This window comes from Streptomyces sp. NPDC019890, from assembly GCF_044903445.1.
In the GTDB taxonomy this organism is placed as follows: Bacteria; Actinomycetota; Actinomycetes; order Streptomycetales; family Streptomycetaceae; genus Streptomyces.
The window spans coordinates 654,136-704,931 of sequence record NZ_JBJDQK010000003.1 but is presented as its reverse complement, the minus strand read 5'-3'; the positions used below and the strand labels follow the sequence as shown (position 1 = coordinate 704,931).

The 50,796-nt window shown below is 68.3% G+C and carries 44 protein-coding genes (1 of these 44 only partly in view); 33 read left to right on the top strand and 11 right to left on the bottom strand.

Annotation, left to right across the window (positions count from 1 at the left end; genetic code table 11):
- Positions 1-241 precede the first annotated feature (241 nt).
- Positions 242-1,027 (top strand): DUF4190 domain-containing protein, encoded by a 786-nt coding sequence (locus ACI2LP_RS11585; protein WP_404724450.1) that lies wholly within the window; start codon positions 242-244, stop codon positions 1,025-1,027.
- A 62-nt stretch (positions 1,028-1,089) separates the two neighbouring features.
- On the opposite strand, the gene ACI2LP_RS11580 is transcribed toward ACI2LP_RS11585, so the two are convergent.
- Positions 1,090-2,433 (bottom strand): glycoside hydrolase family 18 protein, encoded by a 1,344-nt coding sequence (locus tag ACI2LP_RS11580; RefSeq protein WP_404724449.1) that lies wholly within the window; start codon positions 2,431-2,433, stop codon positions 1,090-1,092.
- Positions 2,434-2,720: 287 nt separating this feature from the next.
- Here ACI2LP_RS11580 and ACI2LP_RS11575 point away from each other — a divergent pair, with 287 nt between their 5' ends.
- From ACI2LP_RS11575 to ACI2LP_RS11545, 7 genes are all read left to right on the top strand, one after another.
- Positions 2,721-3,473, top strand: a complete 753-nt coding sequence (locus ACI2LP_RS11575) for a GntR family transcriptional regulator (protein WP_404724299.1) — start codon at positions 2,721-2,723, stop codon at positions 3,471-3,473.
- A 229-nt stretch (positions 3,474-3,702) separates the two neighbouring features.
- Positions 3,703-5,433, top strand: a complete 1,731-nt coding sequence (locus ACI2LP_RS11570) for a purine-cytosine permease family protein (RefSeq protein ID WP_404724298.1) — start codon at positions 3,703-3,705, stop codon at positions 5,431-5,433.
- 186 nt (positions 5,434-5,619) lie between these two features.
- On the top strand, positions 5,620-5,799 hold the full coding sequence (locus tag ACI2LP_RS11565; protein ID WP_404724297.1) for an SPOR domain-containing protein: 180 nt from the start codon (positions 5,620-5,622) through the stop codon (positions 5,797-5,799).
- 89 nt (positions 5,800-5,888) lie between these two features.
- On the top strand, positions 5,889-6,317 hold the full coding sequence (locus ACI2LP_RS11560; RefSeq protein ID WP_404724296.1) for a (deoxy)nucleoside triphosphate pyrophosphohydrolase: 429 nt from the start codon (positions 5,889-5,891) through the stop codon (positions 6,315-6,317).
- Between the two features lie 227 nt (positions 6,318-6,544).
- Positions 6,545-6,961, top strand: coding sequence for an ATP-binding protein (locus tag ACI2LP_RS11555; RefSeq protein ID WP_404724295.1), 417 nt, complete (start codon positions 6,545-6,547; stop codon positions 6,959-6,961).
- 168 nt (positions 6,962-7,129) lie between these two features.
- Positions 7,130-9,664 (top strand): SpoIIE family protein phosphatase, encoded by a 2,535-nt coding sequence (locus ACI2LP_RS11550; protein WP_404724294.1) that lies wholly within the window; start codon positions 7,130-7,132, stop codon positions 9,662-9,664.
- 56 nt (positions 9,665-9,720) lie between these two features.
- Positions 9,721-10,836 carry a hypothetical protein gene (locus tag ACI2LP_RS11545; protein WP_404724293.1) on the top strand — a complete coding sequence of 372 codons (1,116 nt, stop codon included), beginning with the start codon at positions 9,721-9,723 and terminating at the stop codon, positions 10,834-10,836.
- A 171-nt stretch (positions 10,837-11,007) separates the two neighbouring features.
- Here the strand turns inward: ACI2LP_RS11545 and ACI2LP_RS11540 are convergent, their stop codons facing one another.
- From ACI2LP_RS11540 to ACI2LP_RS11525, 4 genes are read right to left on the bottom strand one after another with little or no spacing between them, the layout of a single operon-like run.
- Positions 11,008-11,796 (bottom strand): succinate dehydrogenase/fumarate reductase iron-sulfur subunit, encoded by a 789-nt coding sequence (locus tag ACI2LP_RS11540; RefSeq protein WP_404724292.1) that lies wholly within the window; start codon positions 11,794-11,796, stop codon positions 11,008-11,010.
- Positions 11,793-13,721 carry a fumarate reductase/succinate dehydrogenase flavoprotein subunit gene (locus ACI2LP_RS11535; RefSeq protein WP_404724291.1) on the bottom strand — a complete coding sequence of 643 codons (1,929 nt, stop codon included), beginning with the start codon at positions 13,719-13,721 and terminating at the stop codon, positions 11,793-11,795. The genes ACI2LP_RS11540 and ACI2LP_RS11535 overlap by 4 nt, the downstream gene beginning before the upstream one ends.
- Positions 13,722-13,738: 17 nt before the next feature.
- Positions 13,739-14,560 (bottom strand): hypothetical protein, encoded by an 822-nt coding sequence (locus tag ACI2LP_RS11530; RefSeq protein ID WP_404724290.1) that lies wholly within the window; start codon positions 14,558-14,560, stop codon positions 13,739-13,741.
- Between the two features lie 9 nt (positions 14,561-14,569).
- Complete coding sequence (locus ACI2LP_RS11525; RefSeq protein WP_404724289.1) at positions 14,570-14,809, bottom strand: hypothetical protein; 240 nt, start codon at positions 14,807-14,809, stop codon at positions 14,570-14,572.
- Positions 14,810-15,131: 322 nt separating this feature from the next.
- Here ACI2LP_RS11525 and ACI2LP_RS11520 point away from each other — a divergent pair, with 322 nt between their 5' ends.
- From ACI2LP_RS11520 to ACI2LP_RS11490, 7 genes are all read left to right on the top strand, one after another.
- Positions 15,132-17,492 carry an ABC transporter family substrate-binding protein gene (locus ACI2LP_RS11520; RefSeq protein ID WP_404724288.1) on the top strand — a complete coding sequence of 787 codons (2,361 nt, stop codon included), beginning with the start codon at positions 15,132-15,134 and terminating at the stop codon, positions 17,490-17,492.
- 290 nt (positions 17,493-17,782) lie between these two features.
- On the top strand, positions 17,783-19,657 hold the full coding sequence (typA, locus tag ACI2LP_RS11515; RefSeq protein WP_404724287.1) for a translational GTPase TypA: 1,875 nt from the start codon (positions 17,783-17,785) through the stop codon (positions 19,655-19,657).
- Positions 19,658-20,487: 830 nt separating this feature from the next.
- On the top strand, positions 20,488-21,525 hold the full coding sequence (locus ACI2LP_RS11510; protein ID WP_404724286.1) for an ABC transporter permease: 1,038 nt from the start codon (positions 20,488-20,490) through the stop codon (positions 21,523-21,525).
- Positions 21,526-21,623: 98 nt separating this feature from the next.
- A complete protein-coding gene (locus ACI2LP_RS11505; protein ID WP_404724285.1) occupies positions 21,624-23,420 on the top strand; it encodes an ABC transporter substrate-binding protein in 1,797 nt (598 codons plus the stop codon).
- A 106-nt stretch (positions 23,421-23,526) separates the two neighbouring features.
- A complete protein-coding gene (locus tag ACI2LP_RS11500) occupies positions 23,527-24,504 on the top strand; it encodes an ABC transporter permease (protein WP_404724284.1) in 978 nt (325 codons plus the stop codon).
- A gap of 10 nt (positions 24,505-24,514) precedes the next feature.
- Positions 24,515-25,576 carry an ABC transporter ATP-binding protein gene (locus ACI2LP_RS11495; RefSeq protein WP_404724283.1) on the top strand — a complete coding sequence of 354 codons (1,062 nt, stop codon included), beginning with the start codon at positions 24,515-24,517 and terminating at the stop codon, positions 25,574-25,576.
- A gap of 14 nt (positions 25,577-25,590) precedes the next feature.
- Positions 25,591-26,715, top strand: coding sequence for an ABC transporter ATP-binding protein (locus tag ACI2LP_RS11490; RefSeq protein ID WP_404724282.1), 1,125 nt, complete (start codon positions 25,591-25,593; stop codon positions 26,713-26,715).
- A 100-nt stretch (positions 26,716-26,815) separates the two neighbouring features.
- Here ACI2LP_RS11490 and ACI2LP_RS11485 read toward each other — a convergent pair whose 3' ends face one another.
- A complete protein-coding gene (locus ACI2LP_RS11485; RefSeq protein WP_404724281.1) occupies positions 26,816-27,352 on the bottom strand; it encodes a hypothetical protein in 537 nt (178 codons plus the stop codon).
- A 204-nt stretch (positions 27,353-27,556) separates the two neighbouring features.
- On the opposite strand from ACI2LP_RS11485, the gene ACI2LP_RS11480 reads away from it, so the two are divergent.
- From ACI2LP_RS11480 to ACI2LP_RS11450, 7 genes are all read left to right on the top strand, one after another.
- Positions 27,557-28,513: a GNAT family N-acetyltransferase gene (locus ACI2LP_RS11480; RefSeq protein WP_404724280.1), complete on the top strand. Its 957-nt coding sequence runs from the start codon at positions 27,557-27,559 to the stop codon at positions 28,511-28,513.
- Between the two features lie 124 nt (positions 28,514-28,637).
- Positions 28,638-30,263 carry an ABC transporter substrate-binding protein gene (locus tag ACI2LP_RS11475; protein ID WP_404724279.1) on the top strand — a complete coding sequence of 542 codons (1,626 nt, stop codon included), beginning with the start codon at positions 28,638-28,640 and terminating at the stop codon, positions 30,261-30,263.
- 24 nt (positions 30,264-30,287) lie between these two features.
- Positions 30,288-31,211: an ABC transporter permease gene (locus tag ACI2LP_RS11470; protein ID WP_404724278.1), complete on the top strand. Its 924-nt coding sequence runs from the start codon at positions 30,288-30,290 to the stop codon at positions 31,209-31,211.
- Complete coding sequence (locus ACI2LP_RS11465; RefSeq protein ID WP_404724277.1) at positions 31,204-32,184, top strand: ABC transporter permease; 981 nt, start codon at positions 31,204-31,206, stop codon at positions 32,182-32,184. The genes ACI2LP_RS11470 and ACI2LP_RS11465 overlap by 8 nt, the downstream gene beginning before the upstream one ends.
- A 10-nt stretch (positions 32,185-32,194) precedes the next feature.
- A complete protein-coding gene (locus tag ACI2LP_RS11460; protein WP_404724276.1) occupies positions 32,195-33,169 on the top strand; it encodes an ABC transporter ATP-binding protein in 975 nt (324 codons plus the stop codon).
- Entirely contained in the window at positions 33,162-34,214 is a 1,053-nt protein-coding gene (locus ACI2LP_RS11455) for an ABC transporter ATP-binding protein (protein WP_404724275.1), read from the top strand. The genes ACI2LP_RS11460 and ACI2LP_RS11455 overlap by 8 nt, the downstream gene beginning before the upstream one ends.
- A gap of 215 nt (positions 34,215-34,429) precedes the next feature.
- Complete coding sequence (locus ACI2LP_RS11450) at positions 34,430-35,461, top strand: hypothetical protein (protein WP_404724274.1); 1,032 nt, start codon at positions 34,430-34,432, stop codon at positions 35,459-35,461.
- Between the two features lie 17 nt (positions 35,462-35,478).
- On the opposite strand, the gene ACI2LP_RS11445 is transcribed toward ACI2LP_RS11450, so the two are convergent.
- Complete coding sequence (locus ACI2LP_RS11445) at positions 35,479-37,614, bottom strand: prolyl oligopeptidase family serine peptidase (RefSeq protein ID WP_404724273.1); 2,136 nt, start codon at positions 37,612-37,614, stop codon at positions 35,479-35,481.
- Positions 37,615-37,770: 156 nt separating this feature from the next.
- Between ACI2LP_RS11445 and ACI2LP_RS11440 the strand changes: the two genes are divergently transcribed.
- The 10 genes from ACI2LP_RS11440 to ACI2LP_RS11395 all read left to right on the top strand — a co-directional run bounded on the left by ACI2LP_RS11440 (position 37,771) and on the right by ACI2LP_RS11395 (position 46,559).
- Positions 37,771-37,965 (top strand): hypothetical protein, encoded by a 195-nt coding sequence (locus ACI2LP_RS11440; protein WP_142213873.1) that lies wholly within the window; start codon positions 37,771-37,773, stop codon positions 37,963-37,965.
- A gap of 47 nt (positions 37,966-38,012) precedes the next feature.
- Positions 38,013-38,900 (top strand): N-acetyl-1-D-myo-inositol-2-amino-2-deoxy-alpha-D-glucopyranoside deacetylase, encoded by an 888-nt coding sequence (mshB, locus tag ACI2LP_RS11435; protein ID WP_404724272.1) that lies wholly within the window; start codon positions 38,013-38,015, stop codon positions 38,898-38,900.
- A 40-nt stretch (positions 38,901-38,940) separates the two neighbouring features.
- The gene (locus tag ACI2LP_RS11430) at positions 38,941-39,354 is read left to right on the top strand and encodes a DUF6113 family protein (RefSeq protein ID WP_404724271.1); all 414 of its coding nucleotides are present in this window, start codon (positions 38,941-38,943) and stop codon (positions 39,352-39,354) included.
- A gap of 236 nt (positions 39,355-39,590) precedes the next feature.
- Positions 39,591-41,834 carry a hypothetical protein gene (locus ACI2LP_RS11425; protein WP_404724270.1) on the top strand — a complete coding sequence of 748 codons (2,244 nt, stop codon included), beginning with the start codon at positions 39,591-39,593 and terminating at the stop codon, positions 41,832-41,834.
- A gap of 142 nt (positions 41,835-41,976) precedes the next feature.
- Entirely contained in the window at positions 41,977-42,906 is a 930-nt protein-coding gene (locus ACI2LP_RS11420) for an ABC transporter ATP-binding protein (RefSeq protein WP_404724269.1), read from the top strand.
- Positions 42,903-43,643, top strand: a complete 741-nt coding sequence (locus ACI2LP_RS11415) for an ABC transporter permease (RefSeq protein ID WP_404724268.1) — start codon at positions 42,903-42,905, stop codon at positions 43,641-43,643. Before ACI2LP_RS11420 ends, ACI2LP_RS11415 begins: the two co-directional genes overlap by 4 nt.
- Positions 43,640-44,788 carry a sensor histidine kinase gene (locus ACI2LP_RS11410; RefSeq protein WP_404724267.1) on the top strand — a complete coding sequence of 383 codons (1,149 nt, stop codon included), beginning with the start codon at positions 43,640-43,642 and terminating at the stop codon, positions 44,786-44,788. The genes ACI2LP_RS11415 and ACI2LP_RS11410 overlap by 4 nt, the downstream gene beginning before the upstream one ends.
- Positions 44,785-45,390 (top strand): response regulator, encoded by a 606-nt coding sequence (locus ACI2LP_RS11405; RefSeq protein ID WP_404724266.1) that lies wholly within the window; start codon positions 44,785-44,787, stop codon positions 45,388-45,390. Before ACI2LP_RS11410 ends, ACI2LP_RS11405 begins: the two co-directional genes overlap by 4 nt.
- Before the next feature lie 197 nt (positions 45,391-45,587).
- Positions 45,588-45,965: a hypothetical protein gene (locus ACI2LP_RS11400; protein WP_404724265.1), complete on the top strand. Its 378-nt coding sequence runs from the start codon at positions 45,588-45,590 to the stop codon at positions 45,963-45,965.
- Positions 45,966-46,070: 105 nt separating this feature from the next.
- Positions 46,071-46,559 (top strand): RICIN domain-containing protein, encoded by a 489-nt coding sequence (locus ACI2LP_RS11395; RefSeq protein WP_404724264.1) that lies wholly within the window; start codon positions 46,071-46,073, stop codon positions 46,557-46,559.
- 165 nt (positions 46,560-46,724) lie between these two features.
- Here the strand turns inward: ACI2LP_RS11395 and ACI2LP_RS11390 are convergent, their stop codons facing one another.
- Positions 46,725-47,084 (bottom strand): helix-turn-helix transcriptional regulator, encoded by a 360-nt coding sequence (locus tag ACI2LP_RS11390; RefSeq protein ID WP_404724263.1) that lies wholly within the window; start codon positions 47,082-47,084, stop codon positions 46,725-46,727.
- Positions 47,085-47,140: 56 nt separating this feature from the next.
- On the bottom strand, positions 47,141-47,554 hold the full coding sequence (locus ACI2LP_RS11385) for a hypothetical protein (RefSeq protein ID WP_404724262.1): 414 nt from the start codon (positions 47,552-47,554) through the stop codon (positions 47,141-47,143).
- A gap of 249 nt (positions 47,555-47,803) precedes the next feature.
- Here ACI2LP_RS11385 and ACI2LP_RS11380 point away from each other — a divergent pair, with 249 nt between their 5' ends.
- Positions 47,804-48,538, top strand: a complete 735-nt coding sequence (locus ACI2LP_RS11380; protein WP_404724261.1) for a hypothetical protein — start codon at positions 47,804-47,806, stop codon at positions 48,536-48,538.
- Positions 48,539-48,792: 254 nt separating this feature from the next.
- Here ACI2LP_RS11380 and ACI2LP_RS11375 read toward each other — a convergent pair whose 3' ends face one another.
- Together ACI2LP_RS11375 and ACI2LP_RS11370 are read right to left on the bottom strand one after the other, a co-directional pair.
- Positions 48,793-49,974 (bottom strand): hypothetical protein, encoded by a 1,182-nt coding sequence (locus ACI2LP_RS11375; protein ID WP_404724260.1) that lies wholly within the window; start codon positions 49,972-49,974, stop codon positions 48,793-48,795.
- A gap of 633 nt (positions 49,975-50,607) precedes the next feature.
- Positions 50,608-50,796 carry the 3' portion of a hypothetical protein gene (locus ACI2LP_RS11370; protein ID WP_404724259.1) on the bottom strand. Its footprint extends 72 nt past the window's final position, so only the last 189 of its 261 coding nucleotides appear in the window; the start codon falls outside the window, past its right edge; the stop codon is at positions 50,608-50,610.

Sequence of the window (50,796 nt, the reverse complement as noted above, 5' to 3'; positions counted from 1 at the left end):
TGGGGGGTGGTGTTGTTTTTGTGCTTGGGGGGGGGGGGGGGTTTGGGGGGCTGTGTGTGTGGGGGTTTTTTTGTTTTTTTTTTGTGGTGTGGGGGGGGGGTGGGGGGGGGGGGGGGGGGGGGGGGGGGCCCCCCGCCCCCCCCCCCCCCCACACTCGGTTCGCGGGCAGTCCCCGAGTATGATCCGCGCGCCTGTTCGCGTGAGCCGGCCGAGTCCGGATGAGGAGCACTTTCCCGTGGCCATGTACCCGCCCCCGTACAACGCCCCGTACACCCCCGCAAGGCCGCCGTCCGTGAACGGGCTGTCCATCGCGTCCCTGGTGCTCGGGATCGTGTGCTGCATACCCCCGCTCGGTCTGATCCTGGGCCTGATCGCCCTGTCCCAGATCAGCCGGAGGGGCCAGCGCGGCAAGGGCATGGCGATCGCGGGGAGCATCCTCTCCGGGATCAGTACGGCTCTGCTGGCCGTCGCCTTCGCCACCGGCGGGATCAGCGACGCCTGGAACGGCTTCCGGGACGGGATGGACGAGGCGAGCCGCTCGCGCAGCACGCTCGACCTGCGCAAGGGGGACTGCTTCACCGTCCCCGGCGAGCTGGAGCGGGAGACCGCGAGCGTGCGGGTGGTCGACTGCGCCAAGGAGCACGAAGGCGAGGTCACGGGCTCCTTCAAGCTCGACCGGTTCGACTCCTGGCCCGGCGAGGCGGCGGTCGAGCCGGTGGCCGAGAGCCGCTGCGAGGAGATCAACAACGGGTACGTGTCGGACGCCTCGGCCGTGCCCGACAATGTGGACATGTACTACTACATGCCGAGCAAGCGCAGTTGGCGCCTCGGCGACCGCTCGGTGACCTGCGCCCTCGCTGCCACGGAAGGCAAGCTCACGGGCTCCCTGAGGGCCGGGAGCGCCCCCGCGGCCGAAGAGTCCGGCGGAACGTCCGGCGACGGTACCGGAGATGGGACCGGCAACGAGACGGGCAACGAGATCGGCGGAACATCCGGCGAAGAGACCGGCGACGAGACCGGAGCCTGAGCCACCAAGGCCCAGGCACCGGGACTCGTCCGGACCCCGCCCAGCTCGGCCGGAAAGGGCGCCTAGCTGCGCGAAAGTCCGCGGTCGACAGCGGTCATCAGTTCGCCGTCCGTCGTGTCCCCGTCCAGGGACCAGAACATCGCGCCGCCGAGACCTCGTTCGCGGATGTACGAGGTCTTGGTGCGCAGCACCTTCGGATCGTCGTACGTCCACAGGGTTGTGCCGTCGAAGAGCCACGCATGGCCGCCCCGCCGGTCCCGGTGGAGTGTGTACGTTCCCGAGTCGGCCAGCTTCTTGAGGGCCTTGTAGTCCTCGTAACCGGCCGCCCAGGTCGCGGGAGCCGGGGCCTCGGCCGGCTGGTTCAGGCCGTCGCCATCGCCGCTCACGCCCGTCCAGCCCTGGCCGTAGAAGGGTATGCCCATCACCAGTTTGCGGGCGGGTGCGCCGCGGCGCAGCCAGTCGCGCACGGTCTGGTCGACGCTGAAGTCGCCGCGCGTGTACAGGGCGGACTGCTGGGCGGTGGTCTTCTCGCCCGACACATGGAAGTCGTAACCCTGGAGGTTGACGAAGTCGAGGTCGCGCATGATCCTGCGGACCTCGAAGCCCGCGTCGATCTTCGCGGGAGCAGTCGGCACAAAAGCGGTCAGTTCATAGTGCTTACGCTTGTTGAGGGCCTTTCCGTATGCGTCGAGCTGCGTCCTGAACTCCCGTACCAGCGCGGTGAAGTTCTGCTTGTCCTCCGGCCGGAAGACGGTGTCGGTGTCGCCCGCCGAGCCCGGCCACTCCCAGTCCAGATCCACGCCGTCGAAGAGCCCGGCCGCCGCGCCCGCCCCGCCGCGTGCTCCGTCGACGGGCAGATTGCCCTTGATGTAGAGGTCGATGCAGGAGGACACGAACGCCTTGCGGGACGCGGGGGTGCGGGCGGCGTCCGAGAAGTGCGTCGACCAGCTCCAGCCGCCGAGGGAGATCAGCACCTTGAGGCCGGGGTGCTTGGCCTTGAGCTCGCGCAACTGGTTGAAGTTTCCCGCGAGGGGCTGTTCGGCGGTGTCGGCAACGCCGTCCACCGAGCCGGCGGCGTCCAGCGGACGGACGTAGTCGGCCCAGGCGTCCGCCTCGCCGGGGATGTTGCCGGTGAAGCACGTGCCGTCGGAACTGACGTTGCCGAAGGCGTAGTTGATGTGGGTGAGCTTGGCGGCCTGGCCGCTGGCGTCCAGGTCCTTGACCTGGAAGTTGCGGCCGTAGACGCCCCATTGGGTGAAGTAGCCGACGCGTTTGTACGCGGACTTGCCGTGACTGCCGCCGTGGTCGGGGGCGGCGGTTGCGCCGGGTGCGAGGGCGGCGAGGAGGGCGAGGGAGCAGGCGGCAACGGCCGTCCTGGCAAGGGATCTTCGGCAGTTTCGAAGCATGGCCAGGAACGTATTGGTCTGGACCATTGCGGTCAAGGGTGCGGGCGCGGAATGGCGCCGAAGCGATGCCGGGAGTGGCGTCGAGCGGCACCGGAAGCCGTGACTGGCGGGATTCCGGCACGGGTATGGGAGGGCTGCCAGGGGCGCCGCCGAGAGATGCCCATACCCGCGGTAAACACCTGCGTAACGGCAAGTCATCACTTCGGGTGAAACTTTGGCCCATGCTTGCGGTCAACAACCCAGGGTTGCCACGCTGTTGCTGTCTGTCAACCTGTTGGGAGTGGCCAGTGACATTCGGTGAGCAGCCCGCCTATCTGCGCGTTGCGAGCGATCTCCGCCAGAAGATCGTCAACGGCGCGCTGCCGCCGCACACCCGACTTCCCTCGCAGGCACGCATTCGCGAGGAGTACGGAGTCTCGGACACCGTCGCCCTGGAGGCGCGCAAGGTCCTGATGGCGGAGGGCCTGGTCGAGGGCCGCTCCGGCTCCGGCACATATGTCCGCGAGCGGCCGGTCCCGCGCCGGATCGCCCGCTCCGGCTACCGGCCGCCGTCCGGCGCCAACCCCTTTCGTCAGGAGCAGGCCGACGAGGCGAGCCGGGGCACCTGGGAGTCCAGCAGCGAGCAGGAGGCGGCGGGCCCGGAGATTGCCGCCCGGCTCGGTATCGAGCTCGGCGCCCGCGTGATGCGTACGCGCTATGTGTTCCGGGACGCGGGCGAGGCGATGATGCTCTCCACCTCCTGGGAGCCTCTCGAGGTCACCGGGCGCACACCGGTGATGCTGCCGGAGGAGGGTCCGCTGGGCGGCTGCGGGGTTGTCGAGCGAATGGCAGCCATCGATGTCGTCGTGGACAACGTGGCGGAGGAGGTCGGCGCCCGGCCGGGGCTCGCGGAGGAGCTTCTGGCGCTCGGCGGCGTACCGGGCCATGTGGTGATGGTCGTCGAGCGCACGTACTACGCATCGGGACGCGCGGTCGAGACGGCGGACGTCGTCGTCCCGGCCGACCGCTTCCGGATCGCATACCACCTGCCGGTGAAGTGAAGCCGGATTGCGGGTGATTGCTGCGAGGCACCCCGGTGAGGTGACCATCTGAGGTAGACCGGTAGCCGGACAGTGCGTCCGGCTTCCGTGACCACGAGTTAACGGCGCACGGCGTTCCGTAACGCCCGGGCAATGCCCCGCTGCGACAGCCTGTCACGTCCCGCTCCTACCTTCCGGTCCGTACGCGCCCCACTGCCCCGTACAGGGGCCGACGAACGGGAAGCCGCTGATGACGGACACCGCCACGCCCACTCAGGCACCCGAGCAGGAACAACCGAAGCGCAGTTACGCGAAGCTCGCCGCCGACGAGAGCCGTGAGGACTACTCGCTGCGCTATGCGCCGCACTCCTTCCGGCGCTGGTCGCCCTCGATGGTCGCGGGCACCGCGCTCGGCGGCATCGCCTATCTCGCGGACTTCGCGATCGGCGCGTCGATCGTCTTCACCTACGGATTCACCAGCGGGCTCGCCTCGATCCTCACCGCCGCGGTGATCATCTTCCTCACCGGGATACCGATCGCCCGAGCCTGCGCGAAGTACGGCCTGGACATGGACCTCGTCACGCGCGGCGCCGGGTTCGGCTACTTCGGCTCCACCCTCACCTCGCTCATCTACGCCTCGTTCACCTTCATCTTCTTCGCGCTCGAAGGCTCGATCATGGCTCAGGCCATGCACCAGGCCGTCGGACTGCCCGTTCAGATCGGCTATCTGCTCACCACGCTGATCGTCATCCCGATCGTCTTCAAGGGGATGGGCGCGCTGGCGAAGGTGCAGGCGTGGACGCAGCCGGTCTGGATCATCGGCATGGTGCTGCCCTTCGTGGTGCTGGCCTTCGAAGCGCCGGACGCCTGGGGCGCGTTCGGCTCCTTCGGCGGTACGGAAGGGGCCGGCTCGGGCTTCTCCTGGATCGGCTTCGGCCTCGGCACCGGTGTGGCTCTCTCCCTGATCGCCCAGATCGGCGAACAGGCCGACTATCTGCGGTTCATGCCGGCCAAGACCGAAGAGAACAAGCGCCGTTGGAATCTGGCCGTTCTCGCCGCCGGACCCGGCTGGGTGATCATCGGCGCGGCCAAGCAGCTCGGCGGTGCCTTCCTCGCCTTCGTCGCGCTGGAGGCGGTGGGCAAGACGCACGCCCTGGAGCCGATCGCCCCGCAGATCGAGGCGCTCAAGCCCTGGCTCGGCTCGGTCGCTCTGCCCGCCGCCGCGCTCTTCGTGATCGTCTCGCAGATCAAGATCAATGTGACCAACGCCTACAGCGGTTCGCTGTCCTGGTCGAACTTCTTCTCCCGCATCACCCACCGGCACCCGGGCCGGGTCTGGTACATCTTCCTCAACCTCGCCATCGCGCTGACGCTGATGGAGATGAACATGTTCGCGGCCCTGGGCAAGCTGCTCGGCTTCTACTCGAACGTGGGCATCGCCTGGATCGCGGCGGTCGCCGCGGACCTCGTCATCAACAAGCGGGCAGGGTGGAGCCCCAAGTACATCGAGTTCAAGCGGGCGTATCTGTATGCCGTGAACCCGGCCGGGTTCGGTGCGATGGCGATCGCGTCGACCGTCTCGATCCTCGCCTTCTTCGGGCTCTTCGGCAGGTACGCCGAGGCCTTCTCGACCTTCATCGCGGCCGGACTCGCGCTGATCCTCTGCCCGTTGATCGCGTGGGCGACGAAGGGGAAGTACTACCTGGCCCGGCCCAACGTCGTATGGGGGTACCCCCAGGCCGAAGGCTCTGGGGGAGGCCCTGACGTGGCGGTGGAGGATGTCACCGCCACCCACACCTGCGCGGTGTGCGAGACGGCGTACGAACTCCCCGACATCGCGGACTGCCCGGTCCAGTCCGGCCCCCTCTGCTCGCTGTGCTGCTCGCTGGACGCCGAGTGCGGTGATGTCTGCCGCAAGGATCCGGCGGCGGCCGGTCCGGTCCTGATGCCGATGCCGACGATGCCGTCTGCCGCCTCGTAACGGGGGCGGTCAGGGCGGCCGGAACCAGCCAGACGGGGCGTATCCAGTCGGGTACGCCCCGCTTTCCTGTCTCTTTGTGAAAACCCGTATCCGCTGAGTAAGGGTCAGGCGTACGCTCGGGCATATGCGTAGTGCGGTTTCCTGGCGATCGTTATGGACAAGCGGACCTGCTGAGGGAGGGGCGCGATGAACGACACCGGCCCTGTCCTGCCCTGGCTGGTCATACGGCAGGACGACAACGGCAATCGCTATCGCGTCGGCAGGTACGCCACCAGGGACGAGGCCCAGCAGATAGTGGACACACTCGACGGCCGCGAACACAAGCAGCTCTACTGGGTCGAGCGTATCGGGCAGACGACGCACTAGCCGGGCACTGGCCGGACCGCGGCCGACCCTGTGGGCGGGCCGCGGCCCGCCCACAGGTGCGTCCCGCCGCGGGCCATATGCTCCGGCGCATGAGCGATCGTGTCGTGGTGGTGGCCGGAGCGGTGTACGACCGGGGGCGGCTGCTGGCCGCACGCCGCAGCGCCCCCGAAGAGCTCGCCGGCCGCTGGGAGCTGCCCGGCGGAAAGCTGGAACCCGGCGAGAGTCCCGAACAGGGCCTGGTGCGCGAGCTCCGCGAGGAACTGGGCGTCGAGACGGAGCCGCTGGAGCGGATTCCCGGCGAGTGGCCGCTGAAGCCCGGATATGTCCTGCAGGTGTGGACGGCCCGGCTGCTCTCCGGGGAGCCCCAGCCGCTCGAGGACCATGACGAACTGCGCTGGCTCGCACCGCATGAAACGGACGCCGTCGACTGGCTCGACCAGGACCGGCCCGCCGTGGCGGAGGCCGCCCGGCTGCTGAGCGAGAGTGCCGCCCGGCTCCCGCGCGAAAGCCGTGAGTGAAGCCGTGAGCGAAGGCAATGAGTGAAGCCGTGGGTGAAGGCCCTGATCGAAGGCCCTGGTCGAGGGCCATGCGCGAAGGGCGTGCGACGGCGCCCACAACCGGCGCGTACGCCGTTCGTACCACCGTGTGCCCATTGCCGCGCCGACGGGATACCTCACCCCAAATATCGGGTATGTGCTGATTAACCACCCGAAATAGGGCGTGGGTCTGCTGCTGGACTCGGGAAGTGAGCGGCGTGATCGACACTGAAGGCGAATGCGCCGAGTGGACCTTCCCTGCCGAGCCCGACGCCGTGCGCACCGCTCGGCATGTCGTGCGCGACACCCTCAGCACCTGGGGACTGGACTCGGTGGTGTGCGATGTGACCGTGCTGCTGGTCAGCGAGCTGGTGACCAATTCCCTGCGGTACGCATCCGGCCCGATCGGGGTCCGGTTGTGCCGGCCCGACCCCGGTCAGAGTGCCCCCAGCCTGCTCGTCGAAGTCTCCGATCCGCTGCCGGATCCCCCCACCGAACGCCCCGCGGCACCCGATGACGAGGGAGGCCGCGGGCTGCAGCTCGTGGCTTGTTCCGCCCGTCGCTGGGGCACGCGCAAAGGCAGAACCGGCAAGACCGTGTGGTTCGAGCTGCCTCTGACTGGTTAGAAGGTGAAGGGACACCGATCAGGCCGGACTCGGTTCCGGCCTGAACCGGACTCGGCCGAAAACGAACGAGACCGTGCTGTGATCGTGAACGCCGTGTCGATCGGGGCCGTAGTGCTGAATACTGCGGTCATGGCCGGTCCGGTGCGGTGAGCTGGAGGGGACGGTCGCGTGAGCGAAATACCTGAGACGGCGAGCAATGTCGTGTGGCAGAGCAGCCCGCCTGGCTCGATCTATGACTACATCAAGGTCGCTTCCTTCTCGATCGGCGCCGACGGGCTGGTCGACCAGTGGAGTCGGCGTGCGGTGGATCTCTTCGGCATTACGGCGGAGGAGGTCAGGGGCAAGGACCCGGTCGAGGTCTTCATGCCCGCGGAGCTGCGGCCGCGCGGCCATCGCCAAGTGGCCGAGATCCTCGACGGCAAGGAGTGGACGGGCCTGGTCCCCTTCCGTATGCCGGGCGGGGGTGGAGCACACGGCGTCGCCGAGGTCTATGTGATGCCGAGTGAGACGGAGAGCGGCGACAGGGCTGCGCTCTGTATCGTCGTGGATGTCAGGGCACTGCGGCGGATCGAGACCGACCTCGCCGCTTCGCAGGCGATTTTCGGCCAATCTCCTTTCGGCTTCCTTCTGTTCGGCACGGACCTCACGGTGCAGCGCACCAACGCGCGCTTCGCCGCCGTCTTCGGAGGTAAGGCCGACGACCATCGCGGACGCACCGTCCACGACTATCTCTCCCGGCCCGAGGCGGAGCGGATGAACGCCTCGCTGCGCCGGGTCCTGGAGACCGGCGAATCCGCCATCGACCTCCAGATCGTCGGCGCCGTACCCGGCAGCACGGAGCGCAGGCACTGGTCGATCAACCTCTACCGCGTGCACAGCGGATCGGGCCGGCCCGTCGGAGTGGCCGGAATCGGCACCGATGTGACCCGTCGCCATATCGCCGCGCGTGAGGCCGCCAGCGCCCGGCGCAATCTCGCCCTCCTCAATGAGGCCAGCGCCCGCATCGGCAACTCCCTCGACCTGGAGACCACCGCCCGCGAACTCCTCGACGTCGCCGTCCCCGGCTTCTGCGACCTCGCCTCCGTCGATCTCTATCAAGGTCTGCTCACCGGCGACGAGGCCCCGCCCGGGAGAGCCGACGGCAGCGCCGAGCTGCGTCGGGTCGCCTTCGCCAGTGCCGTCTCCGACGCCCCGCTGGTCACCACACCGGGCTGGGGCCCGAAGGGCAGCGCCCCCACCGCGGTCGGGGCGGTCCACCGCTATCCCTTCAACTCGCCCTGCGCCGGCGCCCTGCGCACCGCCCGGGTCAAGTCGATCCCGGGCGAGGACGGCACCCTCGTCCAGTCCACGCTCGCGGTGCCGATGGTCGCGCACGACACCGTCGTCGGCCTGGTGCAGTTCTCCCGTACGAAGGGGAGCGAGCCCTTCGGAGAACGGGACCAGGCACTCGCCGTCGAGCTCGCCGCCCGCGCCGCCGTCTGTATCGACAACGCACGGCTGTACCGCAGGGAGCACGAGCGGGCGCTGATCCTCCAGCGCAGCCTCCTCCCGCCCGGTGACCCCGAGGCCGCGGGGCTGGACATCGCCTGCCGCTATCTCCCCGGCAACACGGCCACCGAGGTCGGCGGAGACTGGTTCGACGTCATCGAACTCCCCGGCCACCGCACCGCCCTGGTGGTGGGCGATGTGATGGGCCGTGGGCTGCGGGCCGCGGTGGCCATGGGTGAACTACGCACCGCCGTACGAACCTTGGCGCTGCTCGACCTGGAACCGGCCGAAGTGCTCTCCGCGCTCGACGAGATCGCCCGCGGCCTCGGTAGCCCCAGCGGCGCCCAGCAGGCCTCCCGTGTCGCCCACAAGTCCCGCGACGCCGACCTCTCGGAGGTCTATCTCGCGACCTGTGTCTACGCCGTCTACGACCCCGTCACCCGGCGCTGCACCTTCGCCAACGCCGGCCATCTGCCCCCCGTCCTGGTCGAACCGGGCGAGGAGGCGCTGCTGCTCGACGTGCCGCCCGGGATGCCCCTCGGCGTGGGCGGCGAGCCCTTCGAGGAGGTCGAGGTCGAGCTCCCCGAGGACGCGCTGCTCGCCCTCTACACCGACGGGCTCGTCGAATCCCGCGACCACCCCCTCGACGAGGGACTGCGCGCCTTCCGTACCGCGCTCACCGATCCGGTACGTCCCCTGGAAGATGTCTGCGACCACGTGCTGAACACCCTCGACACCCGGCACGGCGAGGACGACATCGCACTGCTCATGGCCCGCATCCAGGGACTGCCCCTGGAGGCCGTCGGCGACTGGCGGCTGCCCCGCGAACCCCGCTCGGTGGGCCGTGCCCGCGAGCTGGCCCGCGCGCAGCTCGTCGCCTGGGACATCGAAGCACTGGTGGACACGGTCGAGCTGCTGGTCAGCGAGCTGGTCACCAACGCGCTGCGGTACGGCGAGGGCGAGATCCGGCTGCGGCTGCTGCGGGACCGCACCCTTGTCTGTGAGGTGTGGGACGCGGGCCTGGTCCAGCCCCGGCGGCGACGCGCGCGCGACACCGACGAGGGCGGCCGCGGACTGCAGCTGGTCGGGCTGCTGAGCGCGGCCTGGGGCTCGCGCCGGACCCCCCGTGGCAAGACGGTCTGGTTCGAACTGGCCCTGCCCGACGGGGACTCGACGGCCGAGCCCACGGTCGAGCAGCTGCTCAGCATGTTCTGACAGGCGGCCCGGCACTGCCGGAGCGTTGTCAGACCCGTGATCTAACCTTGCGAGGCATGGGGGAAGACAACGGGGTGGGAATGGGCGAGCGCGCAAGGGCGCTGCCCGCGGCTTCGGGCGTGCGTGCGCTCGTACGGAAGTGGCGCAGCCGCCGCCTGAGTTGGCCGAGGCGGATCGCTCTGGCTCTGGCCGTCCTGCTGGTCGTCCCGGTCATCACCGGCGCGGTCGCGCTGCGCGTCAATTACGCCGGCGACATTGCGGAAGGCACGATGACGCGCGGCAAGGACGCGGTGTGGCTCGGCCACGCCTGGGTGGACGGCCGGAAGAAGGACGCGGACGTCGACGCCTTCGCCGCGCGGATACGGGGGAGCGGGATCCGGGACCTCTATGTCCACGCCGGGCCGCTGGAGCACGACGGGTCGCTGCCCGCGGACCGCTATCCACGGGCGCGGTGGCTGATCGACGCCGTCCACCGGAAGATCCCCGGCATCCGGGTCCAGGCCTGGCTGGGTGACGAGCTCGCGAGCGAAGGCCCGGACGGGCTGAAGCTGCCCGACGCCGGCACTCGCGCCGCCGTCGTGCGCTCCACCGACCGGATCCTGGACGCGGGCTTCGACGGCGTGCACTTCGACCTGGAGCCACTGCACTCGGGGGACGGTGACTATCTGTCCCTGCTGGACGATCTGCGCGAGCTGACGCGCGCCCGCAAAGTCCCGCTGTCCGTCGCCGCCCACCAGATAGATCCGCTCCCGGCGCTGCATGCCGTGCGGGGCGGGCTCACCGGACACCCCAAGTGGTGGTCGCAGAAATTCTTCGGCCAGGTTGCCCGCCGGGTCGACCAGATAGCCGTGATGTCGTACGACACCGGCATCCCGCTGGAGAGTCTGTACGGCGGCTATGTCGCGCAGCAGACCGCGCTCGCCCTCGAGGTCACGCCCGAGGACACCGATCTGCTCATGGGTCTGCCCTTCTTCCACGAGGACGACATCGGCCACTGGGAGAACGCCGAAACGGTCGCGGCCGCGATCCGCGGCACCCGGCTGGGACTTGGGCGCACGGACCGCGACCGTGAGCGTTTCGGGGTCGCGCTCTATGTCGACTTCGCGGCGGAGGAGGCCGACTGGCAGGCGTACCGGAAGGACTGGGGAGAGCACGGCTACTCCGCGCCGTAGGGCGCAGGGGAGCCGCCCACCCCGCCGCCCGGGGCGCCCGCCCCCGCGCGGGGGAGCCGCCCGACCGCCGCGCGCCGCCCACCCGCCGCCCAGGGCGCCCGCGGAACGGGGTTCGCCGCGTCCCGCGGACCGGGGCCGGGCGCGCGCCCCCAGGCGACGCCCGGACAGGGCCTATTCGGTGCCGCGGCGCTTGATCTTGTTGCCGAGCCACACCAGCGGGTCGTACTTCCGGTCCACCGCCCGCTCCTTCAGCGGGATCAGCGCATTGTCAGTGATCTTGATGCCTTCGGGGCACACCTCCGTGCAGCACTTCGTGATGTTGCAGTAGCCGAGGCCGTGCTCGTCCTGGGCGGTCTTCTTGCGGTCCAGGCCCGTCTCCGCCGCCGCGTCCAGCGGGTGCATGTCCAGCTCCGCCACCCGCATCAGAAAGCGCGGACCGGCGAACGCCGACTTGTTCTCCTCGTGGTCGCGCACCACATGGCAGGTGTCCTGGCACAGGAAGCACTCGATGCACTTGCGGAACTCCTGCGAGCGGTCCACATCCATCTGCTGCATCCGGTACTCACCGGCCGCGACACCCGGCGGCGGCACAAAGGACGGCACCTCCCGTGCCTTCGTGTAGTTGAAGCTCACGTCGGTCACCAGGTCGCGCACCACGGGGAACGCCCGCAGCGGTGTCACCGTGATCGTCTCCTCGCGCGAGAAGACCGACATCCGGGTCATGCACATCAGCCGCGGCCGCCCGTTGACCTCCGCACTGCACGAACCGCACTTGCCCGCCTTGCAGTTCCAGCGGACTGCGAGATCGGAGGCCTGGGTGGCCTGGAGGCGATGGATGATGTCGAGGACGACCTCGCCTTCATGGACCTCGACGGAGAAGTCCTCCAGCGCCCCGCCGTCCTGATCGCCCCGCCACACCTTGAAGCTGGCTACGTATTGAGTAGATGCGGTCGAACTCACTCGTAGAGCTCCTCTTCGGCGAGGTACTTGACCAGCTCCTCCTTCTCGAAAAGAGCGAGCAGGTCCGGACGGATCGGTTCAGTGGTCTTCCGTTCGAGCGCGATCTGGCCGCGCACCGGATCGGTGGCCGCCAACCCGCCCGAGGAATCGATCAGATGGCACAGCAGATTGACCCGCCGCCACTCGCGCTCCATGGTCGGGCAGTCCTCGCGGGTGTGCCCGCCGCGGCTCTCCGTGCGCTCCAGCGCCGCCCGCGCGATGCACTCGCTGACCAGCAGCATGTTCCGAAGGTCGAGAGCGAGATGCCAGCCGGGGTTGAACTGCCGGTGCCCCTCGACCCCGGCGCGCCGTGCCCGTACCCGCAGATTCGCCAGCTTCTTGAGCGCCTGCGCCATCTCCGCCTCGCGCCGGATGATGCCGACCAGGTCGTTCATCGTCTGCTGGAGCTCCTGGTGGAGGGTGTATGGATTCTCGGGCTGCGCGCCCTCCTCGGGGCCCTCCGCGCTGAACGGACGCAGCGCCTCCGCCGCGGCCGTGTCGATCTGGGCCTCGTCCACCGGCGGGCGCTCGGCGAGCCCTTCGGCGTACTCGGCCGCGTGCTGACCCGCCCGCCGGCCGAATACCAGCAGGTCGGAGAGGGAATTCCCGCCGAGCCTGTTGGAGCCGTGCATCCCGCCCGCGACCTCGCCCGCAGCGAACAGACCGGGGACGCCGACCGCCGCGGCGGTGTCGGATTCGACGGCGATGCCGCCCATCACGTAGTGGCAGGTCGGTCCGACCTCCATCGCCTCCGCCGTGATGTCGACGTCCGCCAGCTCCTTGAACTGGTGGTACATCGACGGCAGTCGGCGCCGGATGGCCTCGGCCGGCATCCGGGTCGAGACATCGAGGAAGACGCCGCCGTGCGGGGAGCCGCGGCCCGCCTTGACCTCGGAGTTGATGGCGCGGGCCACCTCGTCGCGCGGCAGCAGCTCGGGAGGACGCCGGTTGTGGTCCGGATCCTCGTACCAGCGGTCGCCCTCCTCCTCCGACTGCGCGTACTTCTCCTTGAACACATCCGGGACGTAGTCGAACATGAACCGTTTGCCCTCGGAGTTGCGCAGCACCCCGCCGTCGCCACGCACCGACTCGGTGACCAGGATGCCCTTCACCGAGGGCGGCCAGACCATCCCCGTCGGATGGAACTGCACGAACTCCATGTTCAGCAGCGGAGCGCCCGCGAGCAGCGCCAGCGCGTGCCCGTCACCCGTGTACTCCCACGAGTTGGACGTCACCTTGAAGGACTTGCCGATGCCGCCGGTGGACAGCACCACGGACGGCGCCTCGAGAACGAAGAAGCGGCCGGACTCGCGCTCGTAACAGAACGCGCCCGCGACCCTTTCCCCGTCCTTGAGCACCCGCGTGACCGTGCACTCCTGGAAGACCTTCAACCGGGCCTCGTAGTCGCCGAATTCGGCCTTGTCCTCCTGCTGCAGCGAGACGATCTTCTGTTGCAGCGTACGGATCAGCTCCAGGCCGGTCCGGTCGCCTACGTGCGCGAGACGCGGGTACTCGTGTCCGCCGAAATTGCGCTGGGAGATCTTCCCGTCGGCCGTGCGGTCGAAGAGCGCGCCCCAGGTCTCCAACTCCCAGACCCGGTCCGGTGCCTCGCGCGCGTGCAGCTCGGCCATCCGCCACTGGTTGAGGAACTTCCCGCCGCGCATGGTGTCGCGGAAGTGCACCTGCCAGTTGTCCCCGGCGTTCACATTGCCCATGGAGGCGGCGATGCCGCCCTCGGCCATCACCGTGTGGGCCTTGCCGAAGAGGGACTTGCAGATCACGGCCGTCCGGGCACCCCGCTCGCGCGCCTCGATGGCGGCCCGCAGTCCCGCGCCGCCCGCGCCCACCACCACGACGTCCCACTGCTGCCGTTCGAGTTGCGTCATGTAGAAGGCCCCTTCAACTAAAAGAGTCGCGGATCGTCGAAGGCGCCGGACGCGACGAGATAGACGTAGAAGTCGGCGAGCGCCACGCTGATCAGCGACGCCCAGGCGAGCAGCATGTGGCGCTCGTTGAGCCTGCCGACCCAGCCCCACATGCGGTAGCGCACCGGATGCTTGGAGAAGTGCTTGAGACGGCCGCCGATGATGTGCCGGCAGGAGTGGCAGGAGAGGGTGTACGCCCAGATCAGCACGATGTTGACCACGAAGACGATCGTGCCGAGGCCCATATGACCCCAGGCGTAGTGCTCGTCGCGGAAGGCGAGCACCGTGTCGTACGTGAGGATCGAGGCGACCGGCAGCGCCGCGTAGAAGAAGTACCGGTGGATGTTCTGCAGGATCAGCGGGAAGCGGGTCTCGCCGGTGTACTTCTTGTGCGGCTCGGCGACCGCGCAGGCCGGTGGTGAGGCCCAGAAGCCCCGGTAGTAGGCCTTGCGGTAGTAGTAGCAGGTCAGCCGGAAGCCCAGCGGGAAGATCAGGATCAGCAGCGCCGGGGACAGACCCCACCAGCTGCCGAAGATCTCCCAGTTGGGGCCGCCGCGCATCGTTTCGCAGTTCTCCGCGAGGCAGGGGGAGTAGAACGGCGAGACATACGGCGCCGCGTAGTAGTCGGCGTTGGCGAATGCACGCCAGGTCGAGTAGACGATGAAGGCGAGCAGCCCGCCGGCGGTCAGCGCGGGCGACAGCCACCAGCGGTCGGTCCGCAGATGGCGGGGGCCGATGGCGGCCCGCGTCGCGGCATGTACGCCTGTATTGATTTGTGGTGGTTCAGTGCCTGTGGCCAACGAGGTCTCCTAGGGGGCGTGCCGGTCGCGCGCGCCCAGGCCCTCGTCGTCCGAGTCCGTCCACAGCGCGTGGTTGTACGGGGCGTCGGGAATGGTGACCAGCTCGGGACTGCCCGCTTGTTTCGGCTCGGCAGCGGTGACGGGGCCGGTGCCCCGCAGCTGATCGACGGTGCGCTCCAGCTCTCCGACACGCTGGACGAGCTCGTCGAGGCGCTGCTTGATCGCCGTCAGATCTTCCTGCTGGGACATGACTTGCCCTCACTTCCGCAGGGTGCGGTGGCATCGCTCATGCGCCAGCGAGTGTTGCGCGTCACATCCCTGCTTGTGAAGGGATGTGCAGGGATTGATCGGTGCATGGGCTTGCGGCGCGCCCCTTGTGGCTGGTTTCTCACTCCCCCCAGTTTCTCCCTTTTGGTGACACTATGCCCGTCTCTTCGTTGGGCCGCACGGGTGGCGTTGGGGGCGCGCACCGCCGTGTCGCCGCCGCCCGCCGGGCTTCGTCCACTTCAGTGGACGGGAACCGATGTGATCATCTCTAAATGTCAGAAAACAGGACGAAGAGGTACAAGTCATGTCCCAGGTCGATGCGCCACGCGGGAGGACTTGCTCCCGGACGCTCCGCTCCGTCGCACTGCTCACCAGCGGGGTGCTCTCCCTCCCGGTCCTGACGGGCTGCGCCTCGGACGAGGCCGAGAACACCGGAAAAGCCGCGACCCAGGACATCGCGGCCACCGGGCGGGACCGGATCGCCGACGGGGGGTCCCTGCGCTGGGCGATCGACGCGTTGCCCACCACGCTCAATGTCTTCCAGGCCGACGCGGACGCCGCCACCACGCGCGTCGCGGGGGCCGTGCTCCCCTCCCTCTTCGTCCTCGACAAGAGCGGCAGCCCGCGGCGCAACCCCGACTACGTCGAGTCCGCCAAGGTCGTCGAGCGCGAGCCCAAGCAGGTCGTTCTCTACAAGCTCAACCAGCAGGCGGTGTGGAGCGACGGCCGGGAAATCGGCGCGGCGGACTTCGTCGCCCAGTGGCGTGCGCTGAGCGGGAAGGACTCGGCGTACTGGACCGCGCGCAACGCCGGGTACGAGCGGATCGAGAAGATCGAGAGGGGCGCAGACGACCTCGAGGTCAAGATCACCTTCAAGAAGCCCTACGCGGACTGGAAGTCCCTCTTCACCCCGCTCTATCCGAAGGAGGTGACCGGGACCCCGGCCTCCTTCAACGACGGGGCCCGCAGCACGCTCAAGTCGACGGCCGGTCCCTTCCAGCTGAAGTCGGTCGACCGCAAGGCAGGCATCACCACCCTCGTACGCAATCCCCGCTGGTGGGGGCAGCAGGCCAAGCTGGACCGGCTGGTGCTCACCGCGGTGCCGCGCGAGGCGCGGGCCAAGGCGCTTGTCGAGGGCGCGCTCGATCTCGCGGAGGTCGACCGGAGCACGGCGGACCGTATCGTCCTCGCGGCACGGGACAAGGCCTCCGGCCAGTCCAAGGCCCAGGGACCGGACGCCGCCCGCACCCCGTCCGACTCGCTCGAACCGGGGGCGCCGGCCCACGGCGCGGACGAAGACCGCAAACAGAGTGCCGAGGCGGTCGAGGCGTACACCGCCGAGAGCGCCCTGCGCCGCTATGTGGTCCGCAAGTCGCTCGAGCCCGCGTACACCCAGCTCGCGCTCAACGGTGAGACGGGGCCGCTGGCCGACGACCGGGTGCGCCGCGCCGTCGCCCGCGCGCTGAACCGCAAGGAATTGGCCGAGACCGTACTGACCCCGCTCGGCCTGCCCGCCACGCCGCCCGGCAGCCATCTGGCACTGGCCGGCCAGCGGGCGTACAAGGACAACAGCGCCGCGCTCGGTGAGCAGAACACGGAGGAGGCGCAGGCGCTGCTGGCCGACGCGGGCTGGACGACTGACGGGGCTCGCACGAAGCCCGCCCCGGCGAAGGCGGGCAACGAGGCGAAGGCCTCACCCGGCGTTTCGTCGAAGGCCTCGCCCAGCGCTTCGTCCCAGGCTTCGCCCGGTGCATCGACCAGCGGGCCGCCCGGCACGTCGCCCAAGGCATCGGCCGGCACATCCACCGGCACCTCAGCCAAGGCGTCGACCAAGGCATCGCCCGCGGCGGCGCCCGAAGCCGCCAAGAAGGAAGCTGCCAACAAGAAGAAGGAAGAGGACGTCGCGTCCAACGACGGGATGTACATCGTCGGCGACGACAAGCCCGCAGGCCACGGCCATGAGGCCGGTACGCACATCCTCGCCCCCGCCCCCGCCGCGGCCCTCCAGGGCACGGCCGTGCAGCGCCAGGCCCGGTCGCTGGACGGCGGGGTCCCTGGAGCGTACGCCCCGCGCGGCACCGCTGCCCCCGCCCGCGCGAGCAGCCGCATCGGCAAGAACGGCAAGCCGCTCACCCTGCGCTTCGTACTCCCCTCGGGGCCGGGCTCCGAGGCGCTGCGCGCCGTCGGCGACAAGATCGTTCGGATGCTGGACCGCATCGGTGTGCACACCGAGATCACCAAGGTCGCCGACGACAGCTACTTCAAGGACCACGTCGCCTCGGGCAACTACGACCTCGCGCTGTACTCCTGGCCCGCCACCGCCTACCCGGCGACCGACGCCCGCCCGATCTTCGCCAAGCCCGTGCCGGCCACCGACGGATCGCTGCTGGTGGAGCAGAACTACACCCGTGTCGGCTCCGACTATGTCGACCAGCTCTTCGACCGGGCGGCCGCCGAGCTGGACGAGGACGCAGCCCGTGATCTGGTGCGCCGGGCCGACGCCCGGATCTGGGCCGCCGCCGGATCCATCCCGCTCTACCAGCGCCCCGAGCTGGTCGCGGCCAGGCCGGATGTGGCCAACGCCGGGGCCTTCGGCTTCGGCACCCCCCGCTACCAGGACATCGGCTTCAAGAAGGCGAAGGCAGCGAACGGCCCCAAGAAGTAGCGGCTGCCCGAAGCGGCAGGTCACAACCTCAGAACTGGCTCAAGTCCCTTGCCCGCCGGCAGCGCCGGCGGGCAGGGTGGTGCCACCCTTGACCCGGGGCTCCGCACCCAGCACCACACCGGCTTCACCACACTCCCCGTGCTGCAGAAACCCTCCCCCGATCGGACCGGGAAGCCCCTTGCGCGGCGTGCCCGTACCATAGGACTAGCCGTGGCGTGTCCGCCCGGCGGGCGGACGAGGCTACGACCGTCAGACGCCTGATCCCACGATCGAGAGAAGCGCCAGCCAGCATGCCCACGCGCCACGACATCCGTAACGTTGCCATCGTCGCCCACGTCGACCACGGCAAGACCACCCTGGTCGACGCCATGCTGAAGCAGGCCGGCGCCTTCGCCGCGCACGCCGCCGAGCACCTCGACGACCGCATGATGGACTCGAACGACCTGGAGCGTGAGAAGGGCATCACGATCCTGGCGAAGAACACCGCCGTGAAGTACCACCCCAAGAGCGGCGGGGACCCGATCACCATCAACATCATCGACACCCCCGGCCACGCCGACTTCGGCGGCGAGGTGGAGCGCGGTCTGTCGATGGTGGACGCGGTCGTCCTGCTCGTCGACGCCTCCGAGGGCCCGCTGCCGCAGACCCGTTTCGTGCTCCGCAAGGCCCTCCAGGCCCGGATGCCCGTCATCCTCTGCATCAACAAGACGGACCGCCCGGACTCCCGGATCGACGAGGTCGTCAACGAGACGTACGACCTCTTCCTGGACCTGGACGCGGACGAGGAGCAGATCGAGTTCCCCATCGTCTACGCCTGCGCCCGTGACGGCGTCGCCTCGCTGACCAAGCCGGAGGACGGCACCGTCCCGGCCGACAGCGAGAACCTCGAGCCGTTCTTCAACACGATCCTCGAGCACGTCCCGGCCCCGGAGTACGACGAGGCCGCGCCGCTCCAGGCCCACGTCACCAACCTGGACGCCGACAACTTCCTGGGCCGTATCGCGCTGTGCCGCGTCGAGCAGGGAGAGCTGAAGAAGGGCCAGACCGTCACGTGGATCAAGCGTGACGGCACGATGTCCAATGTCCGGATCACCGAGCTGATGATGACGGAGGCGCTCACCCGCAAGCCGGCCGAGAAGGCAGGCCCGGGCGACATCTGCGCCATCGCCGGTATCCCGGACATCATGATCGGCGAGACCCTGGCCGACCCGGAGAACCCGATCGCGCTCCCGCTGATCACGGTCGACGAGCCCGCCATCTCCATGACCATCGGTACGAACACCTCGCCGCTGGTCGGCAAGGGCGGCAAGGGCCACAAGGTCACCGCCCGCCAGGTGAAGGACCGCCTGGACCGTGAGCTGATCGGTAACGTGTCGCTCCGCGTCCTGGACACCGAGCGTCCCGACGCCTGGGAGGTCCAGGGCCGAGGCGAGCTCGCGCTGGCCATCCTGGTCGAGCAGATGCGCCGTGAGGGCTTCGAGCTGACCGTCGGCAAGCCCGAGGTGGTCACCAAGGAGATCAACGGCAAGGTCCACGAGCCGATCGAGCGCATGACGATCGACTCGCCCGAGGAGCACCTCGGCGCCATTACCCAGCTGATGGCGACCCGCAAGGGCCGCATGGAGACGATGACCAACCACGGCTCGGGCTGGGTCCGCATGGAGTGGATCGTCCCGTCCCGCGGACTCATCGGCTTCCGTACGGAATTCCTCACCCAGACCCGTGGTACGGGCATCGCGCACTCCATCTTCGAGGGCCACGAGCCCTGGTTCGGCGAGCTGCGCACCCGTCACAACGGGTCCCTGGTCGCCGACCGCTCGGGCTCGGTCACGCCGTTCGCGATGGTCAACCTCCAGGAGCGCGGTGTCATCTTCACCGAGGCGGGCACCGAGGTGTACGAGGGCATGATCGTCGGCGAGAACTCCCGCGCCGACGACATGGACGTGAACATCACCAAGGAGAAGAAGCTCACCAACATGCGTGCCGCCTCCGCGGACACCACCGAGAACGTGGTGCCCGCCCGGAAGCTGTCGCTGGAGCAGTCCCTGGAGTTCTGCCGCGAGGACGAGTGCATCGAGGTGACCCCGGAGACCGTGCGGATCCGCAAGGTCGTCCTGGACCAGAAGGAGCGCGGCCGCACCGCCTCGCGCGCCAAGCGCAACTGACCGGCCGCGGGCACCCTGCCCGCACGCCTGTCCGGCTACGGCCCGGACGACCCCGCCAGGGGGTCGTCCGGGCCGTTTGCGTGTGTCGCATCGCATGGAAAACTGCCCGGACGGAACACTGGTCGGGGCTTGTCCGTCAACAGGTTTTCCTACCCCACTTGTTCGGCTATCGGACGTTGCTCACCGGAAACCTGTATTAACAGTCCGTTTCGCGGGTGTCTGTCTGCGATCCCTTTGTCCGAATTTTGGGCCTCTGGGGTGGGGTGATGTTGCCAAAACGAGATGCTTTAAGTGTGGTTTGCAGCCTGAACTTACCCAATAGTTGGCTTCATTGAGCTCGGGTCAACGGGTCACGCGCTTTGGGGAGCGCCGACTCACGAGCACACGAGGTACTGCATCTTCGCCGTCAGGGGTGTCGGCGGGTGTCATGTGCCCAACCTTGCAGTGAATACGTGGACTCCTGAGGAGGAACCCATGCGCGGTGCCACGAGCGCCAGTGGGGACGGGTCGTCGCGGACGACTCGTACGGCCGGTTTTTTGCAGCGCACTTCATCCGGTCAGGTCGCTGGCTGCGGCCGGCGAATCTGACACTCGGTCAACCGCTCGGCTCGCGCTCCTGGGGATGGAATCCATCCCGATCAACGCTCTTTCCAGCCTTCCTGCCCGTGGGTACTCCCCTGGGCAGGGGGTGACGCGACCGCACCCTTCCAGGGCGGCGGACGCAGGTGGGGGCATTGTCACGCGACAGCCATGACGGTCCGAGTGCAAACCGCTCGGCCGTCACAGCGCGCAGGATCGCGGGTCACCCGACACCCGTGAATGGACACATCATGACCAGTCCAATTGAGACCGAGGGCACCGACGCCTCTGTCACCTTGGACAAAGACACCGCGACCGAGACGGACACCGCGGACAGCAAGAGCCTCACCGGCCGCTCACCCGGCCAGCTGATGTGGGCGCGCTTCAAGCGCGACCGCACGGGCGTGATCTCCGCCTGGGTGGTGCTCTTCTTCTTTGCCATCGCCGCGCTGGCCCCGGTGATCTCGGCCCTGTACGGCAAGGATCCGTACACGCTGTACCCGACCAAGCCGGAGTACGCGAACCTGCTCGACGACTTCTCGATGCCGTCCGGCGGCTTCGGCGGCATCTCCGGAGACTTCTGGTTCGGTGTCGAGCCGAACCTGGGCCGCGATGTGTTCACCATGCTGCTCTACGGCATGCGCACCTCGCTGTACATGGCGCTCGTCCTCACGCTCCTCAGCGTGGCAACGGGCGTGATCATCGGCATGGTGGGCGGCTACTTCGGCGGCAAGGTCGACTACTGGCTGGGCCGGACGACCGACTTCTTCCTGGCCTTCCCGAGCCAGCTGTTCTTCATCGCCTTCATGCCCGTGGTGACCGCGCTGTTCGTCTCTCCGGCGGACGAGACCCCCACCTACCTGCGCGCTGTCGCCATCCTGCTGGTGATGTGGTTCCTCGGCTGGATGGGCATGGCCCGTCTGGTACGCAGCTCCGTACTCTCCCTGCGCGAGCGGGAGTTCGTGGAGGCGGCCAAGGTCTCGGGCGCCTCGCGGTGGCGGATCGTGCGCAAGGAGATCCTGCCGAACATCGTCACGCCGATCCTTGTGCAGGGCACCTACACGCTGCCCAGCTCCATCCTGAGCATCGCGTTCCTCTCGTACGTCGGTGTCGGCTTCGTGGAGCCGACCCCCGACTGGGGGCGGATGTTCGCGATCGGCTCCGGGATCTACGAGCAGGACCCGGCGTTCATGATCTTCCCGGGCGTCGCCATGGTGGTTTTCGTTCTTGCCTTCAACCTCCTTGGTGACTCGGTCCGGGACGCGTTCGACCCCAAGACCGGACGGTGACGTCCATGGGCGGGGGTAACTGCCGCCCCCGCGCCGGGCAACCGGACGGTCAGGCAGCTCTTTTGGATAACAACCGACAGGTAGGTGCAACGAGCATCATGAAGCCCATTCACTCGCGCTCCGCACGCGCCATAGTCGTCGCTGTCGCGGCCGGCTCGCTGGCGCTCACCGGCTGCTCCAAGGACAGCGGCGGTAACGGCAAGGACCAGTCGAAGTCCAAGCAGGACGCTGCGGCCCAGTCCAAGCCGGTCGCCTACGCCGACGCGGCTGCCTCCAACGGTCCGGCGGCGGAGGTCCCGGGCGCCAAGCCCGGTGGCACGATCAACGTCTTCACGCAGTCGGACCTGTCCCACATGGACCCGGGTCAGATCTACGTGAGTGACGCGGGCCAGTTCGCCAACCTGGTCCACCGCAAGCTGACCAACTACCAGGAGGACGACAAGGGCAACCTGACGGTCGTCGGTGACGTTGCCACCGACTCCGGCAAGTCCTCCGACGGCGGCAAGACCTGGACGTACACGCTCAAGGACGGCATCAAGGACGAGGACGGCAACGCCATCACCTCGGCCGACGTCCGTCATACCATCGAGCGTCAGTACGCGAAGGTCATCTTCGACGGTCCGACCTTCGTGCAGAGCTGGCTCTCCGGCTCCGACTACCGCAAGGCGCTCCCGGACGGTCCGTACAAGGGCAAGCACCTTCCGGACAGCGTCCTCGCGACCCCGGACGCGAAGACTGTCGTCTTCCACTTCGACAAGCCGCGTCCGGACCTCCCGCAGGCGCTGGCCATGGCCGGCTACGGCATCGTCCCGCAGAAGGACGACACGAAGGAGAAGTACGACAAGGCCCCGAAGTCGCTGGGCCCGTACAAGATCGCCGAGTACAAGGCCGGCAAGTCCCTGAAGCTGGTGAAGAACACCAACTGGGACCCGAAGACGGACGCCGTGCGCCACCAGTACGTCGACGGCTACAGCTTCACCACCACGATCGACCAGCCCAGCCAGACCAAGCGTCTGGTCTCCGATCAGGGTGAGGCCAAGAACGCCATCCAGTTCACGGACTCCGTGGACCCGGCGCAGATGCAGTCCGTGATCACCAACGCGGCGGTCAACAAGCGCACGATCAAGGGCTACCAGCCCTACGTGTGGCAGATGAGCTTCAACCTGGACCGTCTGAAGGACAAGAAGGTCCGCGACGCGATCACCTACGCGATCCCGAACCAGCGCATGATCCAGGCTGACGGTGGCAAGTACGGCGGCGAGCTCGCCGGTGGTCTGTTCGCGCCGACCCTGCCGGGCTTCGACCCGAAGTACGACCCGTTCGGCAAGCTGAAGATGCCCAACGGTGACCCGGAGAAGGCCAAGAAGCTCCTCGCGGAGGCCGGTGTCAAGAAGGGCACCAAGCTCACCTACGCCTACTCCAACACCCCGCGTGGCCAGAAGCAGATGGTCATCATCAAGGACGCGCTGAACGCCATCGGCTTCGACGTTCAGGCCAAGGAGATCGAGCGCGCCACGTTCTACGAGCAGATCGGCAAGCTCAAGAACCCGTACGACCTGTACATGACCGGCTGGGGCCAGGACTGGTCCTCCCCGTCGACGGTCGTCACCCCGGTCTACGACGGCAAGCTGATCGCCGACGGTGCCCCGAACTACTCCCACATCAACGATGAGAAGGTCAACACCCTCATCCAGGAGGCCCTGGTCCTGCAGCCCGAGGCCGCGGCCAAGAAGTGGGAAGAGGCGCACCACCGCATCGTCGAGGAGATCAACCCGTCTGCTCCGGTCTACTACTCGAAGCAGATCCAGCTCTTCGGCTCGAACATCGGCGGCGCCCGGTACAGCACGAACTCGAGCTACATCGACATCAACCGTCTGTACCTGATCAAGCCGTAACACCGAATCACGGCTGATCCGTGGGGGTGTGCGCCAGGCGGAGCGCACCCCCACGGACTCCAACCCCTCACAACCCCGCCGCTTCCGAAGAGAGCAGCCTCCCGCGATGCTTCAGTTCCTCATCCGCAGGTTGATCGGCGCCGTCGTGATCATGTTCCTGATCGGCGCGTTCACGTTCTTCCTGTTCTACACAATCCCCCAGGACTTCGCCGAGCTTTCCTGCGGCAAGAACTGCTCGCCGGAGAACATCGCGGTCATCCGCGAGAACCTCGGCCTCGACAAGCCCATCACCGCACAGTTCTGGGACTTCATGGCCGGCATCGTGACCGGCCGGGACTTCCCCGTCGGGCACTGCCCCGCACCGTGCCTCGGTGTCTCCTTCAGCACGGGTGACTTCGTCTGGGCCTCCATCATGGACCGCTTCCCGCTGACGCTGTCGCTGACCATCGGCGGTCTCATCATCTTCCTGGTGCTGGGACTCGCCTCGGGACTCATCGCTGCCTGGAAGCGCGGTACCGCGGTCGACAAGGCCGTCAGCGGCGCCTCGATGGTGCTCAGCTCGTTCCAGATCTACTTCCTTGGCCCGATTGTTCTTGGCATCTTCGTCTACAGCACGGGCTGGATGGACAACCCCAAGTACATTCCGTTCACGGAGGATCCGGTCGGCTGGGCCGTCGGGCTGCTGATCCCCTGGGCCGTCATGGCGACGATCTTCACCGCCCAGTACACGCGTATGGCTCGCTCCACCATGATCGAGCAGCTCCAGGAAGAGCATGTCCGCACCGCGCGGGCCAAGGGCATGCGACAGAGCTACGTCTTCTTCCGCTACGCCTGGCGCGGCTCGCTGGCTCCCATCGTCACCATCCTCGGCATGGACCTCTCCGGCCTCCTCGCGGGCGCCGTGGTCACCGAGTTCACCTTCCAGCTGGCCGGCGTCGGCCGCCTGGCGGTGGAGTCGTCGCTGACCAAGGACCTGCCGCTGACGATGGGCGTGATGCTGTTCGGGGCCTTCTTCATCCTGATCCTGAACATCATCGTGGACCTCGCCTACGCCTACATCGACCCGCGCGTGCGCCTCGCCTAGGAGAACGACCGTGACCACACTGACCAAGACCGAAGACACACCGGCCCCGACCGGGCCGGAGGCCTTCCTCTCGGTCCGCGACCTGCGGGTGCGGTTCTCCACCGAGGACGGCATCGTCAACGCGGTCGACGGCCTCTCCTTCGATGTCGAGCGCGGCAAGACGCTGGGCATCGTGGGCGAATCGGGCTCCGGCAAGTCCGTCACCAACCTGACCGTCCTCGGTCTGCACAACCCGAAGACCACCGCCGTCGAGGGCTCGATCCGACTTGACGGGCAGGAGCTGACCGACGCCTCCGAGAAGCAGCTCGAAAAGCTTCGCGGCAACAAGGTCGCGATGATCTTCCAGGACCCGCTGACGGCGCTCTCGCCGTACTACACGGTGGGCCGGCAGATCGCGGAGCCGTTCATGAAGCACACCGGCGCCTCCAAGAAGGAGGCGAAGGCGCGGGCCATCGAGATGCTGGACAAGGTCGGCATTCCGCAGCCCGCGCTGCGCTTCAACGACTACCCGCACCAGTTCTCCGGCGGTATGCGCCAGCGCGCGATGATCGCCATGGCGCTGATCTGCGACCCCGACCTGCTGATCGCCGACGAGCCGACCACCGCGCTCGACGTGACCGTGCAGGCGCAGATCCTCGACCTGCTCAAGGATCTCCAGCAGGAGTTCGGGTCGGCGATCATCTTCATCACCCACGACCTGGGCGTCATCGCCAACATGGCCGACGACCTGCTGGTGATGTACGCGGGGCGGGCGGTGGAGCGCGGCAGCGTCCGCGAAGTGCTCCAGGCACCGCAGCACCCGTACACCTGGGGCCTGTTGAGCTCCATGCCGCGCCTCGGTGGTGACATCGACGAGGCGCTCATGCCGATCCCCGGCTCCCCGCCGAGCCTGCTCACACCGCCGTCCGGCTGCCCCTTCCACCCGCGCTGCACCTTCACCGACAAGGTGAGCGACTCGCGGTGCTCCGGTGAGCGGCCGCTGCTGGCCGAGGGGCGGGCCGCTGCCTGCCATCTCACGGCGGATCAGAAGCAGACCATCTTCATCGATCAGATCAAGCCCCGGCTGGGCTAGGGAGACGCAGAGACATGAGTGAAAACGTCACTCTGCCTAAGCAGCAGGGAACATCAGATGCGGCCGACGACCCGGGCGAGGCACTGCTCACGGTCGAGGGCCTGACCAAGCATTTCCCGATCTACGGCGGCTTCCCCTTCAAGCGCCAGGTCGGCGCCGTCAAGGCGGTCGACGGGATCGACCTGACCGTGCACGCCGGTGAGAGCCTCGGCCTCGTCGGCGAGTCGGGCTGTGGCAAGTCCACGACCGGACGGCTGATCACCCGCCTGCTCGAACCGACCGGCGGCAGGATCACCTATTCCGGGCAGGACATCACCCACGCCAGCCGCAAGCAGCTGGCGCCGATCAGGTCCGAGATCCAGATGATCTTCCAGGACCCGTACTCGTCGCTGAACCCGCGGCAGACCGTCGGCACCATCATCAAGAGCCCGATGGAGGTCAACGGCATCAACCCGCCCGGCGGGCGCGAGAAGCGGGTGCGGGAGCTGCTGGAGACCGTTGGTCTCAACCCGGAGCACTACAACCGCTTCCCGCACGAGTTCTCCGGCGGCCAGCGGCAGCGCATCGGTGTGGCGCGGGCCCTCGCGCTCGAACCGAAGCTGATCGTCGCCGACGAGCCGGTCTCGGCGCTGGACGTGTCGATTCAGGCGCAGGTCGTCAACCTGCTGAAGAAGGTCCAGGACGAGCTGGGTATCGCCTTCCTGTTCATCGCCCACGACCTGGCGGTCGTGCGGCACTTCTCGCAGCGCGTGGCCGTCATGTACCTGGGCAAGGTGATGGAGGTCGCCGACCGCGACTCCCTGTACAACAGGCCTCGCCACCCGTACACGCACGCCCTGCTCTCGGCCGTGCCCGAGGCGGACGTCGACGCCGCGAAGAAGGAGCGGATCCGTCTCTCCGGCGACGTTCCCTCCCCGGTGCTGCCGCCGTCCGGCTGCCGCTTCCGCACCCGCTGCTGGAAGGCGCAGGACAAGTGCGCGACCCAGGAGCCGCCGCTGGTGCAGATCTCCGGGAACCGGGCGGGTCACCTGACGGCCTGCCACTTCCCTGAGGAGCCGACGACCGAGGGGCGGGCCGAGGACGTCGTTCTCGACCCGGCGCTCACGGCGCTCGAGGACCAGAGCGGTTCCGACGACTGACGCGTATGCAGGGAAATGCCCCGGCCGCCTTGTGGTGGCCGGGGCATTTCCATTCACGGCCCGGGGGATTTCACTCCCGGGGGCCGGTCCCTGGTATTCGTCAGGAGTACTGAATACCCCACAGATTGTTGTTCGCCTTGACCGGAATGACGCCGGGCTTCTTGTAAACCGTCTGTGTCTTGCAGACGCCACCGGCTCCCGTGTAGACCCGGTACTTGTGCGCGGTGAAGCTCTTGGCGTCGTGATACATCATCAGCCGGCCCTTGGTCTTGCCGGCCTTGCGCTGCACGGTGGCCGAGTAGGTCCAGGTGTCGGACTTGGTCCAGGTCTTCGCAAGGGAGACGCTGAAGGACGTGCTGGCCTTGGCGAAGATGACGCCCGCCTCGGCGCCGACGGTTGCCGTGCCGGTGGCGGTCCAGCTGCCGGTCTTGTTCTTCGCGTAGCTGATGGTGACACCAGGGCGGGCCCAGTCGCTGTGGATGTTGGTGGGCTTCCACACCGTCTTCTTGTTGATGATGGCGATGTAGGTCCCGGACGAGTCACATCCCTGAACCCCCGCATGTGCGGGTGCGGCTGCGACGATGGTGCCACCGCTGACAATGACAGCGGCGAGCGCCGTGCTGAGAGCACGCCTCATGCCAGATTTCCCCTCGTTTTTGGTCTCACCGTGCTGGCTTGACCGGTCGCCGACAACTGTGGCCCAACCGGTGGGGAGTTGGAATCCATTTGAGGAAAAGCTGAGCTTAACTTCCGTACGATTAAAGGAAGTTGACGGTTGCACAGACATTCGTGGCCGGGAAAATCGTTTGCGGATCCGCGTTCTGACCCGAAGAGTGGCGGCATGTCCTTTACTGTCCGGCCGGCCACCCCCGAGGATGCGCCCGCCGTCTGTGCACTGCTGAATGCGGTCGATGTCGCCGAGATCGGGCGAGCGGAGACCGATCTCAGCTCCGTGGAGACCGATCTGACGGGCTCCGAGGCCGATCTGGAGCACAACTCCTGGCTGGCGTTCGAGGACGGCAGGCTGGTGGCGTACGGACTGCTGTGGGACGACTCCGGGGCCGAGCGCATCGACATCGACCACTACGTGCTGCCCGAGCACCAGGCCGTGGGCGAGCATCTGCTCGACCTGATGCAGATACGGGCCGCCCAGAAGGCCGCCGCCAACGGAGCCGAGCGTGCCGTCGTCCACCTCCACCTCAATGTCCGCCCCACGCTGGACACCGCGCTGCTCACCAGCCGCAGCTGGGAGACCGTGCGCCGCTACAACGTACTGACCCGGCCGCTGTCCGCCGCGGTCGATCACGTCCCCGCACTGCCGCCCGGGCTCACCCTGCGCGACTGCCGCGACGAAGGGGACCGCAGGCGCGCCCATCAGCTCATGGAGGAGACCTTCGCCGACCACTACGACCATCAGCCGCGCAGCTACGAGCAGTGGCTCGAGGACCGTGGCAAGGGCATCGACTGGTCCCTGGTGTGGATCGCCTCCCTTGCCGGCTCCGGCGATGTCGCCGTGGTGATGACCCGGGACGACCGGCAGGCCATGGGCTGGATCCCGAACCTCGGCGTGCGCAAGCAGGCCAGGGGCCGGGGGATAGCGAGCCATCTGCTGCGCCATGCCTTCGGCGTCTATGCCGGGCGTGGTCGCGACACCATCGGCCTGGGCGTGGACACCGGGAATGCGACGGGTGCGCTGCGGCTGTACGAGGCCCATGGGATGAGCCTCTCCTTCGCCGTGGACACCTGGGAGGTGACGCTGAAGGCCGATCCGCCGGTTCGTCCGGACGGCCGAGGATAAGCAGGCTCGTCCGGACGGCCGAGGATAAGCAGGCTCGTCCGGACGGCCGAGGATAACGTGCGGTCTGCATGGACATGGGGTGTATTCGGTCCTAAGGGAGACTCGGGACCACAGGAGGCACTCCATGCGTGGAGCGACGCACGCCAGATGGGCCGCAGGCGCGGCGGCCGTCGCCCTCGCGGCGACGGCCTGCGGCGGCGGCAGCGACAGCGGTGGTGGCGCCACAGGGATCGTCAGCTCCTCCTGGGGCGATCCGCAGAACCCGCTGGAGCCCGCGAACACCAACGAGGTGCAGGGCGGCAAGGTCCTCGACATGGTCTTCCGCGGCCTCAAGCGGTACAACGCCAAGACCGGCGCGGCCGAAGACATGATCGCCGAGAAGATCGACACCTCGGACTCGGTCAATTTCACTGTCACCATCAAGGACGGCTGGACCTTCAGCAACGGCGAGAAGGTCACCGCCAAGTCCTTCGTGGACGCCTGGAACTACGGCGCCAACCTCAAGAACAACCAGAAGAACGCGTACTTCTTCGGCCAGATCGAGGGGTACGAGCAGGTCCACCCGGAGAAGGGGCAGCCCACCGCCGCGACCCTGTCCGGGCTCAAGGTCGTCAACGACAAGAGCTTCACGGTCAAGCTCAACCAGAAGTTCTCCACCTGGCCCGACACCCTCGGCTACTCCGCCTTCTCGCCGCTTCCCCAGGCGTTCTTCACCAGCCACGACTCCTGGCTCGCGAAGCCCGTCGGCAACGGCCCGTACACCGTCGACTCGTACACCAAGGGCTCAAAGATGTCCCTGCGCAAGTGGGACGGCTACCCGGGGCCCGACAAGGCGCAGAACGGCGGCGTCGACCTGAATGTGTACACGGACAACAACACCGCCTACACCGATCTGACCGCGGGCAACCTCGACCTCGTCGACGATGTGCCGGCCGCGCAGCTCAAGAACGTCAAGGCCGACCTCGACGGCCGGTACATCAACACCCCCGCCGGCATCATCCAGACCCTCGCCTTCCCGTACTACACCAAGGCCTGGAACACCCCGAACGGCGCGAAGGTCCGCAAGGGCATCTCCATGGCGATCAACCGCCAGCAGATCACCGACACGATCTTCCAGAAGACGCGCACGCCCGCGAAGGACTGGACCTCGCCCGTACTCGGCGTGGACGGCGGCTACAAGGACACGCTCTGCGGCGAAGCCTGCACCTACAACCCCACCGAGGCCAAGAAGCTGATCACGGAGGGCGGCGGCTTCCCCGGCGGCCAGCTGAAGATCTCGTACAACGCCGACACCGGCTCGCACAAGGAGTGGGTCGACGCCGTCTGCAACAGCATCAACAACGCGCTGGGCAACGACAAGGCGTGCGTCGGCAACCCCGTCGGCACCTTCGCCGACTTCCGCAACCAGATCGGTGAGCACAAGATGCCCGGTCCCTTCCGGGCCGGCTGGCAGATGGACTACCCGCTCATCCAGAACTTCCTGCAGCCGCTCTACTACACCAACGCCTCGTCCAACGACGGCCTGTGGAGCAACCCGGACTTCGACAAGCTCGTCAACGAGGCCAACGCCGAGTCGGACACGCAGAAGGCGGTGGAGACCTTCCAGCAGGCCGAGGACGTCGTACGCGACCAGGTGGCCGCCATCCCGCTCTGGTACCAGAACGGCAGTGCCGGCTACTCGGACCGGGTCTCCAATGTCGCGCTGAACCCGTTCAGTGTCCCTGTCTACAACGAGATCAAGGTGAAGTGACCGACCGACGCCGGGAGGCCCGCGATGGGACGGTATGTGATCCGGCGTCTGCTGCAGATGATCCCGGTCTTCTTCGGCGCGACGCTGCTGATCTTTCTCATGGTGAACGTGATGGGCGACCCCATCGCGGGCCTCTGCGGCGAGCGCCAGTGCGACCCCGCGACGGCCGCCCAGCTGCGCAAGGAGTTCGGCCTCGACAAGCCGGTGTGGCAGCAATACCTGACGTACATGGGCAATGTCTTCACCGGCGACTTCGGCACCGCCTTCAACGGGCAGAAGGTCACCGAGCTGATGGCCGACGCCTTCCCGGTCACCATCCGGCTCACCCTGGTAGCGATCGTCTTCGAGATCATCATCGGCATCACATTGGGTGTGATCACGGGCCTGAAGCGCGGCCGGCCCGTGGACACCAGCGTGCTGGCGCTCACCCTGGTGGTCATCGCGATCCCGACTTTCGTCACCGGTCTGCTGCTCCAGCTGCTGCTCGGCGTCGAATGGGGCGTCATCAAGCCCGCCGTATCACCGGAAGCGCCGCTCAACGAGCTGATCATTCCCGGTCTGGTGCTCGCCTCGGTCTCGCTCGCCTACGTCACCCGGCTGACCAGGACCTCGATCGCCGAGAACGCCCGCTCCGACTATGTCCGCACCGCAAAGGCCAAGGGGCTGCCCAGAATAAGAGTGATCACCCGTCATCTGCTGCGCAATTCACTGATCCCCGTGGTCACCTTCATCGGCGCCGACATCGGCGCGCTGATGGGCGGCGCGATCGTCACCGAGCGCATCTTCAACATCCACGGCGTCGGCTACCAGCTCTACCAGGGCATCGTCCGCCAGAACACCCAGACCGTCGTCGGCTTTGTGACCGTCCTGGTGCTTGTGTTCCTGCTGGCGAATCTGCTCGTCGACCTGCTGTACGCCGTGCTCGACCCGAGGATCCGCTATGCCTGAGCCGCAGTACGACAACGGGGGAGCCATCGCCTCGACCGGCGCGGGCGGCGGGATGGACCTCGCGACCAGCGAGGGCGCGACCCTGGAGAAGACCCCCGGCGGCCCGCTGGGCACAGGCCCCGCCGAAAAGCCCCGCAGCCTCTGGTCGGACGCCTGGCGCGATCTGCGGCGCAATCCCGTCTTCATCATCTCGGGCCTTTTCATCGTCTTCCTGGTGATCATCTCGATCTGGCCGCAGCTCATCGCCTCCGGCAACCCGCTCCAGTGCGACCTCGCCAAGGCACAGCAGGGCTCCCAGCCCGGCCACCCCTTCGGCTTCAACGGACAGGGCTGCGACGTCTACACCCGTACGGTCTACGGCGCGCGCACCTCGGTGACCGTCGGCGTCTGTGCCACCCTGGGCGTCGCGCTGCTCGGGTCCCTGCTCGGCAGTCTTGCCGGGTTCTTCGGCGGCGGCGGGGACGCGGTCCTCTCCAGGACCACCGACATCTTCTTCGGCATCCCCGTCATCCTCGGCGGTCTCGTGTTTCTGTCCGTGGTCAACAGCACCACGGTCTGGCCGGTGGTCGGCTTCATGGTGCTGCTCGGCTGGCCGCAGATCTCCCGTATCGCGCGCGGCTCCGTCATCACCGCCAAGCAGAACGACTACGTGCAGGCTGCGCGGGCGCTCGGCGCCTCCAACTCCCGGATTCTGCTGAGGCACATCGCGCCCAACGCCGTCGCCCCGGTGATCGTCGTGGCCACCATCGCGCTCGGTACGTTCATCGCCCTGGAGGCGACCCTGTCCTACCTCGGCGCCGGTCTGAAGCCGCCGACCGTATCCTGGGGCATCGACATCTCCTCGGCCTCGCCGTACATCCGCAACGCCCCGCACATGCTGCTCTGGCCGGCCGGCGCGCTGGCGATCACGGTGCTCGCGTTCATCATGCTCGGCGACGCGGTGCGCGACGCCCTCGACCCCAAGCTGCGCTGAGGAGCCCGCCATGTTGCTCGAAGTGCGCGATCTGCACGTGGAGTTCCGTGTGCGGGACGGCGTGGCCAAGGCCGTCAACGGCGTCAACTACAGGGTCGACGAGGGCCGGACGCTCGCTGTGCTCGGCGAATCGGGCTCCGGAAAGTCCGTCACCGCGCAGGCCGTGATGGGGATTCTGGACATGCCGCCGGGACGGATCACCGGTGGCGAGGTGCTCTTCAAGGGACAGGATCTGCTGAAGCTCAAGGAGGAGGAGCGGCGGAAGATCCGCGGGGCCCATATGGCCATGATCTTCCAGGACGCGCTGTCGTCGCTGAACCCGGTGCTGAGCGTCGGTGACCAGCTCGGGGAGATGTTCACCGTCCACCGGGGGATGTCGAGGAAGGACGCGCGGGCGAAGGCCGTCGAACTGATGGAACGGGTGGGGATCCCGGGGGCGAAGGAGCGGGTGGGGCAGTATCCGCACCAGTTCAGCGGGGGCATGCGGCAGCGGATCATGATCGCGATGGCGCTGGCACTGGAGCCGTCGCTGATCATCGCCGACGAGCCGACGACCGCGCTCGACGTCACCGTCCAGGCACAGGTGATGGAACTGCTCGCGGGGCTCCAGAACGAGCTGAACATGGGCCTGATCCTGATCACCCACGACCTGGGCGTGGTCGCGGACGTCGCGGACACGATCGCGGTGATGTACGCGGGGCGGATCGTCGAGACGGCCCCCGTGCACGACATCTACAAGGCTCCGGCCCATCCGTACACCAAAGGCCTGCTGGACTCGATCCCGCGACTCGACCAGAAGGGCCAGGAGCTGTACGCGATCAAGGGCCTGCCACCGAACCTGATGAACATCCCGCGCGGCTGCGCCTTCCACCCGCGCTGTCCGCTGGCGCAGGACGTGTGCCGGACGGATGAGCCGCCGCTGTACGAGGTGTCGCCGGAGCGGGGCAGTGCCTGCCACTTCTGGCAGGAGGTACTCCGTGGCTGAGGCGATCCTGGAGGTCCGCGACCTGGTGAAGCACTATCCGCTGACCCGGGGCATCCTCTTCAAGAAGCAGGTCGGCGCGGTCAAGGCGGTGGACGGGGTCGACCTCGACCTGGTGGCGGGCGAGACGCTGGGCATCGTGGGGGAGTCGGGCTGCGGCAAGTCCACGCTGGCGAAGATGCTGGTGCATCTGGAGGAGCCGACGGCGGGGGCGATCCGTTACAAGGGCGACGACATCACCAAGCTGTCGGGACGGGCGCTGAAGGCGGTGCGGCGGAACATCCAGATGGTGTTCCAGGATCCGTATACGTCCCTCAACCCCCGGATGACGGTCGGGGACATCATCGGGGAGCCGTACGAGATCCATCCGGAGGTCGCGCCGAAGGGCTCGCGCCGGCAGAAGGTGCAGGACCTGCTCGATGTCGTCGGGCTCAACCCCGAGTACATCAACCGCTATCCGCACCAGTTCTCCGGCGGTCAGCGGCAGCGGATCGGCATCGCGCGGGGGCTCGCGCTCCAGCCGGAGATCATCGTGGCGGACGAGCCGGTGTCGGCGCTCGATGTCTCGATCCAGGCGCAGGTCATCAATCTGCTGGACAGACTGCAGACCGACTTCAGCCTCAGCTATGTGTTCATCGCGCACGACCTGTCGATCGTGCGGCACATCTCGGACCGGGTGGGCGTGATGTATCTGGGCCGGATCGTGGAGATCGGCAAGGACGAGGAGATCTACGAGCATCCGACGCATCCGTACACCCAGGCACTGCTGTCGGCGGTCCCGGTACCGGACCCGGAGGCGCGGGAGTACCGGGAGCGGATCATCCTGCACGGGGATGTGCCGTCGCCGGCGAACATCCCTTCGGGGTGCCGCTTCCGGACGCGTTGCTGGAAGGCGCAGGAGCGCTGCGAGCTGGAGGTGCCGCTGCTGGAGGTGCCGGAGGTGTTCCGACGGGGGGAGGGGCCGGCTGAGCATCCGTCGGCGTGCCACTTCGCGGAGGAGAAGCGGGTGGTGCCGCCGGAGCGGGGTGCGGCTCCTGACGTGGGATGACCACGAGCGACAAAGGGCAATAAATGCCCATCAATTTCTTTAACACACAGGCAACTTGACCGTCGCAGCTCCGATATACGAACGCGTCACGCTGAACAACGTACGGCCGTGCGGGTGCCGTAGACCGGTCGGGGCTCGCCATGTGGCCCCGACCGGTCGCCTTTGCGGTGCATGGGCCCTTGTTGAAGGGGCCGCAGCGATGCAGCATCGCGAGTGTGACTCTCACGCGGGGAGCCCGGATCACGGGAGCGGTGCTGTGTGCCGCACTCGCCCTCGCCGTGGGGGCGTGGATCGTCCGGGATCTCACGACCGTCGACGACCCGCTCGACCTTTGGCGCGTGTGGACCGGAAACGACCGCGGCAACGTCTCCGCCCCGCCGACGACCACCCTCGAAGACCTGGTGCTGTTCCTGGTGTACGCCACCGTGGGCTTCGCCGTCCTGCGCTCGCCGGTCGCGGCCGCCGCGCTGGTGGCCGCGGGCGTGATCACGCTCGCCGTGCGGCTGCCCGGGCTGTGGGTCCTGAGCTCGTCCTGGATGGGGCTGCGCGCCGGCGACGAACTGCGCACCCGGGCGCTGTACTTCACCTTCGCGGCGATCGGCCTTGGCCTGGGGCTGCTCATCACTGCGGCGGCGGGGCGGAGGGCGGGGCCCGGTGAGTCCGCCCTGTACCCCGCGTACCCCGTGTACGCCGCGCACGAGCGGACGCCGACCCGGCCGACGCAGGGTGTGTCGGTGCTCGCCTTTCTGCTGCTGAGCGCGGCGGCGGGGGTGCTGGCGGCCTGGGAGGTCCACACAGCGACGCAGTACCGGGGCCGCGGCTATCCGGACCGCTTCACCGGCAGCGAGTCGGTGCTGCTGCCACTGCTCGGCACGCCGCCGGGCTGGCTGACCGCGGTGATCGTGGTACTCGCTCTGGTGGCGGCGTTCGGCGCGCTCTTCCAGGCGGTGTACTCGCGGCCGCTGGGGCTGGTGGTGGCGGCTTTCCTGCTCGCGGTGGGTGGGCGCGGCGTCGACATGGCGCTACGGAACGAGCTGATCCCGGGGCTCGGCGGTCTGCCGACGCGGGACCAACTGCTCGTCCTGTCCTGGCTGTTCGAACTGACGGTGGGGTTGGTACTGGTGCTCGCGCTGGCCCGCCGCGGACAGAGCGCGTGGGAGGGGGCGGTGCCGGGGCCGGGGTACGGCTACGCGCAGGGGGGCGGCTCGGGTCCACCGCCGCCGTCGTCGCCGCCACCGGGCTGGTGACGGCCGGGTGGGGGCAACTACGCCAGCCCCAACGACCTCCTCAAGAACTCCACCTGAAGCAACAGCAGATTCTCCGCAATCTGCTCCTGCGGCGTCATATGCGTAACCCCCGTCAACGGCAGCACCTCATGCCCCCGCCCTGCCGCCAACAGCGCCGCCGACAACCGCAACGTATGTGCCATCACCACATTGTCGTCCGCCAGGCCGTGGATGATCATCAGCGGCCTCGCCGGATTCTCCGGCGTCGTCAACCCGTCCTCCGTCACCAGGGAGTTCGCCGCGTACACCTCCGGCCGCTCCGCCGGATCGCCCAGATACCGCTCCGTGTAATGCGTGTCGTACAGCCGCAGATCGCTCACCGGCGCGCCCGCCACCGCCGCATGGAAGACGTCGGGGCGGCGCAGCACCGCCAGCGCCGCCAGGTAGCCCCCGTACGACCAGCCGCGGATCCCCACCCGCCCGAGGTCCAGCGGGAACGTACCGGCCAGTGAGTGCAGCGCCTCGATCTGGTCGTCGAGGGTGAGCGGAAAGTTGTCCTTGATCGCCTTCTCCCAGCCGGGGGAGCGCCCGGGAGCCCCCCGCCCGTCCGCGACGATCACCGCGAAACCCTGGTCCGCGAACCACTGCGAGGTCAGATACGGATTGTGCGCGGCCAGCACACGCTGGCTGTGCGGTCCGCCGTACGGATCCATCAGCACTGGCAGCGGGCCGTCCGACTCCTGGTACCCGGTGGGGAGCAGGACCGCGCACGGAATCCTCCGCACGCCCCCCTCGCACAGCCGCACCCGCGGACTCAGCACCGGCTGCTCCGCGTACGAGGCCACGGTCGCGACCGCCTTGCCCTCCCGCAGGACCTGTACGGACGTTCCGCTCGCCTCGGTGCGCGCGGACGCTAGCACGGTCACCCCGCCGGAGCGCACCGCTGAGTGCACCCCGGGACCCTCCGAAATCCGCTCGATCCCCAGCTCGTTGACCCGGTAGACATGGATCTCGCCGGTCTCCGGTTGCGCGGCCTCCTCGCCCGCCGCCGCGGCGACCAGCACATCGCTCTCGCCGATGTCCAGCACCGCCCGCAGCTGCAGCTGCGCCCCGGTCAGCGTCCGGTCCCCGACCGCCAGCACCCGTGCGCCGCCCTCGTCCGCGACCCGCACCAGCCGGCCGTCCGGCGCCCAGGCCGGCACTCCGGGGAAGAGGTCCAGCCACACCGGGTCCTCGTCGACATGCACCGTCCGGGTCGCACCCGACTGCGGATCCACCGCCAGATACACCTGGGTGCGCTGGTCACGTGCCTGAACGAGCAGCAGCGGAGCGCCCGCCGAAGACCAGTGCACCCGGGCGAGATACGGATACCGGGCCCGGTCCCAGGTCACCTCCGTACGCTCCCCGTCCAGCGTGACCAGGAACAGCCGCACCTCGGCATTGGGCGTCCCGGCCGCCGGGTACGCGATCTGCTCCGGCTTCCGGTCCGGATGCGCGGGATCGGAGATCCACCAGCGCTGCACCTGCCGCTCGTCCACACGGGCCACCAGCAGCCGGTCCGACTCGGGCGCCCACCAGAAGCCGCGCGAACGCCCCATCTCCTCGGCCGCGATGAACTCCGCAAGGCCGTACGAGCTGTCCTTGTCCTCCGGCTCCGCCAGCGCCCGGTCCCCCTCGCCCTCCGCGCCGGTCACCCGCAGCGCGCCCTTGGCCACATAAGCGATACGGCGGCCGTCGGGGGACGGGCGGGGGTCGATCACCGGCCCGGGCACGGGCAGTTCGCGCGCGGTTCCGGCCCGCAGCTCCGCCGCGTACAGCCGCCCGGAGAGCGCGAAGGCCGCCAACTCGACCTCCTGGTCGACCGCATAGGCGACGATTCCCGCCGACCCCTCACGGCTGCGCTCCCGCCGGGCCCGCTCCTGCGCGGAGAGCTTCTCCTGCGCCCCGCCCAGCAGCGCGTCAGGATCGGCGGCCAACCGTTCCTGCGGCCGGCGGGCATCGCCGTCGAGATCCAGCACCCAGAGCCGGCCCACCCGGTCGGTCCCGGAGGCCGACCGCAGGAACACCACCCGGGAACCGTCCGGCGACACGGTGAAGGCGCGGGGAGCGCCGAGCGTGAAGCGCTGGGTCCTGGCGTACTGACGCGGGAAAGAGAGCTGTTGCCTCGTGGTCATGCGACCGAACCTAGCGTTCGTGCGCCCCCGTGTGCTGCTGTGCACCGATCGATGCGTTGGTACGGATAGTTATGATCCGTAGCGCAAGGTGGGTATGAACCTGCCGGCACATGCAACCTGCCCGTCCCGACCGAATATCTGTGGAGGTGAACCGCCGTGGCACTCTCGATTTCGGCGGTGGTGCTGCTGGCGATCGTCGTCTTCCTGCTGGTCCGGAAGTCCGGGCTGAAGGGTGGGCATGCGGCGGTCTGCGTGTTGCTCGGGTTCTACCTTGCAAGCTCGTCCATCGCCCCCACCATCAATGAGCTGACCACGAATGTGGCGGGAATGATCGGTGGCATCAAGTTCTAGCGCGACGGGTCCGGCTTGATCCCAAAGACACGCCTAGGCTGTCCCGCATGAAGGACCTTCCCGCCCGTCGTCTGCTCCTGGTGCATGCGCACCCGGACGACGAGTCGATCAACAACGGCGCCACGATGGCCCGGTACGCGGCCGCCGGTGCCCAGGTCACGCTGGTGACCTGCACCCTCGGGGAGGAGGGCGAGGTCATTCCGCCGGACCTCGCCCACCTCGCGCCCGACCGGGACGACCGGCTCGGATCCCATCGCATCGGCGAACTGGCCGCCGCGATGAAGGAGCTGGGCGTCACCGACCACCGCTTCCTCGGCGGCCCCGGCCGCTTCAGGGACTCCGGGATGATGGGCGTCGAACAGAACCACCGCCCCGGCGCGTTCTGGAACACCGATGTGGACGAGGCGGCCCTGCACCTCGTCGAGATCATCCGCTCCGTGCGGCCCCAGGTGCTCGTGACGTACGACCCGGACGGCGGCTACGGACACCCCGACCACATCCAGGCGCACCGCGTCGCGATGCGCGCCGCCGAGCTGGCCGCGGAGCCCGGCTTCCGGCGCGACCTCGGCGACGCACACGCCATCGCCAAGATCTACTGGAACCGGGTGCCACGGTCGGTGGCCGAGGAGGGCTTCGCCCGGCTGCGGGCGGCGGGAGTGGATTTCCCGGGCATCGCGGCGATCGACGACATTCCGGGTGTCGTGGACGATTCCCTGATCACCGCGGAGATCGACGGCACGTCGTACGCGGAGCGGAAGGCGGCGGCGATGCGCGCCCATGCCAGCCAAATCGCCGTGGACGGGCCCTTCTTCGCACTCTCCAACGATCTGGGGCAGCCGATCTTCGTCACGGAGTACTACCAGTTGGTGCGGGGTGAGCCGGGTACTCCGCTTGGAGAGCGCGAGCACGACCTCTTCGCGGGAGTGGCGGCATGAGTGGCACGGCGGGCATGACGGGCTTGACAGGAGTGGCGGCATGAGCGGACATGACGGGCAGGCCGGCTCCTGGCTGGCGCAGTCGCCCAGACCCGGCCGGATCGCCGCGTACCTCGGTCTCGCCGTGCTCGGCCTGCTGGTCGGGATCGCGGGCGCGCTGGTCCAAGGGGCCTGGTTCCCGGGCGGGTTGCTGCTCTCGCTGCTCGCCACCGCGAGTCTCTTCTACGGCTCGCTGCGGGCAACCGGCACCCAGCTCGGCGTGCTCGCGCCGGCGGTGGGATGGCTGATGGGGATCGTGGTGCTGAGCATCGGACGGCCCGAGGGCGACGGGGTCTTCTCCGCCGGGATCGGGCCGCTCGTCTACATGCTCGGCGGAATGGCGGTGGCTGTGATGTGCGCCACCATGTCGAGGCCTTCGCAACCGGGCGGCAGACCCAGTCGACTTGGCACATAAGGGGTTCCCGGGAACCCCCGGCAAGCAGTTGGTACGGGAGACGCCTATGGTGGGTCGCCCCGAGGGGTGGGAAGCCCCTGAACTGACCATGCCCGTACGGTCGGCGGTATGTCGCTTCCCACAGTCCCGGGGTGTCTGTCGGCGGCGCCCAGTATGGTGGTGCGCGCCGCCGAGCCGCCCACAGCAGTAGCTATCCAGTAAAAAACGGGCGGCGAAGCCAACCGGGAGAACCTGCTTTGAGTCGTGAAACTGACAGTTCGTCCTCCGGCCCCCAGGGGCGCGGTGGAGCCGCGTACCCCTCGGGAACACCGCCGTACGGAACCCGCCAGTATCCGTCGCTGCATCCCACGCAGGACGCACCGGACGAGGCCGACGCGGTTCCCGAGCAGCAGTCGGACGAGCCCAGGACAGAGACCACGCTGACCACGCGCATCCGGATCAACATCCCGGGCTCGCGGCCGATCCCGCCGGTGGTCATGCGTACGCCCATGAGCGACGTGGACGCGGCCACCGCCTCGGCGGCGTCCGCCGCTTCCTCGGGCTCCACAGGCTCCTCCGGCAGACAGAGCAGTGAGCGCACGGGCAGCACACCGCGGCCCGATGTGACGCAGGAGACTGCCGCACCCGGGGCGGAGCCGCCGACCGAGGAGAAGGCTCCGGCGAGCGACTGGTTCGCTCCGCGCAAGTCCTCTTCCGCCACGAACGGGGCGGGTCTGTCGGCCTCGGCCGCGCAGCCGCCGGCTCCGGCTCCGGGCGCGCCCGCGGGCCCGGCGTCCGCGAGCGGCTCCGACAGCGGCGCGTCTTCGCCGTACCTCTCCGACGGTCCCGGCTCGGGCGGTCCTGCCTCCGGTGGTCCTGCCTCCAGCGGTCCCGGCGGCCAGGGCGGTCCCGGCGTGCCCCGCCCCGGTGGCTCGCTCAGCGACCTGGCGGCGAGCGCCGACGGCCCGGCATCCGGCCCGAACGGTTTCGCTCCCGGGTCCGGGACCAACACGCCCCCGCTGGGAGTGCGCCCGCCGGCCGGCCCGACTTCGGGGCCCGTCAAGGGCAGTATGCCGATCCGCCCGCGCCCCGGCGGCCAGGGCGCTCCCGGCACGAGCGGCGGCTCCGGCGTTCCCGGCGTTCCCGGTCCGATGGTCCCCGGCGTTCCCGGCGTGCCCGGTCCCGGCGGCCCTGGCCTCCCCGGCGGTCCCGGCATGCCCCGGATGTCCGACGACACCGCCGTGCTGACCCCGCAGAAGCCCGCAGGACCCGCCCCCGAGCCGCCCGTCGGCCATGTCTCCGGCGACACGCTCACCAGCGGCATTCCCGTCGTCCCGAGCGACCACCGCTCGCCCTTCCCGCCGCTCGGCGGCCCGCCGCCGGGCCCCGGCACCGGACCGAACCCGGTCATCGGGGCATACCCCGGCCCCCAGGACGAGGGTGATTTCTCCGCACCGGAGTTCCCGGCCGGGCCCGGCGGCGGCCCCGCCGGGCCCGTCGTGCCGACTCCGGCCCCCGCGACCCCGCGGCCCGCACCCCGGCCCGCACCCGCCAAGAAGGGCCGCTCCAAGCTGGTGCTCGCCGGCGCCGCAGTGGTCGGTCTGCTCGGCATCGCGTACGGCGCCGGACTGCTGCTGAACCACTCCGACGTACCGAAGAGCACCACGGTCCTCGGCGTCGACATCGGCGGCGGCACCAAGGAGGAGGCGGTCGGCAAGCTCGACGCCGCCCTCGGCAAGCAGGCCGCCAAGCCGCTCCAGCTCTCGGTCGGCGGCAAGAAGGAGCAGCTCGCCCCGGACAAGGCCGGGCTCTCCCTGGACAGCCAGGCCACCGTCCGTAACGCCGCGGGCAGCGACTACAACCCCGTCTCGGTGATCGGCTCCCTCTTCGGCAGCGAGCGGGTCGCAGAACCGGTGATCCTCGTCGACGAGGAGAAGCTGAGCGTCGCGCTCACCGACCTGGCGGGCATCTCCGGCTCGGCCAGCGAGGGGACGATCAGGTTCGAGCCGAACAAGGCCGTCGCCGTACCGGGCAAGGCGGGCCTGACGCTGGACGTCGGCCGTTCCATGCTCTCGGTCAAGGACGCCTACCGCGCCCAGGTCGAGACCGGCAGGCCGAACCTCGTCGAACTGCCCGTCGCCACCCGCGAGCCGAGAATCACCCAGACCGAGCTGGACCGGGCGATGCAGCAGTTCGCCGAGCCCGCGATGTCCGGTCTGATCACCATCAAGGCGGGCGGCAAGCAGATCCAGTTCGGCCCGGCCAAGTCGCTGCCGAAGATCCTTTCCATGAAGGCGATCGACGGGAAGCTGGTCGAGGTCTACGACAAGAAGGCGATCACCGAGCTCCTCGACGGCGTCTTCGACGGGATCATGATCACCAAGGGCGACGGCAAGAAGCACCAGCTCACCGCGGACGACGTCGCCCAGGCGATGGGGACGGCGCTGCGCGGCAAGACGGCTGCCGAGCGCACCGCCACGATCGAGCTCGACCCTAGCTAGCGCCAGGCCTGCCGTACTGATCAGAGCCCCTGCCCCCTCCCGGGCCGGGGCTCTGTCACGACCGCGGCCATGACATCTGTCATCCCCCAGTCACGACCGCCGACACTGACGGCGGACCTCTGCCCACGGCCAGTCTTGGCACATGACGACGACAGCCGCTCCCACCGTGACGACCCCGGTGGTGAGCTTCGAGAATGTGAACAAGAGCTACGGCTCGGTCCGTGCCGTGGCCGACCTCTCGCTGACGCTTCACCCGGGTGAGACCGTCGCCCTCCTCGGCCCCAACGGCGCGGGCAAGTCCTCCACCCTCGACCTGCTCCTCGGCCTGCGCCCCGCCGACACCGGTTCCATCCAGCTCTTCGGTACGACCCCGAGGCAGGCCGTCACGGACGGCCGCGTCGGCGCGATGCTCCAGAGCGGCGGCCTGATGGAGGAGGTGAAGGTCCGCGAACTGGTGCGGCTCGCCTGCGCGCTGCACCCCAAGCCCTACCCCGTCGACCAGGTGCTGTCCCGGGCCGGGATCACCCAGATCGCCGACCGTATGGTCGACAAGCTCTCCGGCGGCCAGGAGCAGCGCGTGCGGTTCGCGCTCGCGACCGCCGGAGCCAATGACCTCATCGTGCTCGACGAGCCGACCACCGGCATGGACGTCACAGCGCGGCAGTCCTTCTGGGCCACCATGCGCGAGCAGACCCAGCAGGGCCGTACGGTCCTGTTCGCCACGCACTATCTGGAAGAGGCCGACGCGATCGCCGACCGGGTGATCGTGCTGCACCGCGGGCGTCTCCTCGCCGACGGCACGGCCGCCGAGATCAAGGCGAAGGCGGGCGCGCGGCGGATCTCCTTCGACCTGGAGGGCGCTGTCGACGAGAGCGCGCTGCGCGGGCTGCCGTTCCTGTCCACGTTCTCCCTGTCCGGACGCACGGTCCGCATGCAGTCGCACGACGCGGACGCGACCGTCCACGCGCTGTACGGACTCGGGGTCTACCCCCGCAATCTCGAAGTCGCAGGACTGGGCCTGGAGCAGGCCTTCGTCGCCATCACGGAGGCCGAGGAGGCCAAGGCAGCATGAACACGCTCATCAAACTGGAGATCACGCGCGCCCTGCGGAACAAGAAGTTCATGTTCTTCTCGGTGATCTATCCCTCCGCGCTCTTCCTGATGATCGCGGGCACCCAGGACTCGACCGCCAAGGTCCCGCACACCAATCTGACGATGCCCGCGTTCTACATGGTCGCGATGGCGTCCTTCGGCGCGCTGACCGCCGTACTGATGGGCAACAGCGAACGGATCGCGAAGGAGCGCGAGAAGGGCTGGGTCCGCCAGCTGCGCCTCACCTCGCTGCCCGGCCGCGGCTATGTCCTGGCGAAGATCGCCGGCGCCGCCGTGGTCACCCTGCCGTCGATCGTGATCGTCTTCGTGGTGGCGGCCGCGGCCAAGGACGTACGCCTGGAGAACTGGCAGTGGCTCGCGCTCACCGGCGCGATCTGGGCAGGAAGCCTCTGCTTCGCGGCCCTCGGAGTGGCCCTCGGCTATCTCGTCTCGGGCGACGCGGTACGGCCCGTCACGATGATCCTGTACTTCGGCCTCTCGATCCTCGGCGGGCTGTGGATGCCCACCACCGTCTACCCGCAGTGGCTGCAGAACATCGCGGAATGGCTGCCCACACACGCGTACGCGGCCCTCGGCCAGGCCATCGAGCTCGGAACGTCCCCGCACCTGAAGGACGTTGCGATACTGGCCGCGTACTTCCTGATCTTTGCCTCGGGTGCGGCCTGGCTGTACCGGAAGGACACACTGAAGGCGTGAACGAGGAATCCTTCGCCGGCATCGGGCGCCCGCCGACCACGCGCCGTCAGGCCTTCATCAAGCTGATGTGGATCGGCATCTGGCTGGCCTTCATGGGCGCCCCGGTCAGTGACCTCGTCAACGGCGGACACGCCGCCTGGCCGACCGCCCTCGGGTGGCTCGGCCTGGTGGCCTTCGTGGCCGTCTATCTGGTCCTGGTCTTCCGCCACACCTCGAGCCCCCTGGCCAAGGCCACCGTCTACGGCACACTCACCGTCCTCTTCTCCCTCTCCGTCGTCCTGTCCCTGACGCTCGGCTCCGAGTGGCTGGTGCTCTTCGTGTACGTGTCGGTGTCGGCCGGAGCGGTACTGCCGCTGCGGCTGGCCCGCTGGGCGATCCCGGGGATCACGGGGGCGATGGTCCTGATCGGCCTGAAGACCGACGACCCGGGGAGCATTCTCCCGGCGGTCGTCATCCCCGCCCTGCTCGGCGGATTCTCGATGACGGGCGTGCGGCATCTGGTGCGTACGACCGTTGAACTGCGCGAGGCCCGGGCAACGGTCGCCCAGCTCGCCGCGAACGAAGAGCGCCTGCGGCTGGCCCGGGACCTGCACGACCTCCTCGGCCACTCCCTCTCCCTGATCACCCTGAAGAGCGAACTGGCCGGTCGGATGCTGCCCGACCAGCCGGAGCGGGCGGCCCAGCAGGTCGCCGACATCGAGAAAGTCAGCCGACAGGCGCTGGTGGACGTACGGGAGGCGGTCACCGGCTATCGACGGCCGACGCTGCCGGGCGAGTTGGCGGGGGCGCGCACGGCCCTGGCGGCGGCCGGGATCACGGCCGAGGTCCCCACGGAGTCCCCCGACGTCCCCGAGAAGCAGGAGGCGGCGCTCGCCTGGTCACTGCGGGAGGCGGTGACCAATGTCGTACGGCACAGCGGGGCGCACCGCTGCGTCATCGCGCTGACGCAGCGCCAGACGCTGGACGGCCCGATGCTGGAGCTGACCGTGGAGGACAACGGCCATGGCGGCAGCGCGACGTTCGGCAACGGGCTCACCGGACTTAGGGAACGCGTCACGGAGGTCGGCGGCACGGTGAGCACCGGCTCCGGAAGAGCCGGCGGCTTCACCCTCACCGTCCGGGTCCCTCTAGGATCCGCCTCATGATCCGACTCCTCCTGGCCGAAGACCAGTCGATGGTCCGCGAGGCCCTTGCGGCGCTGCTCGGCCTGGACCCGGACTTCGAGGTGGTCGCCCAAGTCGCCCGCGGTGACGAGGTGTTGGCGGCGGCCCGCGCCCACGAGGTGGATGTGGCCCTGCTCGACATCGAGATGCCGGGCAGGACGGGCATCGAGGCGGCCCGCGAACTCCACGCGGAGTTCCCCGCGGTGAAGATCGTCATCCTCACGACCTTCGGCCGCCCCGGCTACCTCCGCACCGCGATGGAATCGGGCGCGGACGCCTTTCTGGTGAAGGACGCCCCCGCGGCCCAGCTGGCCGACGCGGTACGCAAGGTGCTCGCGGGCGAACGCGTCATCGACCCGGGCCTGGCGGCGGCGGCTCTGGCGGAGGGCGCCAACCCGTTGACCGACCGGGAACGCGAGGTACTGCGGGCGGCGGCGGACGGCGCGACGAACGCGGAACTGGCGACGCGGCTGCATCTGTCGCAGGGGACGGTGCGCAACTACCTGTCGACGGCGATCCAGAAGCTGGCGGTCAGAAACCGGGCGGAGGCCGTGCGGACGGCGCGCGAGAAGGGCTGGCTGTAGGCGGGCCCTGCTCTGGAGTTCGAGGGGCAGGCGTCGATCACCGGCCGTTGGGGCACTGCCCTTTGGTACACCTCCCCGACGCCGGACGCGCCGATGTGATGGTCGTGGCTACCGTCACGAGCGGTGCCTGGTGATCTTCCGGGCACGTACGGGGGCGGGTGTGTCCTCGTGCTGGACGCGTCATGTTGGGGGCGACGATGATCAAGCAGCGATTCGCGAAGGCGGCCGGTGTGGGCGCGATGGCGCTCGCGGTGGGGCTGGGCAGCGCGGGTGATGCGCTGGCCTGGCAGACCTCGTTCACGAGCAACGGGAAGGCCTCCCAGTCCTCGCCGGTGCGCAGCGTCACGAAGGGCAAGCACTTCCTGAACGTCTGTGTCAAGGGTAACGGGAGGACGAAGTTCACCGCCGAGCTCTACAAGCAGGTCAAGGGCAAGGACCCGTTGATCCAGAAGCTGAGCGGCAAGGACAGCAACGTGTGCTGGATGGCGCCGTTCAAGCAGATGAGTGCCGGTAAGTACTACTTCACCCTGCACTACTCGAAGAAGGGCAAGAAGGTGTCCGGCGGCGTCCAGTAGCCCCGTCCGGGCGCGCAAGAGGGGCCCGCTGCCTGGCGGGGCCCCTCCGGCTGTCACAAGGCATTGCGCCTGCTGCACTTCCACTCGAAAAGGAGAAATGGGTCCATGCATAAAGCAGCCCGAGCCCTTGTGCTCACCGGCGCGGCCGTGTCCATGTTCGCCGTCTCCGCGGCGCCGGCGAACGCCGGCACCGCCGCCTACACCAACGTGCGCCTTCAGAAGGTCTGGAGCGCGAAGAATCTGTGCCTGTCGGTGAACGGGAAGACCGGCAACAATGCGCCGGTCATGCAGAGCCGCTGTTCCACGGCCGCCGATCAGAAATGGACGCTCAAGGGCAACTCCCAGGGTGTCTACACCATCAAGAACAAGCGGTCGGGCAAGTGCATGGGCATATCGAGCACGAGCAACGGGGCGGCCATCACCCAGCGGCCGTGCAACGCCTCCACGAAAACCCAGCAGTGGGTCCTTTCCGGCAGCCGCATCATCAGCAAGTGGGCGGGCAAGTGCCTGATCTCCCGTAACGACACGAGCGGTACGAAGTCCGTCATCTCCAAGTGCGGCAACCGCAAGGCCGAGGAGTGGGGCACCTCCTGAGCACCTGAACGAGGAGGGGCCCGCCGCACGGCGTGTGCGACGGGCCCCTTCGTCGCGTGGGAGCGCGGAGCAACTCCGCCGTCTGGTGAGCAAGTGGGGATACTTCCGGTACGAGGTCACAGCCCGTAGGGCTGTGACCTCGTCACCTCAAGCACAATTGCCGTGCTAGGCCGCGTGAGAGGGCACGCAATGGGGTTGGGTGGGGATCAGCGGCAGGTGTGTGGTGCACCGCGGGTCCGGGCACAGCCGGTCGTGCGCCAGGACTGAGATCACCGCAGCTTGCAGGCGTGACGTCTGGCAGAGTTTGGCCAGTATCCGCGAGATGTGCGCCTTGACGGTACGTTCAGCTATCCCGAGCTTCAGGGACAGCTCACGGTTGGACAGGCCACCACCGAGAAGCAGCAGAACCTGCCTTTCCCGGTCAGTGAGCCGGCCGATGTCCCAGGGAGCATCGAACGGCCCAGTCCCCGGGCCCCCGTAGGGGCACAGCGCGATGTCCTCTCGATTCGTTCGCCTTTTCAACATTTCCCCCAAGAAAAGATCCGCGCCACCGGTCAGTTGGTGCGGTCGCTGCGTACAGGTCAGAGAGCGAAGCGAGGGGTGGTCCCGTGGCCCTTGATCTGGACGTGGATCGTGGTTCCGTTGGGGAACTTCGCCGGCTTCTTGAGTCCCCAGCTGGCGCGGTAGACGTGGCTGATCTCGCCGACGTACTTCGCGTTCTTCCAGCCGGTGAACGCCCTGGGAGCCTTGTTCGGCTCGTCGACGATCACACGCATCTGGTAGGTGCCGCCCTTCTTGGGGGCGGTGTAGTCACCGGAGAGGCTGTGGAGGAGGTCCTTCTCCCGGTCTGCGACGAGCAGGGTCGCCCGGGTGTGGTTCTTGTTGTGCACGTCGTAGAACTTCTCTGCCGCATACGCCTGCGAGCCGGCGAGAAGCGCGGCGGTTGTCGTGGCCAGGGTGAGAAGGACGCTTGCAGTGGTGCGGTTGGTTCGCATATGCGAATTCATCTCCCTGATGCCGCTCGTCCCAGCGAAGCCCCGTGCCCCGAGTGCGGCGGCAGTCGAGATCCAACCTAACTGATCGCTCTGACAGATACACGGCAGTAACTTGTGGCATGGTGAGGCATGTTGGCCATCAGGGAGGTGCCCGACAGGGCAGCACCCGAAGAGTCAATACCGGGCAACTGCGCGAATTCGTAGGGTCGTTGTGCACGGAGCACACCCGTACGAAGAGGAGAAGCAGTAGTGAACACCGGACCCACCATGCGTCGTATATCCACCGCCGTCGTCGCCGGCGCCGCAGCGGTCGCGGTTCTCGCCCCGGCCGCCTCCGCGGCCACCGCTGCCCCGTCCGCCCCCGCCGCTGTGGCGGGCGTGCAGGCCGAGGCCGCGGCGAAGAAGCTGACCGTGAGCGGCTATGTCAGCTACCTCAAGACGTCGAGGAAGCCCGAGGCGAAGCAGACCCTGGCGCAGTTCAACAAGCTGCCGCAGGCCAAGAAGGTCAAGTTCGTCAACTACCTCCAGAACCGCGGTGTCTACACAGCGCTGACCGCGTCGATGAAGGGCACGGTCAACCGTGACCTGCGGGTGGTAACCCCGTACAACGCGGACGTCAACTTCCTCAAGACCGTCAGGACGGTCCAGGGCAAGGACAAGCAGCGAACCACCACGGTCACCTTCACCGTGACCGAGCGGATCTACGGCATCCCGGTCACCAGCGAGCAGGTCTCGGTGAAGTACCAGGCCAAGGCCGCCAAGCCGGGCAGCTTCGTACGCGGTGAGGCGAAGGTGACCAACGTCAACGCGGCGATCGGGGTCATCGCCGGCAAGATCGAGGCCCGCAAGGTCATCGGCGGCTACCTCGCGGGCACCAGGTGGACCGCGACGCCGAACTACCAGTCGTTCGGCAAGAAGGTCATCAAGGACCAGAACGTCACCAGCGGCTCCGGCTACTGGAAGGCGATTCTGGCCAACCGCTGACCACCTGATAACCGATCAGCCGGCTGAGTGGCTGGTCACCGGTCAGTTCCCTTTGGCGGCGCGGCTCATCTCCCACGAGCCGCGCCGCCACTCCCTTTTCCGACGCCGGCAGCACGACGGCGTCCGATCGCCACTGCTGACCAGGCTGCAGGCCCGGGCGGATGGCTGCGGCGCTCCGGGTCGAAGACGACAGGGTGCGTGCCAGGCGTACAAGACGCCCGGCACGCACCCTGAGAGGAAGCCTGTCGCTGAGGTCAGAACTTGCCGTAGCGGCCCGTCAGGTCGGCCTCGGGGCAGGTGACCGAACCGATCAGGCAGGCGACGCTGGCGTACTTCCGCGTGTACACGTTGGTGACCTTGCCGCCGTCGTAGATGTAGATGTGGTGGTTCGGGAACAGGCGGTGCTTGCCGGAGCGGATGGTGTAGTTCCCGCTCGTGGTCAGGTTGATGGTGAAGGCCCCGTCGGCAGCCCCCTTGACTCCGCCCAGGCCCTTGCAGAAGGGGTTGGTGGCGTGTACGACCATCCGCAGGTCCACGTAGTTCTTGCCCGACCCCAGCTTCTTGGCGTAAGTGTCCTTGGCGCTGGCGGTCTTCTTGGTGACGTACTTGCCGGTCTTCTTCACGTACACGTGAGTGGGCTGGATGTGCTTGTTGGCCACCACCGCCTTGGACTTCCACGTGACGGTCGCGTGCAGGGCGAAGCGGTACTTGCTCGACTTCCAGTTGAAGTCGGAGTGTCCGTCGCCGCCGAACTGGAAGTTCCTGCCGTACTCACAGCCCGCCAGGGGAGCGTCGACCTTCTTCTGCGGGATGAAGCCGACCCAGGACAACGTGGACGTCTTGGCCACGCCTGCGGCAGCCGCCCGCTCGACCGCCTCCTTGCGCAGACCCGTCAGTGATCCGGAGGCGGGGACGGACACCTTCATGCCGTAAAGCCGGGACTCCGGATCGGCGCTCTTCGGCAGCAGCGGCACGACCTGGTAGTTGTAATCGGCGCCGGGCTTCACGTTCGTGTCGCGGAAGGACGTCACCCCCGCGGCCAGGGTGGCTACGTCCTTGCCGTCCCGGGCGATCACGTAGCGGGCGTCCTTCGCGTAGCCCCGCCACGACAGCTCCACGAAGCCCTTGCCGGCCGCCGCGGTGATTCCCTCGCGGGCCATGGAACTGTCGACGACCGCGGTTTCACCCGAAGCCGCCCGCATGACGCCGAACCCCTGCGTCTGAAGGGCCTTGCCCTCGGCGCTGTTCGCGCTGACGCCGGACATGTCCTTCAGCCCCTCGGAGGACAGTGCGGATACGGAGAACGCCGCAGCGCCCGGCCGCGGCGCCTGGTCGGAGGGGGAGTTGGTGGAGGCGAACGCCTGGAACCCGCCCGCGACAAGCGTGAGCGGAGCCAAGGACAGCGCCGTCACTTTGGCAACACGAGAAAGCTGCATTATTTGTTTCCCTTCATCTTCTTCAATGCCACTGACGACGTGTGGGAGCGGATATCCCGCTCCTGTCTGCCCGGCCTCTGCCGCGCCACCGCTTCCGGGCGGGCAGCAGCCGGTGGACGACCGTCTCGCCGTGCGGGCGTCGTCTACGTTCTGCGAAAGGCGTGAGCTGGAGAGATGTGCCGGCGGACGGATTTGCCGCAGCTGGGGTCTGGCCCTGTCTGCACCAGGCACTGCTGACCGAACTGCGCAGAGCCGGCCCGCTGTTGCTGGACGCCGCCGCCATCGACGCCTCCTGCATGGGCCCCTCAAAGGGGCTCACACCGCCCTTCGCCTCCTTCTGTCAGGGCTGCGTCAACGACCCTAGGGAGGAGGAGGGGTGGGGCGTAAGTGTCTCCTGGGGCAGTGCCCGAAAGGGCAGGGGCTTTTCGTGTGCCATGACGGACCGACCGGTCAGGTGGGCAGCAGACGCGGTTGCAATTCGCGGTGCCAAAAAAGAGGGGGGCCCGCCACGCGCATCGCGTGGGGGCCCTTCTCTCTACGGCGGTCCGGCTTTCCATGGCGCCATGACGTGGCGCCGCACGACAGGAAGAACGGCCGGGGTCGGATGTCCTCCCCGTTCTGGGGGAGGACGCGTCAGGCGTTCAAGGCAGCGACGAGGAGGACCGGGTAGAGCACGCCGAGGGATCCGGTGGCCAGTCCGATGGCGCACTGGCCTCGGTTGAGCTTGTTGACCAGGCCGACGACTCCGAAGGTGACGGCGAGGCTGCCGGCCAGGAGCGGGATCGCGATTCCGACGAAGCCGGAGAACACTGCGGCGATCAG

Coding starts and splice junctions, on each gene's coding strand:
- ACI2LP_RS11460 (WP_404724276.1), top strand. CDS start 32,195: ATGTTGCTCGAAGTGCGCGATCTGCACGTGGAGTTCCGTGTGCGGGAC.
- ACI2LP_RS11420 (WP_404724269.1), top strand. CDS start 41,977: ATGACGACGACAGCCGCTCCCACCGTGACGACCCCGGTGGTGAGCTTC.
- ACI2LP_RS11560 (WP_404724296.1), top strand. CDS start 5,889: ATGAGCGATCGTGTCGTGGTGGTGGCCGGAGCGGTGTACGACCGGGGG.
- ACI2LP_RS11580 (WP_404724449.1), bottom strand. CDS start 2,433: ATGCTTCGAAACTGCCGAAGATCCCTTGCCAGGACGGCCGTTGCCGCC.
- ACI2LP_RS11565 (WP_404724297.1), top strand. CDS start 5,620: ATGAACGACACCGGCCCTGTCCTGCCCTGGCTGGTCATACGGCAGGAC.
- typA (WP_404724287.1), top strand. CDS start 17,783: ATGCCCACGCGCCACGACATCCGTAACGTTGCCATCGTCGCCCACGTC.
- ACI2LP_RS11545 (WP_404724293.1), top strand. CDS start 9,721: ATGGGGGAAGACAACGGGGTGGGAATGGGCGAGCGCGCAAGGGCGCTG.
- ACI2LP_RS11395 (WP_404724264.1), top strand. CDS start 46,071: ATGCATAAAGCAGCCCGAGCCCTTGTGCTCACCGGCGCGGCCGTGTCC.
- ACI2LP_RS11500 (WP_404724284.1), top strand. CDS start 23,527: ATGCTTCAGTTCCTCATCCGCAGGTTGATCGGCGCCGTCGTGATCATG.
- ACI2LP_RS11505 (WP_404724285.1), top strand. CDS start 21,624: ATGAAGCCCATTCACTCGCGCTCCGCACGCGCCATAGTCGTCGCTGTC.
- ACI2LP_RS11510 (WP_404724286.1), top strand. CDS start 20,488: ATGACCAGTCCAATTGAGACCGAGGGCACCGACGCCTCTGTCACCTTG.
- ACI2LP_RS11475 (WP_404724279.1), top strand. CDS start 28,638: ATGCGTGGAGCGACGCACGCCAGATGGGCCGCAGGCGCGGCGGCCGTC.
- ACI2LP_RS11390 (WP_404724263.1), bottom strand. CDS start 47,084: ATGTTGAAAAGGCGAACGAATCGAGAGGACATCGCGCTGTGCCCCTAC.
- ACI2LP_RS11415 (WP_404724268.1), top strand. CDS start 42,903: ATGAACACGCTCATCAAACTGGAGATCACGCGCGCCCTGCGGAACAAG.
- ACI2LP_RS11480 (WP_404724280.1), top strand. CDS start 27,557: ATGTCCTTTACTGTCCGGCCGGCCACCCCCGAGGATGCGCCCGCCGTC.
- ACI2LP_RS11400 (WP_404724265.1), top strand. CDS start 45,588: ATGATCAAGCAGCGATTCGCGAAGGCGGCCGGTGTGGGCGCGATGGCG.
- ACI2LP_RS11385 (WP_404724262.1), bottom strand. CDS start 47,554: ATGCGAACCAACCGCACCACTGCAAGCGTCCTTCTCACCCTGGCCACG.
- ACI2LP_RS11570 (WP_404724298.1), top strand. CDS start 3,703: ATGACGGACACCGCCACGCCCACTCAGGCACCCGAGCAGGAACAACCG.
- ACI2LP_RS11485 (WP_404724281.1), bottom strand. CDS start 27,352: ATGAGGCGTGCTCTCAGCACGGCGCTCGCCGCTGTCATTGTCAGCGGT.
- ACI2LP_RS11490 (WP_404724282.1), top strand. CDS start 25,591: ATGAGTGAAAACGTCACTCTGCCTAAGCAGCAGGGAACATCAGATGCG.
- ACI2LP_RS11585 (WP_404724450.1), top strand. CDS start 242: ATGTACCCGCCCCCGTACAACGCCCCGTACACCCCCGCAAGGCCGCCG.
- ACI2LP_RS11465 (WP_404724277.1), top strand. CDS start 31,204: ATGCCTGAGCCGCAGTACGACAACGGGGGAGCCATCGCCTCGACCGGC.
- mshB (WP_404724272.1), top strand. CDS start 38,013: ATGAAGGACCTTCCCGCCCGTCGTCTGCTCCTGGTGCATGCGCACCCG.
- ACI2LP_RS11535 (WP_404724291.1), bottom strand. CDS start 13,721: ATGACGCAACTCGAACGGCAGCAGTGGGACGTCGTGGTGGTGGGCGCG.
- ACI2LP_RS11375 (WP_404724260.1), bottom strand. CDS start 49,974: ATGCAGCTTTCTCGTGTTGCCAAAGTGACGGCGCTGTCCTTGGCTCCG.
- ACI2LP_RS11525 (WP_404724289.1), bottom strand. CDS start 14,809: ATGTCCCAGCAGGAAGATCTGACGGCGATCAAGCAGCGCCTCGACGAG.
- ACI2LP_RS11430 (WP_404724271.1), top strand. CDS start 38,941: ATGAGCGGACATGACGGGCAGGCCGGCTCCTGGCTGGCGCAGTCGCCC.
- ACI2LP_RS11470 (WP_404724278.1), top strand. CDS start 30,288: ATGGGACGGTATGTGATCCGGCGTCTGCTGCAGATGATCCCGGTCTTC.
- ACI2LP_RS11405 (WP_404724266.1), top strand. CDS start 44,785: ATGATCCGACTCCTCCTGGCCGAAGACCAGTCGATGGTCCGCGAGGCC.
- ACI2LP_RS11520 (WP_404724288.1), top strand. CDS start 15,132: ATGTCCCAGGTCGATGCGCCACGCGGGAGGACTTGCTCCCGGACGCTC.
- ACI2LP_RS11445 (WP_404724273.1), bottom strand. CDS start 37,614: ATGACCACGAGGCAACAGCTCTCTTTCCCGCGTCAGTACGCCAGGACC.